This window comes from Thiosocius teredinicola, from assembly GCF_002009425.1.
Taxonomy (GTDB): domain Bacteria; phylum Pseudomonadota; class Gammaproteobacteria; order Chromatiales; family Chromatiaceae; genus Thiosocius; species Thiosocius teredinicola.
Genome location: NZ_CP019936.1, coordinates 605,001 through 662,671, shown reverse-complemented (window position 1 = coordinate 662,671; position 57,671 = coordinate 605,001). Strand labels below are relative to the sequence as shown.

Annotated in this window: 46 protein-coding genes, 3 tRNA genes and 2 rRNA genes (1 of these 51 only partly in view); 11 read left to right on the top strand and 40 right to left on the bottom strand. The window is 60.1% G+C overall.

The window, feature by feature from the left end; genetic code table 11:
* Window positions 1-382 carry the end of a helical backbone metal receptor gene (locus tag B1781_RS03135; protein ID WP_164513232.1) on the top strand. The gene continues 497 nt to the left of window position 1, outside the view, so 382 of the gene's 879 nt are visible here — the last part of the coding sequence; the start codon falls outside the window, past its left edge; it ends in the stop codon at window positions 380-382.
* Here the strand turns inward: B1781_RS03135 and B1781_RS03130 are convergent.
* From B1781_RS03130 to murJ, 6 genes are all read right to left on the bottom strand, one after another.
* Window positions 376-1,683: an ATP-binding protein gene (locus B1781_RS03130; RefSeq protein WP_078118275.1), complete on the bottom strand. Its 1,308-nt coding sequence runs from the start codon at window positions 1,681-1,683 to the stop codon at window positions 376-378. The two genes, B1781_RS03135 and B1781_RS03130, sit on opposite strands and share 7 nt — an antisense overlap.
* Window positions 1,684-1,689: 6 nt before the next feature.
* Window positions 1,690-2,376 (bottom strand): response regulator, encoded by a 687-nt coding sequence (locus B1781_RS03125; protein ID WP_078121896.1) that lies wholly within the window; start codon window positions 2,374-2,376, stop codon window positions 1,690-1,692.
* Between the two features lie 584 nt (window positions 2,377-2,960).
* Window positions 2,961-5,726, bottom strand: a complete 2,766-nt coding sequence (gene ileS / locus B1781_RS03120; protein ID WP_334223977.1) for an isoleucine--tRNA ligase — start codon at window positions 5,724-5,726, stop codon at window positions 2,961-2,963.
* 110 nt (window positions 5,727-5,836) lie between these two features.
* Window positions 5,837-6,793, bottom strand: coding sequence for a bifunctional riboflavin kinase/FAD synthetase (ribF, locus tag B1781_RS03115; RefSeq protein ID WP_078118273.1), 957 nt, complete (start codon window positions 6,791-6,793; stop codon window positions 5,837-5,839).
* A gap of 290 nt (window positions 6,794-7,083) precedes the next feature.
* Window positions 7,084-7,557, bottom strand: coding sequence for a signal peptidase II (gene lspA, locus B1781_RS03110; RefSeq protein WP_078118272.1), 474 nt, complete (start codon window positions 7,555-7,557; stop codon window positions 7,084-7,086).
* Complete coding sequence (murJ, locus tag B1781_RS03105; RefSeq protein WP_174575427.1) at window positions 7,557-9,110, bottom strand: murein biosynthesis integral membrane protein MurJ; 1,554 nt, start codon at window positions 9,108-9,110, stop codon at window positions 7,557-7,559. Before murJ ends, lspA begins: the two co-directional genes overlap by 1 nt.
* A gap of 136 nt (window positions 9,111-9,246) precedes the next feature.
* Between murJ and rpsT the strand changes: the two genes are divergently transcribed.
* Complete coding sequence (gene rpsT, locus B1781_RS03100; RefSeq protein ID WP_078118271.1) at window positions 9,247-9,507, top strand: 30S ribosomal protein S20; 261 nt, start codon at window positions 9,247-9,249, stop codon at window positions 9,505-9,507.
* 302 nt (window positions 9,508-9,809) lie between these two features.
* Here the strand turns inward: rpsT and proB are convergent, their stop codons facing one another.
* The 4 genes from proB to rplU all read right to left on the bottom strand — a co-directional run bounded on the left by proB (window position 9,810) and on the right by rplU (window position 12,692).
* Window positions 9,810-10,931, bottom strand: coding sequence for a glutamate 5-kinase (gene proB / locus B1781_RS03095; protein ID WP_334223864.1), 1,122 nt, complete (start codon window positions 10,929-10,931; stop codon window positions 9,810-9,812).
* The gene (gene cgtA, locus B1781_RS03090) at window positions 10,928-12,010 is read right to left on the bottom strand and encodes an Obg family GTPase CgtA (RefSeq protein WP_078118269.1); all 1,083 of its coding nucleotides are present in this window, start codon (window positions 12,008-12,010) and stop codon (window positions 10,928-10,930) included. The genes proB and cgtA overlap by 4 nt, the downstream gene beginning before the upstream one ends.
* 96 nt (window positions 12,011-12,106) lie before the next feature.
* Window positions 12,107-12,364: a 50S ribosomal protein L27 gene (gene rpmA / locus B1781_RS03085; protein WP_078118268.1), complete on the bottom strand. Its 258-nt coding sequence runs from the start codon at window positions 12,362-12,364 to the stop codon at window positions 12,107-12,109.
* 13 nt (window positions 12,365-12,377) lie between these two features.
* A complete protein-coding gene (gene rplU, locus B1781_RS03080; RefSeq protein WP_078118267.1) occupies window positions 12,378-12,692 on the bottom strand; it encodes a 50S ribosomal protein L21 in 315 nt (104 codons plus the stop codon).
* Between the two features lie 202 nt (window positions 12,693-12,894).
* On the opposite strand from rplU, the gene ispB reads away from it, so the two are divergent.
* The 3 genes from ispB to B1781_RS03065 all read left to right on the top strand — a co-directional run bounded on the left by ispB (window position 12,895) and on the right by B1781_RS03065 (window position 14,891).
* Window positions 12,895-13,863 carry an octaprenyl diphosphate synthase gene (gene ispB, locus B1781_RS03075; protein ID WP_078118266.1) on the top strand — a complete coding sequence of 323 codons (969 nt, stop codon included), beginning with the start codon at window positions 12,895-12,897 and terminating at the stop codon, window positions 13,861-13,863.
* Between the two features lie 15 nt (window positions 13,864-13,878).
* A tRNA-Pro gene (locus B1781_RS03070) sits at window positions 13,879-13,955 on the top strand.
* Window positions 13,956-14,108: 153 nt separating this feature from the next.
* Window positions 14,109-14,891: a DUF2189 domain-containing protein gene (locus B1781_RS03065; RefSeq protein WP_164513231.1), complete on the top strand. Its 783-nt coding sequence runs from the start codon at window positions 14,109-14,111 to the stop codon at window positions 14,889-14,891.
* 63 nt (window positions 14,892-14,954) lie between these two features.
* On the opposite strand, the gene B1781_RS03060 is transcribed toward B1781_RS03065, so the two are convergent.
* From B1781_RS03060 to B1781_RS02965, 20 genes are all read right to left on the bottom strand, one after another.
* On the bottom strand, window positions 14,955-16,265 hold the full coding sequence (locus B1781_RS03060) for an ammonium transporter (RefSeq protein ID WP_125931847.1): 1,311 nt from the start codon (window positions 16,263-16,265) through the stop codon (window positions 14,955-14,957).
* A gap of 290 nt (window positions 16,266-16,555) precedes the next feature.
* Window positions 16,556-16,738, bottom strand: coding sequence for a hypothetical protein (locus tag B1781_RS03055; protein WP_078118264.1), 183 nt, complete (start codon window positions 16,736-16,738; stop codon window positions 16,556-16,558).
* Between the two features lie 61 nt (window positions 16,739-16,799).
* Window positions 16,800-16,876: transfer RNA gene (locus B1781_RS03050), tRNA-Met, on the bottom strand.
* Window positions 16,877-16,930: 54 nt separating this feature from the next.
* Window positions 16,931-18,022 (bottom strand): redox-regulated ATPase YchF, encoded by a 1,092-nt coding sequence (ychF, locus tag B1781_RS03045; RefSeq protein WP_078118263.1) that lies wholly within the window; start codon window positions 18,020-18,022, stop codon window positions 16,931-16,933.
* 69 nt (window positions 18,023-18,091) lie between these two features.
* Window positions 18,092-19,534: a mannose-1-phosphate guanylyltransferase/mannose-6-phosphate isomerase gene (locus B1781_RS03040; RefSeq protein WP_078118262.1), complete on the bottom strand. Its 1,443-nt coding sequence runs from the start codon at window positions 19,532-19,534 to the stop codon at window positions 18,092-18,094.
* A gap of 124 nt (window positions 19,535-19,658) precedes the next feature.
* On the bottom strand, window positions 19,659-19,961 hold the full coding sequence (locus B1781_RS03035) for an STAS domain-containing protein (protein ID WP_078118261.1): 303 nt from the start codon (window positions 19,959-19,961) through the stop codon (window positions 19,659-19,661).
* A gap of 65 nt (window positions 19,962-20,026) precedes the next feature.
* Entirely contained in the window at window positions 20,027-20,719 is a 693-nt protein-coding gene (locus tag B1781_RS23530) for a methyl-accepting chemotaxis protein (protein ID WP_408646368.1), read from the bottom strand.
* A gap of 622 nt (window positions 20,720-21,341) precedes the next feature.
* Entirely contained in the window at window positions 21,342-22,433 is a 1,092-nt protein-coding gene (locus B1781_RS03025) for a protein-glutamate methylesterase/protein-glutamine glutaminase (protein WP_078118259.1), read from the bottom strand.
* Window positions 22,434-22,457: 24 nt separating this feature from the next.
* A complete protein-coding gene (gene cheD / locus B1781_RS03020; protein ID WP_078118258.1) occupies window positions 22,458-23,105 on the bottom strand; it encodes a chemoreceptor glutamine deamidase CheD in 648 nt (215 codons plus the stop codon).
* Window positions 23,102-23,938: a CheR family methyltransferase gene (locus B1781_RS03015; RefSeq protein WP_078118257.1), complete on the bottom strand. Its 837-nt coding sequence runs from the start codon at window positions 23,936-23,938 to the stop codon at window positions 23,102-23,104. The genes cheD and B1781_RS03015 overlap by 4 nt, the downstream gene beginning before the upstream one ends.
* 87 nt (window positions 23,939-24,025) lie before the next feature.
* Window positions 24,026-24,595: a hypothetical protein gene (locus B1781_RS03010; protein WP_078118256.1), complete on the bottom strand. Its 570-nt coding sequence runs from the start codon at window positions 24,593-24,595 to the stop codon at window positions 24,026-24,028.
* A 15-nt stretch (window positions 24,596-24,610) separates the two neighbouring features.
* Window positions 24,611-25,108: an STAS domain-containing protein gene (locus B1781_RS03005; protein WP_078118255.1), complete on the bottom strand. Its 498-nt coding sequence runs from the start codon at window positions 25,106-25,108 to the stop codon at window positions 24,611-24,613.
* A complete protein-coding gene (locus tag B1781_RS03000) occupies window positions 25,077-25,862 on the bottom strand; it encodes a ParA family protein (RefSeq protein WP_078118254.1) in 786 nt (261 codons plus the stop codon). Before B1781_RS03000 ends, B1781_RS03005 begins: the two co-directional genes overlap by 32 nt.
* 11 nt (window positions 25,863-25,873) lie before the next feature.
* Window positions 25,874-26,380 (bottom strand): chemotaxis protein CheW, encoded by a 507-nt coding sequence (locus B1781_RS02995; RefSeq protein WP_078121893.1) that lies wholly within the window; start codon window positions 26,378-26,380, stop codon window positions 25,874-25,876.
* A gap of 103 nt (window positions 26,381-26,483) precedes the next feature.
* Window positions 26,484-29,075 carry a methyl-accepting chemotaxis protein gene (locus B1781_RS02990; RefSeq protein WP_078118253.1) on the bottom strand — a complete coding sequence of 864 codons (2,592 nt, stop codon included), beginning with the start codon at window positions 29,073-29,075 and terminating at the stop codon, window positions 26,484-26,486.
* 198 nt (window positions 29,076-29,273) lie between these two features.
* Complete coding sequence (locus tag B1781_RS02985; protein ID WP_164513230.1) at window positions 29,274-31,736, bottom strand: methyl-accepting chemotaxis protein; 2,463 nt, start codon at window positions 31,734-31,736, stop codon at window positions 29,274-29,276.
* A 67-nt stretch (window positions 31,737-31,803) separates the two neighbouring features.
* A complete protein-coding gene (locus B1781_RS02980) occupies window positions 31,804-32,313 on the bottom strand; it encodes a chemotaxis protein CheW (protein ID WP_078118251.1) in 510 nt (169 codons plus the stop codon).
* An 18-nt stretch (window positions 32,314-32,331) separates the two neighbouring features.
* Entirely contained in the window at window positions 32,332-34,473 is a 2,142-nt protein-coding gene (locus tag B1781_RS02975) for a chemotaxis protein CheA (RefSeq protein ID WP_078118250.1), read from the bottom strand.
* Between the two features lie 34 nt (window positions 34,474-34,507).
* The gene (locus B1781_RS02970; protein WP_078121892.1) at window positions 34,508-34,873 is read right to left on the bottom strand and encodes a response regulator; all 366 of its coding nucleotides are present in this window, start codon (window positions 34,871-34,873) and stop codon (window positions 34,508-34,510) included.
* Between the two features lie 345 nt (window positions 34,874-35,218).
* Complete coding sequence (locus B1781_RS02965) at window positions 35,219-35,518, bottom strand: TusE/DsrC/DsvC family sulfur relay protein (RefSeq protein WP_174575397.1); 300 nt, start codon at window positions 35,516-35,518, stop codon at window positions 35,219-35,221.
* 309 nt (window positions 35,519-35,827) lie between these two features.
* Here B1781_RS02965 and B1781_RS02960 point away from each other — a divergent pair, with 309 nt between their 5' ends.
* The 3 genes from B1781_RS02960 to B1781_RS02950 are packed head-to-tail and all read left to right on the top strand — an operon-like array spanning window position 35,828 to window position 41,055.
* Window positions 35,828-36,307 carry a response regulator gene (locus B1781_RS02960; RefSeq protein ID WP_078118249.1) on the top strand — a complete coding sequence of 160 codons (480 nt, stop codon included), beginning with the start codon at window positions 35,828-35,830 and terminating at the stop codon, window positions 36,305-36,307.
* Window positions 36,308-36,310: 3 nt separating this feature from the next.
* Window positions 36,311-39,016, top strand: a complete 2,706-nt coding sequence (locus B1781_RS02955; RefSeq protein ID WP_078118248.1) for a diguanylate cyclase domain-containing protein — start codon at window positions 36,311-36,313, stop codon at window positions 39,014-39,016.
* Window positions 39,013-41,055: a sensor histidine kinase gene (locus B1781_RS02950; protein ID WP_078118247.1), complete on the top strand. Its 2,043-nt coding sequence runs from the start codon at window positions 39,013-39,015 to the stop codon at window positions 41,053-41,055. Before B1781_RS02955 ends, B1781_RS02950 begins: the two co-directional genes overlap by 4 nt.
* A gap of 14 nt (window positions 41,056-41,069) precedes the next feature.
* On the opposite strand, the gene B1781_RS02945 is transcribed toward B1781_RS02950, so the two are convergent.
* Window positions 41,070-41,801, bottom strand: a complete 732-nt coding sequence (locus B1781_RS02945; protein ID WP_078118246.1) for a helix-turn-helix domain-containing protein — start codon at window positions 41,799-41,801, stop codon at window positions 41,070-41,072.
* A 258-nt stretch (window positions 41,802-42,059) separates the two neighbouring features.
* Here B1781_RS02945 and B1781_RS02940 point away from each other — a divergent pair, with 258 nt between their 5' ends.
* The 3 genes from B1781_RS02940 (at window position 42,060) to B1781_RS02930 (ending at window position 48,309) form a co-directional block, all read left to right on the top strand.
* A complete protein-coding gene (locus B1781_RS02940; protein ID WP_078118245.1) occupies window positions 42,060-44,141 on the top strand; it encodes a VIT and vWA domain-containing protein in 2,082 nt (693 codons plus the stop codon).
* Window positions 44,138-44,740 carry a rhombosortase gene (gene rrtA, locus B1781_RS02935; protein WP_078118244.1) on the top strand — a complete coding sequence of 201 codons (603 nt, stop codon included), beginning with the start codon at window positions 44,138-44,140 and terminating at the stop codon, window positions 44,738-44,740. Before B1781_RS02940 ends, rrtA begins: the two co-directional genes overlap by 4 nt.
* Before the next feature lie 107 nt (window positions 44,741-44,847).
* Window positions 44,848-48,309, top strand: a complete 3,462-nt coding sequence (locus B1781_RS02930) for an acyl-[ACP]--phospholipid O-acyltransferase (RefSeq protein WP_078118243.1) — start codon at window positions 44,848-44,850, stop codon at window positions 48,307-48,309.
* 67 nt (window positions 48,310-48,376) lie between these two features.
* Here the strand turns inward: B1781_RS02930 and B1781_RS22705 are convergent, their stop codons facing one another.
* The 9 genes from B1781_RS22705 to B1781_RS02885 form a co-directional block, all read right to left on the bottom strand.
* The gene (locus B1781_RS22705) at window positions 48,377-48,721 is read right to left on the bottom strand and encodes a hypothetical protein (protein WP_125931845.1); all 345 of its coding nucleotides are present in this window, start codon (window positions 48,719-48,721) and stop codon (window positions 48,377-48,379) included.
* Window positions 48,722-49,128: 407 nt separating this feature from the next.
* A tRNA-Thr gene (locus tag B1781_RS02920) sits at window positions 49,129-49,204 on the bottom strand.
* Between the two features lie 79 nt (window positions 49,205-49,283).
* Complete coding sequence (locus tag B1781_RS02915) at window positions 49,284-50,297, bottom strand: hypothetical protein (protein ID WP_078118241.1); 1,014 nt, start codon at window positions 50,295-50,297, stop codon at window positions 49,284-49,286.
* Window positions 50,298-51,044, bottom strand: coding sequence for a type III pantothenate kinase (locus B1781_RS02910; protein ID WP_078118240.1), 747 nt, complete (start codon window positions 51,042-51,044; stop codon window positions 50,298-50,300). It lies immediately after the preceding gene.
* Window positions 51,041-52,069, bottom strand: a complete 1,029-nt coding sequence (birA, locus tag B1781_RS02905; protein WP_078118239.1) for a bifunctional biotin--[acetyl-CoA-carboxylase] ligase/biotin operon repressor BirA — start codon at window positions 52,067-52,069, stop codon at window positions 51,041-51,043. The genes B1781_RS02910 and birA overlap by 4 nt, the downstream gene beginning before the upstream one ends.
* Window positions 52,039-53,865 (bottom strand): M61 family metallopeptidase, encoded by a 1,827-nt coding sequence (locus B1781_RS02900; RefSeq protein WP_078118238.1) that lies wholly within the window; start codon window positions 53,863-53,865, stop codon window positions 52,039-52,041. The genes birA and B1781_RS02900 overlap by 31 nt, the downstream gene beginning before the upstream one ends.
* Window positions 53,862-54,416 (bottom strand): hypothetical protein, encoded by a 555-nt coding sequence (locus tag B1781_RS02895; RefSeq protein WP_078118237.1) that lies wholly within the window; start codon window positions 54,414-54,416, stop codon window positions 53,862-53,864. The genes B1781_RS02900 and B1781_RS02895 overlap by 4 nt, the downstream gene beginning before the upstream one ends.
* 166 nt (window positions 54,417-54,582) lie before the next feature.
* Window positions 54,583-54,698, bottom strand: a 5S ribosomal RNA gene (gene rrf / locus B1781_RS02890).
* A gap of 101 nt (window positions 54,699-54,799) precedes the next feature.
* Window positions 54,800-57,639: ribosomal RNA gene (locus B1781_RS02885) — 23S ribosomal RNA — on the bottom strand.
* Between the last annotated feature and the right edge of the window lie 32 nt (window positions 57,640-57,671).

Genomic DNA, 57,671 nt, shown 5'->3' with positions numbered 1-57,671 from the left:
CACACCGTGTTCTGCGTTGGCATTGCTGCCTGCCTATATCGAGGTATGGGATCGACCGACGATGACCGTGGGCGGTCGCCATTGGATCAATGCCGCGTTGCGCACCGGCGGATTTTCCAACGTGTTTCACGCGCAGGACCGCGGCGTGTTCGTGATCGCCGACGAAGCGGCGTTGAGGTACCGCGGCTATCCCCGGATCAGCCTGAAGCGTACGTTCGACGGTTCAAAAGACGACCGACTCGCCAACCTCTTATCGCGCCCCGGCCCACGGCTTGCCGACGCGGTCGCGGCATTGTGCGACAAACGAAAACGCTTGAACGCGCATGAAGAACCAAGTGTGAAGTCGCGGTCAAGCGACCACACAGCCACTGCAGGTCAGTAGCTGCGCGCCCCGCTGTCGAGCGCATCATCGGCTATCGGCAAGGTGATCTCGATGCTCAAACCGCCACCAGGCCGGTTCATTGCCTGCACCGTGCCTTCGTGCGCCTCGATCACGCGCCGCGCGATCGCCAGGCCGAGTCCATGCCCGGACACCGCAGCACCGTCTCCGCTGCGAAAAAACGGCTGGAAGATCGTGTCGAGGTCGTCAGGGGTAACGCCGGGACCGCGATCGGAGACCTGGATGCGCAGCCGGTGGCGGGTAATGGTCACGAGAACCGTCACCTGGGTGCCGTCGGCGGTGTGCTTGGTAGCGTTGCGCACAACGTTCTCGATGGCGCGCCGCAACAGTTCGTATTGCCCATAGACGTGCGCCTGCACCCCCAGGTGCATGACGATGCTGCGCGTCGACGAACTGAGTTCGAAAGCCGCATCATCAACGATCTCGGTCAACAGCTCACCGATGTCGATTTCGTCGACGTGCCCGCTGTTCACTCCCGCTTCGAGGCGGGACAAGGTCAGCAACTCGCCGACCAGGGCGTCCAGCCGGATCAGCTCGACCTCGATCCGGTCGAGCGACACGCCCAGCTTATGCGGTTGCTGACGCGCCAGATCGATCGCTGCCTGCTGTCGGGCCAATGGCGAACGCAGCTCGTGCGAGACATCGTGCAGCAGGCGTTGCTGGCTCTCGACCATACCGCGCAGCCGGCTGGCCATGCGATCGAAGTCACGTGCCAGGTCGGCCAGTTCGTCGCTACGCCGGCCCATATCGGCACCGGGCCTTACCGCCAGATCACCGCGTGCCGCGGCGTCGACCGCACCGCGCAGACGACGGATGGGACGGGAAAAATAGACAGCCAAAAGCGCACCAAATATCAGGCTGGCAAATAGCCCGGCGATCAATGGAACGAGGGGGAAAATGGCACCCTGGACTCTTTCGGTGCCGGCCGCCACCAAACTGTCCTGCAGCCCCCAGGGACCGGCATTTCCGGCGGTGGTCGTGCGCAGGGCGAGTGCGCTGGTTTCGGCCACCCGCGGCACGCTCGTCAGCACGCTCTCGTAATAGGCGACGGAAACGCATGGGCCGTTCCTCGAAGCCGGAGGTGCGTTGAGGTCACAACCTTCGTAGAGGGGACCCGTGCCGAGGGTCCCGCGCAGAATGAAATCAGACGGCCTTACACCCGTTCCCTGCGCAACATCCACTGCGGGCGGGCGTCGCAACCACAGCGCCAGGCCGACACCGACGGTTGTGGTCAACTGCGCGAGAAAAAAGACCAGGAAAAACTTCCAGAACAGTCGACCCACGTTGTCTCAGTCCGATATCAGCTGATACCCGCGACGAAACACCGTTTTAATACAATCACGCGCGGCCCCATGGCCATCGAGCTTACGACGTATATTGGCAAGATGCACATCGATACTGCGATCGTGGCGTGCCAGCGGGCGACCCAAACCGTGGGTCGATAGCTCCGCCTTGCTGACGACGCGGCCGGCATTGCGCGCCAGCACCTCGAGCAGGTTGAACTCGGTGCTGGTCAGATCGAGCGGTTCGCCGGCGACCTCGGCCTTTCGTTGCGCCGGCCACAGTCGCAGTACGCCGTTGCCGATCGACGCATCGGCGTCGTCGTCATCCTCACCGCCCTGCGCCCGCCGCAGAATGGCACGAATGCGCGCCACCAGCTCGCGTGCGCTACAGGGTTTGGGAACGTAGTCATCGGCGCCGAGCTCCAGGCCGACGATGCGGTCGGTCTCGTCACCCTTGGCGGTGAGCATCAATACCGGTAAACGGCTGTGAGCCCGGATCTGCTTGAGGACCTCGATGCCCGTCATACGCGGCATCATGACATCCAGCACCACGATCGCGTACTGCCCCGTCAATGCCTCGGCAACCGCGGTTTCGCCGTCGTGTACCGATTTGACGTCAAAGCCCTCGGCTTCCAGATACTCCTGCAATATGGCTACCAGTGCGACATCGTCGTCCACCAGAAGCACTGCCATCGAAGACATCTCCTTTCTCCTACTCCTTATATTCTCCGATGATACCGAACGCTCCCTACAAAATAGCAGCCATTTGTGGCGCTTTTACATTGATTAACAAAATCTTAACGCCGATTTTATAGAGCTTTCGATTCCCAAACTGTTGGTGGGCAACAAACGCATCGCCGGCGACTGTGATGAATTCAAACAACAATCAGAAGCCATCGCGTTGACGCCGCGCATTCGCCAAACCCACCAACCGCGGCGACCACAAACCCGGGCCTGGGCGACGCCGTAGGTGGGCCATTATCACTACGCGCTTGCAGGCAATCCTTGTCGTGGTTCAGGAAAAGTCATTCAAGCAGCGCGTGCCGACTGCTTCCACGGGATGACACCAAGCATTCGTCACCCGAGCTGAGTGCCGCAGCGGCCGAGCGCTATCGCAGCCTGGCCGCTACAACCCATGTACTGCTTGGGCCACGACGATTGGCCAACCCTGCACGGCAAACGCGCAGCTCTCGGGTCTTGGGCGGTGAGTGAGTCAATCCTGCCGCAACCGGGGAAACAACCCCCCGGCTGCGATCCTGAGCGCGTCGCCGGGCCGATCAGACGAAGCGACGCGTCTCCCCGTCGCCGGTCACGTTGCTTACACAACGCCCACAGAGCTCGGGATGCGCTTCGTGCGACCCGACGTCTTCACGATGATGCCAACAACGCACGCACTTGGCGTGCTCGCTGGCCCAGGCAGCAACGCGCAGGCCCGGTACATCGGTATCGATGGCCTCGCCCGGCGCGTCGGCCAGCGGCGCCACGCGCGCATCCGAGGTGATCAGCGCGAAACGCAGCTCGTCGCCGAGTAGTTCGAGCACTGCTCGCAACTTGTCATCGCAATACAGTTCAACCTCGGCGTCGAGCGACGAACCGATCACGCCTTCTTTGCGCATCATCTCGAGCTGCTTGGCGACCGCGGTCTTGATGCGTGTGATCTGTGTCCAAGCGGCATTATCCAGCGGACCTTGCGGTGGTGGCTCGAGACCGGTGTACCAGGTTTCCATGAACACCGAGTCGCTGCGCTCACCGGGCATGAAACCCCACACCTCGTCGGCGGTAAAGCTCAGCACCGGCGACATCCAGCGCACCATGGCCTCGACGATGTGGTACATCGCGGTCTGGCAGGAACGCCGCGGCAGGCTGTCGGCCTGCGTGGTGTACTGCCGGTCCTTGATCACATCAAGGTAGAAACCGCCCATATCCGCGACGCAGAAATTGAGCAATTTCTGGTAGATCAGGTGGAAGTTGTAGTCGGTGTAGGCCTGCGCGATCTCCTGCTGCAGCTGGTAGGCGCGGCCGACGGCCCAGCGATCGAGCATGATCATGTCGCCGGCCGCCACACAGTTGCTCGCCGGGTCGAATCCTTCGAGGTTGGCGAGCAGAAAGCGCGTGGTGTTGCGGATACGCCGGTAGGCGTCCGCCATGCGCTTGAGGATCTCGTCCGACACGGTGATCTCGGCACGATAGTCCGTCGCCGCCACCCACAGGCGGATGATGTCGGCACCCAGCGTCTTCATGACGGTCTGCGGCGAAAGGGCATTGCCGAGCGATTTCGACATCTTCTTGCCGTCGGCATCGACGGTGAATCCGTGGGTGAGCACGCCTTTGTAGGGCGCCTTGCCGTACATCGCGACCGAGGTCAGCAATGACGACTGGAACCAGCCGCGATGCTGGTCGGAACCCTCGAGATATAGATCGGCCGGGCGCACCAGCTCGGCGCGCGGCTCGAGCACACAGGTGTGGGTGACGCCCGAGTCGAACCAGACATCGAGTGTATCGGCGACCTTGTCGTAGTTTGCCGCGTCATCGCCCAACAGTTCTTCCGGCGCCAGATCGAACCATGCCTGGATGCCGCCCTGCTCGACACGCTGCGCGACCTGTTCCACCAGCGCGGCGGTGTCGGGATGCAGTTCACCGGTCTCCTTATGGACGAAGAAGGCAATCGGCACACCCCAGGTGCGCTGACGTGAAACGCACCAGTCGGGCCGGTTTTCGATCATGCCCTCGATGCGCGCCTGCCCCCAATCCGGGGTCCAGGTGACCTGCTGGATCTCGTCCATGGCCGTCGACCGCAGGCCCTTTTGCTCCATCGAGATGAACCATTGCGGGGTCGCACGGAAGATGATCGGCGTCTTGTGCCGCCAGCACACCGGGTAGCTATGGGAAAATTTCGATGCCTTGACCAAGGCGCCGTGTTCTTCGAGTACCGCAATGACGTGCTCGTTGGCCTTGAACACATGCTCACCCTCGAACAGCGGCGTGCCCGGCAGGAAGCAGCCGTTGCCGCCGACCGGGTTGTCGACCGGCAGGCCGTAGCGCTGGCCGACGATGTAGTCGTCCAGACCGTGACCGGGTGCGGTATGCACCGCACCGGTACCGGCTTCCAGCGTAACGTGCTCGCCCAACACGATCGGTACCTCGCGTTCATAGAACGGATGGTGCAGCATCAGGCGGTCGAATGCCGCCCCGACCGCCCGACCAAGCACGGTGTAGTCATCGATACCCCATGCGGGCATAACGTGGTCGAGCATGCCGTCGGCGACCATCAGGCGTTCGCCGGCCACCTGCACCAGCACATATTCGAGGCCCGGGTTTAGTGCCACCCCCTGGTTGGCCGGCAGCGTCCAGGGCGTGGTCGTCCAGATGACGACCGAGATATCGCCTTCGCCAGGACCAGCCTCAGTCAGATCGAATTTGCCCAACAGCGCCTGCTGGTCGACTGCCTTGAAGCGCACGTCGATAGCAAAAGACTCTTTGTCTTTATATTCGACCTCGGCCTCGGCCAGCGCCGAACCGCAATCGGTACACCAATGCACCGGCTTGGAGCCCTTGCTGATGTGACCCTGCTCGGCGATCTTGCCCAGTGAGCGGATGATGCCGGCCTCCTGCACGAAGTTCATCGTCAGGTAGGGATCGTCCCAATCGCCGATCACGCCGAGACGCTTGAAGTCGACTCGCTGTTTGTCGACCTGCTTCATCGCATACTCGCGGCAGGCCTGGCGGAACTCGGCGGCGCTGACTTTGTGGCCCGGTTTGCCGACCTTCTTCTCGACCTGCAACTCGATCGGCAGGCCATGGCAGTCCCAGCCGGGCACATAGGGCGCGTCGAAACCGGCCAGCGTGCGGCTTTTGACGATGATGTCCTTGAGTACCTTGTTGACTGCATGGCCGATATGGATCTCGCCATTGGCATAGGGCGGCCCATCATGCAGCACGAATTTCTCGCGCCCGGCGCAGGCCTCGCGAATCTTCGCGTACAGGCCTTCCGCTTCCCAGCGTTTCAACATTTCCGGCTCACGCTGAGCCAGGTTGGCTTTCATTGGAAACGCAGTCTGCGGAAGGTTCAGCGAATCCTTGTAGTTGTTACTCACGGACATAACCCGGTTACTGTAAAAAATTTGGTTTGGGCGTCGGTTTCGGCGTCTGAAGATCAGACCGATCGACGCTGGTCGATCTGCGGCGCGTTCATAATCTCACGCGCCCGGATGACGTCGCGCTGAATCTGCTCACGCAGCGCGTCGAAAGAGTCGAACTTGCGTTCGTCACGGATGCGCTCGACAAAATCGACCTCGACATGGTGACCGTACACCTCGCCGTCGAAATCGAACAGATGCACTTCGAGCAAAAAGCGGTCGTCACCTGCAAGCGTCGGCCGGTTGCCGATGTTCGCCACACCCGGCAGCGGGGTGTCGGCGATGCCCAACACCTCGACCGCGAACACGCCGCGGATCGGCACCGAGCGCCGCATCAGCGGCACATTCAGAGTTGGAAAGCCGATCGTGCGACCGCGCTTGTAGCCGTGACCGACATGACCGCAGATACGATAGCGCCGCCCCAGGCAACGCTCGGCCTCGGCGAGATCGCCGGCCTGTAACGCCTCGCGAATGCGCGTGCTGCTGACGCGCTCACCGCCGTCAGCGACGGTCGGCAGGCTTTCGACGCCAAAGCCATGCTCGGCGCCCATCGACTTGAGCAACCGGAAATCGCCGGCGCGGCGCTGGCCGAAACGGAAATCGTCGCCTACGTACAAATGGTGGATGCCGAGCTTTTCGACCAGCACGATCTGCACGAAATCACGCGCATCGACCGCGGCAAACGCCGCATCGAAACGCACCAGCAGCACCCGGTCGATATCGCAGGCATGGATCGCCGCCAGCTTCTCGCGCAGCTTGGTCAGGCGCGCCGGCGCTTGCTCGGGACGGAAGAACTCCATCGGCTGTGGCTCGAAGGTGATCACCAGGGACGGCAGACCGGCAGCGCGCGCGCGGCGCGTCAACGCAGCAAACACCTCCTGGTGGCCCAGGTGGACGCCGTCGAAATTACCGATTGTCGCCACGCACCCACGATGTTCGGCGCGCAGATTGTGCAATCCCCGGATCAGCAACACGCTATGAATTCTGCCAGCTCAACGTAAGCGGAGGATTATAAAGGCATGTGTGCCCAGAACCAGTAGAACTCTTACGCGGGCCACAAAGAGAAAAACCCGATGACGGTCCCTGTCATCGGGTTTTGCCACCTCGGCACTGTGTTCGGCCCTTCCTGGACCCAGCGACTTCCGTGTCGCCCGTACCTCCATGTACGTCAGTCGGTATCTTGCGGTGGTGGGCTTATTATTCCGACGGGCGGCGGTAGCGACAATCGCCGCTCTCCCATGCCCACGTCAGATAATTCCGAGGATCAGGATTCTTTCGTCCTATGGGCCAATATCAATCCGTCGATCAGCAGCAGCGCGACCCCTAAGGTAATGGCGCTGTCGGCCAGATTGAAGGAAGGAAAATACCAGTCCTCCCAGTGCCATTGCAGAAAGTCGACGACCTTTCCGAGCCAGATCCTGTCGATCAGGTTGCCGACCGCACCGCCGACCACCATGGCCAGGCCGACCGCAGTCCAGCGCTCATTGTCGCGCAGGCGGCTCAGCCAGACGGTCATGACGACGACCAGAACGACGGCGATAGCGGCAAAAAACCAGCGCTGCCAGCCACCGGCATCGCTCAAAAAGCTGAACGCCGCACCCGTGTTGTAGACCAGCGTGAGGTTGAACACCGGCCAGATCGTCAGCACCTCGTAGTCCTCGAAGGCAGCCATGATCCAGAACTTGCTCGCCTGGTCGAGCACTACGACCGCCAGGCTCAACCACAGTAACTTCGGCATCAGCGACGCCCCCCGATATTCCCGGCACGCAAGTCACGCACCCGCATTCCGAACAGCAATAGAACCCCCAGGTAAACCACGCCTCCCACAGCCACCAGGCCGGCCAGCCAACCGGCCCGCAACGATCGAGGCGCACCGATCCAGTCAGCCAGTGACGGCGAAACCCACCATAACACCAGCGCCATCGCGGTCGCCGCCACGCCGACCTTGACGAACAGCGCCGTCCAGCCCGCATACGGCTGATACGCCTCATCGCGGCGCAAGGACCTGAACAGCAGATACGCGTTGACGTAGGCAGAGAGGCTGGTGGCCAGCGCCAACCCGGCGTGTTGCAGTGGGAAGATCAGCGCGATGTTGAACACCATATTGGTAGCCATCGCGATCATGCCGATTCGCACCGGGGTTCGCGTGTCCTGCCGCGCGTAGAACCCGGGCGCCAAGACCTTGATCAGCATGAACGCCAGCAACCCGACCGCGTACGCCATCAGGCTACGCTCCGCCATGCTGACATCGTGCGCGCCGAACACGTCGGATTCGAACAACGTGGCGATCATCGGCCCCGCGAGCGCCACCAGGCCAACCGCCGCCGGGATTCCGAAGATCAACGTCATCCGCAGCCCCCAGTCGAGCGATTGGCTGAATTTCGCGGCCGATTGCTCGGCCTGGTGGCGCGACAACCTTGGCAGGATAACGGTCGCCAGCCCTACGCCGAGGATTCCCAGCGGAAACTCAACCAACCGGTCGGAGTAGTACAGCCATGAAATACTGCCGGTCTCAAGGAACGACGCAAGCACCGTGTCGAGCAGCAGGTTGATCTGGGTGACGGATACCGCGAACAGCGCCGGCACCATCAATTTCAAAACGCGGCGCACGCCCGGATCGTGAAACCCGGGCTTGGGGTGCGGCAGCATGTCGATTCTTTTAAGAAAAGGCAGTTGGAACACGAACTGCGTGATACCGGCGATGAATACGCCCCAGGCCAACGCCACGATGCCCTCGTCCATCAGCGGCGTGAGCCACAAGGCCGCGCCGATCAGGCAGATGTTGAGCAGCACCGGGGTGAATGCGGGCACCGCGAACTTGTCGTGGGCGTTCAGGATTCCACCGGCAAACGCCGTCAGCGAGATAAAAAACAGGTAGGGAAAGGTCAGCCGCAGCATGTCGGTGGCCAGCGCGAGCTTCTGCGTCTCATCGTCCATGACCCAGCCAAAGGCGAATACCGACACCACCAGCGGTGCGGCGATCACGCCGATCAGCGAGACGATCAGCACCACCAATCCGAGCGCCCCGGCGATGTGGTCAACAAACGCCTTTAACGTCTGATAATCGCGCTGGGTTCGGTATTCGGTCAGCACCGGCACGAACGCCGTGGCGAACGCCCCCTCGGCGAACAGGCGACGCAGAAAATTGGGGATCTTAAAGGCGACAAAAAAAGCGTCGGTCTGGCCGCTCGCACCAAACACCTGGGCAAATACCAAGTCGCGGACGAATCCCAGTATGCGCGATATAAACGTGTGGGCGCTGACGGTCGAAAGCGATCTGAACAGAGACAGCGTGAGTTCCTCCGGAAAGCGGCGATTATAGAGGTATGTGCGGACGCTTTTGGTGTCTGCTCGACACTTGACAAGGTTGGGGCGCCTCCGGATAATCCGCCCTCTTTCGTAACGCCGATGTATCAGGAGACCTGGATTGGCCAACTCAGCACAAGCCCGCAAACGCGCCCGTCAGGCGGAGAAGCGCCGTCAGCACAATGCCGGCCGTCGCAGCATGATGCGCACTGAGATCAAAAAGGTCGTAAAGGCCATCGAAACCGGTGACAAAGACGCAGCACAAAACGCCTACAAGGCCGCTGTACCGGTACTCGACAGCATGGCTACCAAGGGCCTGATCCACAAGAACAAGGCAGCCCGCCATAAGAGCCGCCTGAACGCGCAGATCCGCGCCCTGTAAGGCGCCGCGGAATGCGAAAAAAAACCGGCCAATGGCCGGTTTTTTTGTGCTTTGCGAAACTTTACGCAGTTGTAGGAATTGTCCTACACGCGCAAGAGCCGGCATCGATTTCTGACCTCGGGCGCCTGTGGCAAAGTAGATCCGTCGTCGACAAGGACTCAACGGATTGACGACGTGCCAGGACGGCGCCGCACGGATCACAGAGTTTGCCAACCAAGCCAGACGACATAAGCCCCGGGCGATGGATTGCCCGGGGCTTCCTTTTTTTAGACACCGCACACCAGCTACGAACGCTGTTCCGGTTACGACAGCACCAGATTGTCGCGGTGTATCAACTCTTCCTCATCGACATAGCCCAAGATCGACTCGATTTCGCTCGAGGCCCGTCCACGGATCTTGCGCGCCTCTTCGGCCGAATAGTTCGCCAGGCCGCGCGCCACCTCGACATTCGACTCGTCGACACAAACCACCATCTCGCCGCGCCGGAACTGGCCGTGCACGTCTTTGACGCCAACCGCCAACAGGCTGCGCCCGGATTCACGCAATACCCGCACCGCGCCGGCATCCAGCACCATGCGGCCACGCGCCTGCAGCTGGCCGGCAAGCCAGCGTTTGCGCGCGGCGTCCGGCTCCTGTGACGGGGTCAACAAAGTGCCGACATCGTCGCCCGCTTTGAGGCGCTGCAACACGTCCGGCAAACGCCCGTAGGCGATCACCGTCGCCGTCCCCGAGCGCGCCGCCAATCGCGCCGCCCGCACCTTGGTCTGCATGCCACCCTGGCCCAGCGCACCACCGCCGCCGGCCATGCGCTCGAGCGTGCGGTCGTCGGCCTGGGCATGTGAGACCAGCGTGGCATCGGTCTTGATACGCGGATCGGCGTCGTACAGGCCCTGTTGGTCAGTAAGTAGAACCAGCAGGTCGGCCTCGATCAGGTTGGCCACCAGGGCCGCCAGCGTATCGTTGTCGCCGAAGCGCAGTTCGTCGTTGGCGACCGCGTCGTTCTCGTTGACCACAGGTACCGCACGCAGGCCGACCAAGGCACGCAGCGTGCTGCGCGCGTTCAGATATCGCTTGCGGTCGGACAGGTCGTCGTGGGTGAGCAACACCTGCGCGGTATGCAGGCCACGGCGCTGAAAGCAACTTTCCCAAGCCTGCACCAGACCCATCTGACCGATCGCTGCGGCAGCCTGAAGCTCGTGCAGGCTGGCCGGCCGGCGCGCCCAGCCCATGCGTTTCATGCCTTCGGCCACCGCACCGGACGAGACGATCACCACTTCGTTGCCCGCCTCGATCAGGTCGGCGACCTGGTCGACCCAGTGACGCAAACGCTCGCGGTCGAGACCTTTGCCGTCACCGGTTATCAGGGCGCTGCCGATCTTGACGACCCAGCGCCGTGTAGTGGTCAACCGTTCACGCATGATCAAGACGTTAGTGGATCATAGGGTGCGTTGTCATCTTCGGCGGATGCCGGGCCTTCACCACCGGCATCGGCAGCACGCAGCTCCACGAGCTTGGCACCCAAGGCCTGCACCAACGGCTCCAGCCCCGCGCGCGTGACCGAAGAGATCGCGAACACCGGCCCCTCCCAATCCAGTTCGGCCAGCAAGGCCGCCTGACGCTCCGCAAAGGTCTCGTCGTCGAGCAGGTCACGCTTGGTCAACACCAGCCAGCGTTCGCGTTCGGCCAGTTCATGACCGAATTTCTCGACCTCGGCCTCGATGCAGCGCACCGCCTCGGCCGGGTCCGAACCATCGATCGGCGCCATGTCGACCAGGTGCAGCAGCAGACGGGTGCGCGACAGGTGTTTGAGGAACTGAATGCCAAGACCGGCGCCTTCCGCCGCACCCTCGATCACGCCGGGAATGTCGGCGATGACAAAGCTCGCATCCTGGCCGACCCGCACCACCCCCAGGTTCGGGTACAGCGTGGTAAACGGATAGTCCGCCACCTTGGGCCTGGCGCTGGATACGGCAGTAATCAGGCTGGACTTGCCCGCGTTGGGCAACCCGAGCAGACCGACGTCGGCCAGCAGCACAAGTTCGAGATGCAGGGTGCGGCGATCGCCCGGCGTCCCGTGGGTCGACTGCCGCGGGGCGCGATTGGTGCTGCTCTTGAAGTGGATGTTGCCGAGACCATGGTGTCCGCCGCGCGCAACCAGCAGCTCTTCGCCATGCGCCATGACCTCGCCAATGTATTCTTCGGTATCGGCGTCGTGCACGCGGGTGCCGACCGGCACCCGGACCAGCAGGTTCTCGCCCTTGCGCCCGGTCATCTGCCGGCCCATGCCGTTCTGGCCGCGTTCGGCGCGATGGTGACGCTGATGGCGAAAATCGACCAGCGTATTCAGACCGCTGTCGCCGACCAGCAAGACGCTGCCGCCGTCACCGCCGTCACCGCCATCCGGGCCACCTTTGGGGATGAACTTTTCGCGCCGAAAGCTCACGCAGCCGTTGCCGCCATCCCCGGCCTCGACCTTGATAATCGCTTCGTCGACGAATTTCATGCTTCAGCTCCCGCGCTTGCCCGGTTTGCAGTGTGTCGTAACGAAAAAAGCCCCGTCGATCGACGAGGCCTTTTGCTGCGGTCTGCTAGACGACGGTCAGGCCGGATCGACACTCACAAACTTGCGATTGTTCGGGCCCTTGGTCTCAAAACGTACCGTGCCGTCAGCCTTTGCGTACAGGGTATGGTCCTTGCCGCAGCCGACGTTTACGCCTGCATGAACGCGGGTACCACGCTGGCGCACGATGATGCCGCCTGCATTGATAACCTGGCCACCGAAGACTTTGACGCCGAGGCGTTTGCTTTCTGAATCGCGGCCGTTCTTGGAGCTACCGCCTGCTTTTTTATGTGCCATGCTGGATTCTCCCTCAACCGGCGCTGATGCCGGTAACTTCGAGCTCGGTGAAGGCCTGGCGATGACCCTGGCGCTTCATGTGATGCTTGCGGCGACGGAACTTCACGATCATCACCTTCTTGCCACGACCGTGCGATTTCACGGTTGCGGTGACCTTGCCACCGTCCAGAAAGGGCGCGCCGACTTTGACGTCGTCGCCGTCAGCAACCATCAAAACCTTGTCCAGCTCTACGCTGGCGCCTTCTTCGGCGTCGATCTTCTCGACTTTAAGGGTTGAACCCTGGGCAACGCGATATTGTTTGCCACCGGTCTGGATAACGGCGTACATGACCGTAAAACTCCCTTGATCTGATTCGGATCGCCGACCTGGTGGCCGACGGAAAGAGGCGGAATTCTATAGATTGGCGATTGTGCCGTCAACTCTAGAGCATCAACATGTTTAGGGCATCCACAAGCAAACGTGCGCCTTGACAGAGCAAAACCGGCTTCCCTAGGATGCGCGGCAGTTTTTGCCCATAAATCCTTAGCTTATGGAATTCCCCAGCATTCGCGAGCTGATCAAGGACGATCTGAAGGCAACCGACGCCTTGATCCTCGACCGCCTCAGTTCGGATGTGGTGCTGATCAACCAGATCGGACACTACATCGTCAACAGCGGCGGCAAGCGGCTGCGCCCGGTCATTGTGCTGCTCGCGGCCCGCGCACTGGGCTACCAGGGCAGCGACCACATCGATCTGGCAGCGATCGTCGAGTTCATCCATACCGCCACGCTGCTGCATGACGATGTCGTCGACGATTCAGACCAGCGGCGCAACCGCGATACGGCCAACGCCGTATGGGGCAATGCCGCGAGCGTTCTGGTCGGCGATTTTCTGTACTCGCGCGCCTTTGAAATGATGGTTGCCGTCGACTCGATGCGCGTGATGGATGTGTTGTCGCACGCAACCAACCGGATCGCCGAAGGCGAGGTATTGCAGCTACTCAACTGCAACGACCCCGACACCGACGAACAGCGCTACCGCGAGGTTATCCTGCGCAAGACCGCCACCCTGTTCGAGGCGGGTGCGCGCCTCGCCGCCATCATCAACAACAACGACGAGCAGACCGAGGCCGCCATGGCCGCGTACGGCCAGCACCTGGGCATGGCGTTTCAAATGATCGACGACGCGTTGGATTACGGCTCGTCGGACCAGGACATCGGCAAGAACATCGGTGACGATCTCGCTGAAGGCAAGCCGACACTGCCGCTGATACGCGCCATGCAGCAGAGCGATTCGAACACCCGCGACATGCTGCGCGCGGTCATCGAAAACGGCGGCACCGATCGTATCGAAGAGGTGCTTTCAGCGATTGAATCCACCGACGCAATCGCATACACTGCGCGGCTCGCGTCAGACGAGGCCGCCAAGGCCAAGCAGGCTCTCGAAGCCCTTCCCGCTTCCGTTTACCGCAACGCGCTTGCCGCTGTTGCCGATTTCTCGGTGAGCCGTTCGTTCTGATCGTCGACTTTCTATCGGAGTGTAGCTCAGCTTGGTAGAGCACCGTCTTCGGGAGGCGGGGGTCGAAGGTTCGAATCCTTTCACTCCGACCAATTTAAAGAAACAGCCTGCTGGGCTGTTTTTTTATGCCTGCGATGCTTGCCGGGCACCCGGCAAATCCCCCAATTTTCATGGCATTTCTTCTGCGAATTCTTGAGCCAGTCTTGGGTCAACAGCTTTTAGCAAGCAGTGCAGAGGGAGTACCGATGGCAACGACCCATACCCAAGAACCCCTTGTCTACGAACCGATGAAGCTGCCGCCGCGGCGCAAGATCGCGCGCCATGCCGGCCTGCAGTGGTTGACCGAAGGCCGGCGCTACCTGAATCAGACCAAGGGCATCGCTATCGCTTACGGCGCCGTGTTTGCAGCCATCGGCATGGCGATCACCTGGCTCGGCTTCAGCGAACCCCAGTTCGTCTTCACTTTCTGGTCGGGCTTTCTGCTGGTGGGGCCTTTGTTCGCCATGGGGCTTTATCGGATTGCCCAGCTCGTCGATCGCGGCGAGACCCTGCAACTGCGCACCTGCTGGCGGACCATGCGTAACCGACTCGGCTCTGTGGCGCTGTTCGGCCTGCTGCTGGCCGTCGTCATGATCGCCTGGATTCGCGTATCGACGCTGATCGCGGCGCTCTACGTCGGCAACATCGCCGGCACGTCGAGCTTCATCAATGCGATGGGCACCGCTGAAGGCATCGGATTTCTGCTGACCCTGTTCGGCGTCGGCGCCATCTTTGCCGTCATCATGTTCGCGCTGACGGCCTGGTCCCTGCCGATGGTGCTCGACGCCAAGGCGGACTTCGGCACCGCGATCGCCGCCAGCGTCAAAGCGGTCGTCGAGCAGCCGATACCGATGCTGATCTGGGGCGGTATCGTCGCCGGCCTGACCCTGATCGGCATGCTGACCGCCTTCGCCGCCTTTATCGTGATCTTCCCATGGCTTGGTTTTGCCACCTGGGCGGGCTACAAGGACCTGTTCGGCCGCGACTAGCGGCGATCTACGGCAACAAAAAAGGCGGCCCGACGGCCGCCTTTTTTGTGCCGGATATCAACCTCAGGTCAGGTCGTAACCACGCTCTTCGTGCAGCACGATATCCAGACCGGTGATCTCCTGTTCTTCGCTGACCCGCAACCCGAGCAGTGCGCCGACGACCTTCAGGATGATCCAGGTAACCACCGCGGTGAACACTATGGTCGCGATCACGCCGGTGAACTGCGCGAACAACTGGGCGCTCATGTTCGCATTGACCTCGTGAAAACCGTACCCGCTGAATACGCCGAGACCGGTTGACGAAAAGATACCCGCCATCAGCGTACCCAGAATGCCGCCGACGCCGTGCACCGGGAACACATCGAGCGAGTCATCGATCTTCAGGCCACGCTTGATGAACAGCGTGGCGTTGAAGCAAACGAAACCGGCCAGGATGCCGATGATCAAGGCCCCGCCCGGGCCAACGAAACCGGAGGCCGGGGTGATCGTGCCCAGACCGGCAACCATGCCGGTGACCGCACCCAGCGCGCTGGGCTTGCCGAACCTGATCCATTCCATCGCCGACCACACCATTGCACCGGCGGCGGCCGAGATGTGGGTGACCAGCATCGCCATCGCCGCATCGCCATTCGCCGCCAAGGCGCTGCCACCGTTGAAACCGAACCAGCCGACCCACAACATACCGGCGCCCATGACGGTCATCGTCATGTTGTGCGGCGGCATGGCCTGGGTTGGGAAACCGCGTCGCGGCCCCAGCACCATGGCGGCGACCAAGGCAGCGACACCGGCAGTGATATGCACGACGGTGCCGCCGGCGAAGTCATACAGCCCCATCTCGGCCAACCAGCCGCCGCCCCACACCCAGTGGGTCACCGGAACGTAGACCAGCATCAGCCACAGGGCGCTGAACAGCAGCATCGACGAGAACTTCATGCGCTCGGCAAAACCGCCGATGATGAGCGCGGGGGTGATGATCGCGAAGGTCATCTGGAACAGCATGAACAGCGACTCGGGTATATCGCCCGACAGCGTGTCGCGGCCGATGCCCGACAACATGACCTTGCTGAAGTCGCCGATCCACTGGTTGCCTTCGCCGAAGGCAAGGCTATAGCCCGCGACCAACCACATCACGGATGCCATGCCGGCGATGGCGAAACACTGCATCAACACCGACAGCACGTTCTTGCTGCGCACCAGGCCACCGTAGAACAGTGCCAAGCCGGGCAGCGTCATGAACAGGACCAAGGCAGTCGAGGTGAGTATCCAGGCGGTATTGCCACCGCTCGCGGCCGCCTCCTGAGCCATGACGCCGGTGGAGAGCAACGCCAATGGCAGCGCCAACAATGCCCCTCGAAATGCACTAAGTTTGATCATGCCTAACCTCTCGATCTGTTGTTTTTAGGCTCACGGGCCGACCCGACGCAGAACAGCGCCGACACCGTAGGCTATTGAATTTTATTGAGATTGCCAGAATCACACGACGATTCAGGCAGCGATCCGGCGCGCTTGCCGAAATCGACCAGGCGCCAATGATAGGCAAAAAAGAAGGCTGATGCCCGTTTCGGGGCATCAGCCAATCACCAAGGGGAGTCTCAACGAACTCAATGTTCGTTGCGGACATTGCTGTCCGTACGCAATCAGACCCGGACAGCGAGCAGAAAGTTTCAGTCGTTCACCGGATATTCGATCCCGCGCTCGGCCAACCACCGCCGGAAGCGTTCGATTTTGGTATCCAGGTCACAGGTGGGTGGCAGGCTGTCCAGATAGTGCCCATAGGCCTCGCGCAGGGCAATCTGTTCATCGCCGTCGAGATCGTTCCAATCGCGCGCTGTTTTGTCGTCGATCATCGTCGAAATGGCCCCGAAAACGAAAAAACCGGAATCCTTGCGGAATCCGGTTTTCTGCAGATGGTAGCAAGGGGCGGACTTGAACCGCCGACCCCCGCATTATGAGTGCGGTGCTCTAACCAGCTGAGCTACCTTGCCAAATAAGGCGCGGAACTATAGCGGCCCGTTGTGTAAATTGTCAACGAAAGCGGCTTAAACGTTGAAGCGGAAGTGGATAACGTCGCCGTCCTGCACGATGTAATCCTTGCCCTCCAGGCGCAACTTGCCCGCGTCCTTGGCGCCATGCTCACCGCCGCAGGCGACGAAATCGTCGTAGGCGATAACCTCGGCACGAATGAAGCCACGCTCGAAATCGGTATGGATCACGCCGGCCGCCTGCGGAGCGGTGGCCCCCACCTTGACGGTCCAGGCGCGCACCTCTTTGACCCCGGCGGTGAAATAGGTCTGCAGGTGCAACAGGTGGTAGCCGGCGCGCACCACACGATCCAGGCCGGGTTCTTCGAGCCCCATCTCGGCCAGAAACTCGGCCTTCTCGTCGTCCTCGAGTTCGGCAAGTTCCGCCTCGATCGCGGCGCATACCGGCACCACCTCGGCGCCTTCGGACTCGGCATGTTGGCGCACCGCGTCGAGATAGGGATTGTTTTCGAAGCCGTCGTCATTGACGTTGGCTATATAAAGAGTGCGTTTGATCGTCAGCAGGTGCAGATCGCGCAGTTCGAGTTTGTCGTCATCGCTCAGCTCCATCGCGCGTACCGGTTGACCCGCGTCCAGTTGGTCTCGCACCCGGGCGAGCAGGTCGCGCTTGGCCAGCACCTTCTTGTCGCCGGTCTTGACCAGCTTTTCCGCCTTCTGCAGCGCCTTCTCAACCGACTCGAGGTCGGCGAGCGCCAACTCGGTATTGATGACCTCGATATCCGACAAGGGATCGACCTTGCCGGCCACGTGCACGATGTCGTCGTTTTCGAAACAACGCACGACCTGTGCGATGGCGTCGGTCTCGCGGATATTGGCGAGAAACTTGTTGCCCAGGCCCTCGCCCTTCGAGGCGCCGGCCACCAGGCCGGCGATGTCGACGAACTGCATCGTCGTCGGGATCACATTCTGCGGTTTGACGATATCCGCCAGCACGTCGAGACGACGGTCGGGCAGCGGCACCACGCCGACGTTCGGATCGATCGTGCAGAACGGGTAGTTTTCCGCGGCAATCGTCGCCTTGGTCAGGGCATTGAACAGGGTGGACTTGCCGACGTTCGGCAGCCCCACGATACCGCATTTGAAACCCATCTCCGCTCTCCTGTTCCCGACCGTTCGAAAAGGCGGGCAAGGATAGCGGAAAAGCCGCCCGGCGAGAACTCAGTCGGTCTTCGGCGCGCGGTTGTAGACGTCTTCGAAACGCACGATATCGTCCTCGCCGAGATACGAGCCGGACTGTACCTCGATGATCTCCAGCGGGATCGATCCGGGGTTTTCCAGACGGTGACGGGTGCCGATCGGGATGTAAGTCGACTGGTTTTCGCTGAGCAGGAACACCTTGTCGTCGCAGGTGACCTGCGCCGTCCCGCTGACCACGATCCAGTGCTCTGCGCGGTGGTGATGCATCTGCAGTGACAGCGAGGCACCCGGCTTGACGCTCAACCGCTTGACCTGGAAACGCTCGCCAACATCAATCCCCTCATAAGCACCCCAGGGACGGTGAACCCGACGATGGAACTCGCTCTCACAGCGCCCTTCCTGGTCAAGGTGTTCGGTGATTTTCTTGACGTCCTGCGCATGGTCTTTATGCGCAACCAGGACCGCATCCGATGTCTCGACGACGATCAGGTCCTGCACGCCCACGGCAGCAACGATGCGATGCTGCGAATGCAGCAGGTTGTCGTGCGAATTCACCGCGATCACGTCGCCGTGACAGGCATTGCCGACACCGTCGCGTTCTGAAACATCCCACAGTGCCGCCCAGGCGCCGATGTCCGACCAGCCGGCATCGAGCGGCACCACCAGGCACTCGCCCGCCTCTTTGGACAGTGGTTCCATCACGGCATAGTCGATCGAGTCAGCCGGCGATGCGGCAAACTCATCCTGGTCGGCGCGGTAGAAGTCGAGATCTTTCTGACCGTCGTCATACGCCTTGCGCACGGCCGCCGAGATGTCGGGCCGGAACCGTTCGATCAACTCGAGCCAGCGCGTGGCGCGCATCAAGAAGATGCCGCTGTTCCAATAGTATTGGCCGCTCGCGACGTACGATTCTGCGGTCTCGCGATCGGGTTTCTCAACGAAGGCATCGAGCGTGTAGGTGTTGGCGTCGACCGATGTTCCCGAGCGTATGTAGCCGAACCCGGTCTGCGGCGAATCGGGCACGATGCCAAAGGTGACGACCTTGCCGGCCATGGCGTGCGGCAGGCCCGCGGCGACGGCCCGCGAGAACGCCTTGAGATCTTTTACTGCGTGGTCTGCCGGCATCACGATCAACACCGGGTCTTGATCGGCGGCGTCGAGCGCGGCGAGCGTCAGCGCAGGCGCGGTGTTGCGGCCGACCGGCTCGAGCAGGATATTGCCGGCGGCATGGCCGCTGCTGCGCAACTGTTCGGCAACCAGAAACCGGTGCGCCTCATTGCATACGATCAGCGGCGGAAGAATCTCGGCGTTGTCGCGCAGACCGTCGACCCGCGATGCGGTCGATTGCAGCAACGTGTCGTCATCAACCAGAGAGAGAAACTGTTTCGGATAGGCGCGACGCGAGAGGGGCCACAAACGGGTTCCGGAGCCGCCGGAAAGAATAACGGGCTGAAGCTTGGTCACAGGGGCACTCTCTCGACGAAAATCTGGTCGGATTACAGCAGCCGACGAAACCCCTGGTCAAATATACGATCGCGATGCGACTGGCAGATCACATCTTGCAGATGTCATCCACCGCCGCAAGCCGTCAAGAAACTTTAAAGAGTTTGTCGAAATTGGCGATGCGCAGAATTTCGCGGATGCTGTCGTTGCTGTTGCGCAACTCAACGCTGCCGCTCTTTGCCCCATAATCGCGCAGCTGAAGCAACATGCCCAATGCCGAACTGTCCATGTACTCAGCTTTGCCCAGGTCGACGACGAACTCCTTCGAACCACGCTCGTAGGCCTTGTAGGCCTGCATGAACTCCTGGTGCATCGCGAAATCGAAACGCCCACTGATATGCAGCGTCACGACCTTGCCATCACTCGATACCGTGTTGTTGATAGGCATGTTTTACCCTCGCCTTTCTTTCCTTATTGCAACCGCCGGCCCGCTCACGTAACCCGACGTGAAATTCAGAACAGCTCGACGTCGCCTTCCGCCATCGATTGCTGCTCGACCGGATTGTGCTCCTTTTCGAGCTCGCTGGACATGAAACTGTCCAGATCGTCTTTGACCGATTGTAGAGCCGCCGCGTATTGATTGACATCCTGCACATCCGACTGACGCAGCTCGGTCAGACCGGTATGCATACGCCCGATCAGCACGCTGATGCGATCGAGGTGACGGCCCGAGTACTCGGTCAACTGCCTGACGATGTCCTCAAACTGTAGCGAACGCACTGCATCGCCGACCAGGGCATCGATCTCGCCGCCAACCACCGACACCGAATCCAGCGTCGTCTCGACCGAACGATTCACCTCGGTCAGGTTTTCCAGCGCCTGGTTGACCCGGGTCTTCGCCTGGATCGCGAACGTCATGTCCTGCGACGCCAGTTTGGATATCGCCTCGCGCGCCCCATCGATCGCGTCGATCGATTCGCCGATCACGGTGCGGATCTCGTCGTTGAAACGATCAGACCGCTTTGACAGCTTGCGCACCTCGTCGGCCACCACGGCAAAACCGCGCCCGGCTTCACCGGCACGAGCGGCTTCGATTGCCGCGTTCAGCGCCAGCAGGTTGGTCTGGTCGGCGATGACCTTGACGTCGTTCAACAGACCATCGGCGCGCTGCATATGATCGACCATCTCATCGATACGTTCGACCATCGCCATGCTGTTGGCGCTGGTGTTGATCACATAGTCGACGAAGTAACGCAGAACCTCGTCGGTCTGCTCGGCGAACCCGGCATCCGATTCGTTCGTCCCGCTTTGTTCGTGCATCATCTGCATCATCTGCGCAACGAGGTTGCGCTGGTGACTCGAACGATCATTCAGACCATGAAATGCCGTCTGCAAGGTACCGGTGGCATCACCTACCAGTTCTTTGATCTGCCCCAACTCGCCGCGCATCGCATCCACCACGGTCGACAGGTTGGTTTCAACGTGCGCGACCAGTCCGGTGATCGCATCCTCGACATCGCCGGCGCTGCATTCATGCTCGGCACGCGCGTCGTCGCCCGAATTTCTGCCCGACAGGTAGGCCGTTGCCGCCCAGACGCCCGCAACCAACAAGGCACTCGCCCACGCAGGCAAGGCTACGCCGGCGAACAGACTTGCCACAACGATACCCAGGGTACCGGCAGCTGCGAATATCCAGGACTTGAAGTTTGACGCCATCGGTTGCTGATTCCTTCACGCGCGAAAACCGGGGTGACAGTCCACACCCAATGACATGGCTATCGGCAGATTGAAGCAGATTCTTGAACACCTAGTCTGCGTTGCGGTGTGGTTATTTCTTGATCAGTTCGATCAAGCGCGGTCCGATCTTGTTCAGTGGCAGTATCTCGTCGGCAAAACCGCGCTTGGCCACTTCACCCGGCATGCCCCAGACGACACTGGTTTTTTCATCCTGCACGAGAATCGGCGCCCCGCATTCCTTGAGTTCGCCCATGCCTGCGGCACCATCGTCACCCATGCCGGTCAACATCACACCGATCGCGTTGGGGCCGGCGTTCTGCGCCAATGAACGAATCATTACATCGACCGACGGGCGATGCCGGTTAACCGGCGGCCCGTCGTTCAGCCGACAGACATAGCGCGCGCCGTCGCGCTGTACCAGCAGGTGCCGGTCGCCGGGCGCAATGTAAACGTGACCCGGCAAGATCTGCTGGCCGTCAGCGGCCTCGCACACGGTCAACGGCGTTACCGAATTGGCGCGCTTGGCGAACGGCCCGCTAAATGCGGCCGGTATGTGTTGTGAAATAACGATACCGGCCTGGATATCCATCGGCAGCATGGCGAGCACATCCTTGACGGCCTCGGTACCCCCGGTCGATGAGCCGATGCCGATGATCTTGTCGGTGGTGCGGAAGTGGCCACCGCCCGTACCCGCCTTGAGAATCACATCGGCCGAATGCTTCGCACCGGGAGCCATTGCCGGCTTGGATGCCTTCACGGCACGCTTCTCCAGCGGCTTGACCTTGGCCTTGGCCGCCATCCTGACCTTGCCGATGATCTCGGCGGCATAATCCTTCAACGACTCGGCGACATCGACCTTGGGCTTGGCGACGAAATCGACCGCACCGTATTCCAGGGCGCGCAAGGTCACGTCGGCACCCTGTTCGGTCAGCGTGGACACCATCACCACCGGCATCGGGCGCAGGCGCATCAGGTTGCCGAGGAAGGTGACGCCGTCCATCTTGGGCATCTCGACATCCAGCGTCAGCACATCCGGGTTCAACTGCTTGATCTTTTCGCGCGCGATATACGGATCGGCCGCGACACCGACGACCTCGATATCCGAGGTCTCGGCGAAGATCTGGGTCAGCACCTGGCGGATCAGCGCCGAGTCGTCGACGATCAACAAGCGAATCTTTGGCATGCGAACAGCTCTCCTGACGAAGCCTTAGAACAACTCAACCTCGCCAGCAACAGGCTCTGCGGCGATCTCGGTACGGTAACGGTTTTCGCGCTGGATAACCGTATCGTTGTGCAGGTGCTTCAAGCGCTTCATGAAGGCCTTGCCGGTAGATGGTATGTACATCACCTTGCGTGGATACTTGTCACCGACATCCTCGCTAACCACCGGGATACCTTCTGTGCTGAGATACTCGCGCACGAACTCGATGTTGCGCGCCCCAATGTCGCTCAACGCCTCCATCATGCGTCCGCCGCCGAAGATCTTCGCCTCCAGGTGCTTTTTATGGCCACCGTTCTTGAGAATGTCGTTGATCATGTGTTCCATCGCATAGTTGCCGTAGCGCGTGGCGGTGCTGACGATGTCTGCAGCGCCATTCCAGCCTTTGCCGTCGGTCGATATCGGCAACATGAAATGGTTCATGCCGCCCACACCGAATACGCGATCACGGATGCAGGCCGACACACAGGATCCCAGCACCGTCACGATCAGTTCGTTGTTCGAGGTCACATAGTATTCGCCCGGCAGGATCTTGGCGGCCGCCTGGTCGCGCCCCTGATCCCAATACCGGTTGATCTGCTCGAACCCGGGCAGGGCTTGCGGCAGTACGTGCGAGGCAGATTTCAAACCACTCATCCGATCTTCCTGTAGACAGTATTGCCAACCAACTTAAAGCGCTCCGTCACCTGGTACAGGGATTCGGAATGGCCGATAAACAGGTAACCGCCGTCCACCAGGACGTCGGCATAGCGGTCCATCAGCTTTCGTTTCGTGTCTTTGTCGAAGTAGATAATCACGTTGCGGCAGAAAATCAGGTCTTGCTGCTCGACCTTCAGCGGCTGCATCAGGTTGACCTGGTCGAAGCGAATCTTGTTTTTCAGCTCATCCTTCACCCGGACCTTGCCGTTCTGATCGCCACGACCTTTAAGAAAAAAGCGCTTCAGACGTTGCTTCGACAACCCGTCGACACGCGCCTGTGCATACACGCCCGCCTGGGCCTGCGCGAGCACGTTCGAGTCGATATCGCTGGCGAAGATCTGCGCGTCCCAGCTACGCAGTTGGGCATCCTGCTCAGCCAGCGTCATCGCCAGCGAGTACGGCTCTTCGCCGGTCGAACACCCGGCCGACCAGATGCGCAACGTACGGCTGTTACGGTTGCGCTGAATCGCCTCCGGGATAGCGGTATTGGCAAGGAACTCGAAGTGATGGTTCTCGCGGAAGAACGATGTCAGGTTGGTTGTTACCGCGTTGACCAGCTCGATCATCTCGCCATCGTGCGCGGGATCCTGCAGGTAATCGCAATAGGCGGCGAAGTCTTTGAGCCCCAGCGCCCTGACGCGTCGCGCCAGGCGCGAATAGAACATGTTGAACTTGTCGTCGCTGACAACGATGCCGGTACGCTCGTTGGATAGGCGCCGCAAGAAATTGAAGTCGCGCTGAGTAAACTCGTATTCCCTAACCGCTGTCATCTTAGTCTCAGGTTTCCTTGTGCGTATCGGCGTTCAACCGCCAATCGGCATAGAGTTGAAAAGTAAACGTCCCGGGCAGGACGCCGTTTAGAACAACTCGATGTCGTCGATATCTCCTTTTTCCAGCCTTCCCCGAACCTGCTCGAGCGCCTCGTCGATCGATGCCCCCTTGAGCAAGGCCTCGAACATGTCCTGCTCTTCCTGCATCGTGTAGCGGCTGCGAATGCCCGACTGCAGTTCCGACCACTCGGTCGGATTGAACAGGCGCGATTTGTCGGACACCAGATCGGACAGCGCACCCAGGGCCTGACGGACGTGATCGAGGCGCTGCGACAAACGATCGTAGAACTGAAATGCAACGATGCTTTGCTGGATCTTGCCCTGCACCGACGTACAGCGATTGAGAATGTCCTCGCGTACCGGCTCGAAATCGGTTTCCGGAGAGGCCGACGTCGTTGCCTGCGAGATGCCATCAACGCTCTGCACCATGCCGAGAAAAGACGTCGTCAGCGATTCAACCGAATCGTCTCCCTCGTGCATCGCCATAGAGATCTGCGCCACTGCGAGATTCAACATGCGCACCGTTTCGTTGACCTGACTCCAGTCCAGGTCGGGCGAACTGGCTGGCGATACGTTCAGACGCTGTCCGTCTTGCATGATAGTTCCTGCGCCTCAGGCGACTTGTTGATCGGTGTCGAGCTTGAAATAGCCATCCAGGCCAACCTGCCTGGCCGCAGTCCGCAACGAATCAGAGGCACCGACCCAGCTCAGTTCGATACCTTTTTCATTGGCCGTCTTGAAGAAAGCCGCCAGCAGCTGCACGCCAGCCCCCTCGATGGACTCGACCTCGCTGCCGTCGATCTGCAGCGGGACGTCGCCCTCGAGATGTTGCAGCAGCGGCGCGCGCAGTTCGCCGACATCCATGATGGTGATACTGCCGGGCAACATCACTTTGTCGCCGGCTGCTTCCGGCGTGGCCGCTGGTTCGTCGGCAGACTGTTCGGCAACCACCTCAGGCTTAGGCTCGGCCGCCTTCTTGGCCGCCGTCTTTTTGCGCGCCGGTGCACGCTTGCGACGCGTCTTCGGCGCCGCTGCCTGCTCAGTAGGAGCGGCCTCTTCACCGACCTCGGCGAGTGGATCATGCGACATGACTGGTTTCTTTCTGCTCATCGGTAAAAATCCTCCCTTCGAGTACGTCGGCGGCAAGTTCGGCGAACTCCGCGGCCGACCGACATTTCTCGCGGTATTCGAATATGGTCTGACCCGCACCGGCACATTCGGCCAGGGCGGCTGCTTCACTGATCGACGTGGCCAGCAGGTAGGGCGAGAAATGTTCCATAACCTTGTCGAACACTTCACGCGCCAGCCGCCGTCTGGCGACGAACCGACTCATGAACACCCACTGACGCAATGGCGTACGGCGCAACGGCTGCAAACGCTGAATCGTCTGCATGAAGCGCGCAAGGCCCGTCAGCGACAGGTAATCGCCAGCGACCGGCATCACCACGTCATCGGCCGCAACAACGGCGTTGACGATCAGCAAGCCGGCCGATGGCGGACAGTCGAACAGCACCACGTCGATATCGTCTTCGATCTCGTCCAGCGCATTCGCCAGCAGCGATGCCCGCTCTGTCCCGCCGCCGAGTTTCTCAACATCGACCAGGCGGCTGCCGGGCGGCACCAACCACATACCGTCGCGCACCGACAGGGCCCGCGACATCAGGTCCTCGCCATCGAGCAACACGTCGTCGATACCCTGCCCACTGGGCCGAAACAGCCCGAGGCAGGATCCGACATGCCCCTGGGGATCGAGGTCGATAATCAGCACGCGCTGGCCGGCGCGCGCCAAGGCATGGCCCAGGTTCACGGTCGCCGTGGTCTTACCGACCCCGCCTTTCTGATTGACGACAGCGATCGAACGCATTGTCCGGTCCTTCAGGCACCGGCCTTTTCGTACAAGCTATTGAGCTCGCCCGGATCAAACAGCTTGTCCAGATTCAGCAGGATCACCATGCCGCGCGGCAGTGACACCATGCCGTCGAGATAGCGCTTGCTGACAGCGCCGCCGATCTCGGGTGGCGGCTTGAGATCCGAGCTGTCGATGTCCAGCACATCGGAGACCGCATCCACGACGGCGCCAACGAGATGGGTTCGACCATCCGGCACCTTGATCGACAGTACGATCACGACCGTTGTCGACGAGTATTCGGGCTGCTTGTTGCCGAAGCGCACACGAAGATCGATGATGGGCACAATCGTGCCGCGCAGGTCGAGCACGCCTTTCACGTAGTCGGGCGAATCCGGCAAGGTGCGTACTTTTTCCCAACCGCGAATTTCCTGTACCCGCAGAATGTCGGCTGCGTAGTCGTCCGCGCCAAGGCTGAAGCTGAGGTACTGCCCCTTGTGACGCTGTGTGCCAACGGTTGCTTGCTCTTGCATCATTTTTTGCTCACCCGGCCACCAGGCCATCGAGATTCGACTTGTTCGTCCTACTTGAAACGGGAGCATCGCCGGTCGCTGTACCGACGGCACTCATGTGTGCGGCCTACTTGAAGAACGACATCGTGCCTTCGATCTGCTTCGCCTTGTCGTTCAGCGAAACCGATGCGGCCGATGTCTGCTCTGCCAAAGCTGCGTTCTGTTGCGTCATTTCGTCCATCGTCGTGATGGCCTGGTTGACCTGATCGATACCCGAGGCCTGCTCGGCGCTCGCCGCAGCGATCTCAGCGACGATGTCGCCCACCTTCTTCACGCCGGTCACGATCTCCTGCAGCGTTTCGCCCGACTCGTTGACCAGCTCGGCGCCGGCATGCACCTTCGAAACGCTGTCGTTGATCAGGTCTTTGATCTCTTTGGCGGCGTCGGCAGAGCGTGACGCAAGATTGCGCACCTCGGTCGCCACCACCGCGAAGCCGCGACCTTGCTCACCGGCGCGCGCCGCCTCGACCGAGGCGTTGAGCGCCAGCAGGTTGGTCTGGAAAGCGATCTCATCGATCACGCCGATGATTTCGGCGATCTTGGTCGACGATGCGTTGATCTGTTGCATCGCGCTCACTGCGCGACCGACGACCTCACCGCCCTTTTCGGCCATGCCGCGGGCGCTGGTGGCCACCTGGTTCGCCTGCTGGGCGTTGTCCGCGTTGTTGCGCACGGTAGACGTCAACTCTTCCATGCTGGCCGCCGTCTCTTCGAGGCTGGAAGCCTGCTGCTCGGTACGTGCCGACAGGTTGGAGTTGCCCGACGATATCTCGTTGGAGGCGATGTTGACCGATTCGGTGGCCTCGCGAAGCTCGGCAACGATCGATCCCAGACGCGCAAAGGTGTCATTCAGGTCGTTCTTGATGCGACCGAACTCACCCTGGTATTCGCGATCGATGGTCTTGCTCAGATCGCCCTGCGACAGGCTGCTCAACGATACGGACACGTCACGGAACACGTTCGCGAGATCGTCGATCAGCGAGTTGATGCCTTCCGACAGATGCTTGAAGAAGCCGGTCTTACCTTCCACAGCGACACGCTTGGACAGGTCACCGGCGCGTGCCGAAGTCACGATGTCTTCAAGTTCCTCTTCCATCGCCAGCTCGTTGGTACGGTCGAGCCATTCGACCACGGTACCCACACGTTCGCCTTCGGCACTGTTTACCGGGTTTGCGGTGAACGCGAAGGTAAGGTCACCGAGTTTGATCTGGCTGTTTACCGGACCGGTCATTGCCGCGACCATACGCTGCTGATGACTCGGGTCCTTGTGGAAGCTGTCGATGTTGCTGCCGATCAGTTTGGCAGCGTTGAAACCGGGGATCGCCCGCGCAATCTCGCGCTGGTTACCCGAGAACAAAGCCTCCACGGTCTTGTTCATGTAGATGATGTTGTTGTCGGCGTCTGCCATCATGACGCAGCTCGATACGTTATCGAGTGCGGTACGAATACGCATGTTTTCCGCAGCCTGACGCTCTTCCACCTCGCGGCGTTCCGCTTCGGCGCGCTCGGCGGCCCGCAATGCGGTCAGATCTGCCCACTCGACGACGGTACCCAAACGCTGACCTTCATCGCTGACTACCGGGTTCGCGATGATCTTGAAGGTACGCGAACCCACCTGCATCTCGCTGGTGAAGGTATCGTTCAGCTTCGCCAACAGGCCACGCTGATGCGCTGGGTTCTTGTGGAAGATGTCGATGTTGTTGCCAAGGATATTGTTGGCATCAAATTGCGGCAGGACCTCTTTCAGGTCGGCCTCCGCGTCCTTGAACATCTTGGCAACGGCGTTGTTCATGTAGGTCACGTTGTACTCGGCGTCCGCCATCATCACGTTGGTCGACGTGCAGTTGAGCGCCGTCTGCACACGCGCCGTTTCCTCGGCGCGGCGCTGTGCGTCGGTGACCTCGAAGCCCAGCTTGATCTGCGTTGAACGGATCGCCTGCTGGATCTCGCCAACCGAGCCCCGTTCGCCGGCGTCTGCCCAGTCGAAGTAGTTGCCGACAACGAACTGTCCCAGCTTGCGTGCTGCGACCTGCAGCGGCGTGACCACGTGCTGCTTGATCAGGAATGCCGAACCGACGCTCGCGCCGATGATGGCGAACAAGGCGGCATACAGGACACCGCTGGGCACGCCTACGGCGAGCAACACCATGGTAAGAACAGCCAGCGCGGCCACACTGCCCGCGCCCGCCGCCAACAAACGCTCCATCGACCAGGGCGATCCCGCCTCAAGCGACGACGGCAGCGAGGCTTGGCCGGCGCGCACCTGGGCATACAACGCTTCGGCGGCGCGCTTTTCGTCAGCGGAGGGCTCGGTGCGTACCGACATGTACTCGACGCCGCCGTCTGCCAGGGGTACCGGCGTCACGTTGGCGCGCACCCAGTAGTAGTCGCCGTTCTTGGCGCGGTTCTTCACCAGCCCGGTCCAGGTCTGACCTGCCTTGACGGTTTCCCAGAGATCCTTGAACGCCGCCGGCGGCATGTCGGGATGACGCACCAGGTTGTGGTTGCGCCCGACCAGCTCCTGCTCGGTGAATCCGCTGATCGCGATAAACGCGGGGTTGGCGTAGGTGATGATGCCCTTATGGTCTGTCTTCGAAACCAGAATGGAATCTTTGGGAAAGGGAACCTCGTTGTTGGTAACAGGTTCGTTAAGTTTCATGCGCGCTCCCGATCGTTCCGTTTGTCAGGTTTTCTGGTTTCGGCCTGCATCGAAGACAGACTACGGGCCGCGAAATCTATTGCCTCTAGATCGGCATATCGACCGCGTCCTTGAGGCTGATCGGGCACTATTTCGCCGGCTAAACCACAGAAAAAAAGCGGCCGAAGCCGCTTTTTTTGCCGTTCTCAGCGGGAAACGTCAAAACTCTTCCCACTCATCATCATCGAAGCTCTGTGCTGCCACCTTGGGTGCAGGCTTACGCGCTGCGGGTGCGGCCCGTTCGACCGTGGGCTTGGGTGCAGCAGCTCTCGGCTTGGCCTCGGCAGTCGACACCGCCGGTTTTGACGCCGCCGGTTTTTCAGGCTTCGCAGTGGAGACAGCCGGCTTGGGCGCAGGCTTGGCCGGTGCTGCGGGCTTGGCGACGGCTTCCGCCTTTGGCGCCACGGACGGCTTGGCCGCGGGTGCGGCGGGCGCGGCTTTCGGCTTCGCGACGGGCTTCGACATCGACGTATCCATAGTGCCGGCACCGTGGAAGAACGCCATCAAGCCGCGCATTTCCTCGGTGTTTTCGGTCATCGCGGCGGAGGCTGCAGACGTCTGTTCAGCCAGCGCTGCGTTCTGCTGGGTGAGTTCGTCCATCGACGTGATCGCCTGGTTGACCTGCTCGATGCCGTTCGACTGCTCGGCGCTCGCTGCGGCGATCTCGGCGACGATATCGCCGACCTTTTTCACACCCACCACGATCTCGTCGAGCGTGGTTCCCGACTCGTTGACCAGAGCCGAACCGGCCTCGACCTTGGCGACACTGTCGCGGATCAGGTCTTTGATCTCTTTCGCCGCGGTTGCCGACCGTGACGCCAGGTTGCGCACTTCGGTTGCCACAACCGCGAAACCGCGCCCCTGCTCACCGGCACGCGCCGCTTCGACCGAGGCGTTGAGCGCCAGCAGGTTGGTCTGGAAGGCGATCTCGTCGATCACCCCGATGATCTCGGCGATCTTGTTCGACGAGCTGTTGATCTGGTCCATCGCTGCGATCGCATTCGACACGACTTCGCCACCACGCTCCGCCGCGCTGCGCGCGCTGGTTGCGACCTGGTTGGCCTGCTGCGCGTTGTCGGCATTGTTGCGTACGGTCGAGGTGAGTTCCTCCATGCTGGAGGCAGTCTCTTCGAGACTCGATGCCTGCTGTTCGGTACGCGAAGACAGGTTGGTGTTGCCCGAGGATATCTCACCCGACGCAGTGGAAATATCTGCTGCGATGCTGTCGAGTCGACCGATGATCTGGCCGAGTTTTTCGGTGGTTTCGTTGATGTCGTTGCGCACCTGGCCGAACTTGCCGCGGTACTCGGTCTCGATCGATGCCGACAGGTCGCCACTGGCCATCTTGCCCATCACGTTGGCGATCTCGTCGAACACGCCCGACAACTGATCCAGCAGGGCATTGAAACCGACACCGAGCTGACGGAAAAAGCCGTCTTTGCCTTCGAGCTTGATACGGTGCTCGAGGTCGCCGTCCTGTGCGGCCTTGACGAGGTTTTCGACCTCTCTTTCGACCTCGGCTTCAACGGTGCGGTCTTCCCATTCGACTGCCGTTCCCAGGCGCTCGCCGGTCGCATCGACAACCGGGTTGGCGGTGATCTTCAGGGTACGCCCGGCCAGCGCGATCTCGGCCGTATGGGTGCCGGTCAAACGGTCGAGCATCTGCATCTGATGCTGCGGGTTCTTGTGGAACTTGTCGATGCTGGTACCGACCAGGTCGTCGGCACTGAAGCCCGGCAACTCTGAACGGAACTCCTGCTCGGCGCCGCCGAACAAGGCCTGCGCAGCATGGTTCAGGTAGATGATGCGGCGGTCTTTGTCAGCCAACATAACGTTGGTGTTGACGTGATCCAATGCAATACGGATACGCTTGTTCTCTTCAGCGGCGCGGCGCTCGTCGACCAACGCCTCTTCCGTCGCGCGCGCCTTGCGCACGCTGTCGGTCCGATCAAACCATTGCACCACCTGACCGTGCACATTGCCGCGGCTGTCACGCAACGGTGCCACCATCAGCCGCAGGTGTCTTTCACCCACGTCGCCCTCTGCAACGCGTTCGCTCTGCCGGTTGGTCGAAAACACACCGTTGAGCGCCGGATCACGGAACAGCCCCGGAAGTTTCGCGCCGTCGATGGCGCGTGCCGAGAAACTGGGCGTTTCGGCACGCCAATCAGCCTCGATCCCCTGCAGAAAATGGGCCGCGGCGGGGTTAGCGAATACCACTTCGTTGGCCTCATTGACCACCGTCACCGGCACCGACATACCCTGCAAGGTGTCGTGCAGCCTGTCGCGCTCGGCGACGACGGACTCGTGATCGCTGCCACGCGACTGCAATTGCAGCGCAAGCTCGTTCAATGCGCCCAGCAATTGGCCGGTCTCGTCGCTGACACCGGCATTCGCGAATCCATGGAAGTTGCCGGCAGCGACACCCCGCGTTGCCGCGGCGGCTTCGACAAGCGAACGCTTGACACTCCGGCTCACGGCAAACCCCAACGCGATCGTCAGCACAATGCCGACGAACGACACGATGAACGTCGCGCTCGATGCGCCAAAGGCGCGATATCCGTTAACCGCGGTCACCAATAGCGCAACGACGGGCAACGCCATCAACAAACCAAATTTCATTGAAAGACGCATATTGGCAAGCACGGTTAAACCTCTCTGTATCTCTGCAAGTGGGGGGAGCGTGGGTTTACGCTGCCTCACCCTGGTCGGTATCGCAGTCGGCCTCTAGCAGGCTCGAAACGTCCAGCAACATGACCATGTTTTCGTCGTCCGTTACCAAACCGGTGATGTTCTCGGTTGGTACGTTGGCCCCGAATTCCGGTGTGCCGACGATGTGCTCTTCACGTGCGACCAGAACGTCGGAAACGGCATCCACGACGAGACCGATCGAACGCTGCTCGCCGCGTCTGTCAGTAGTACGCACGACAATAACCACCGTCTCCTTGGTGTACTCTTCCGCTTCAAGATTAAATCGCAGACGCAGATCCATGATCGGCACGATGGTGCCGCGCAGGTTGATCACGCCCTTGACGTAGTGCGGTGAGTTCGGGATGCGAGTGACCTGCTCCCAGCCACGAATCTCCTGAACTTCAAGGATGTTCACGCCGTACAGTTCATCGGCCAGCACGAAGGTCAGGTACTCGACGCCTGCGCCTTCGTCCTCTTCGACTTCGACAGTGTTATCGACATCGGTCATTGCTATACCTCTTCGCGATCAAGCGGTCAGGGCCAGATGCGGGCGGCCGCGGCCGCCTCCGTTCTTCGCCAGGCGCATCAGTCCCGGGATGTCGATGATCAGTGCCACCGAGCCGTCGCCGAGAATGGTCGCGCCGGAGATGCCATCGACCTTGCGATAGTTGGCCTCGAGCGACTTGATGACCACCTGTTGCTGGCCAAGCAGATCGTCGACGAACAGACCGCACTTGCGACCCTCGCCTTCGACCACCACCAGAATGCCATCGGTCAGTTTGTGCGCATCGTGTTCTTGGATACCGAACGCCTCGTGCATGCGCACGATCGGCAGGTACTCGTCACGCAGCTTAAAGGTTTCACCTTTGCCGGCGACGGTACTGAGCATCGACTCATCGATCTGAATGGACTCGATGATGGATACCAGCGGAACGATGTAGATCTCTTTGCCGATACGAATCGTCTGACCATCGAGGATCGCCAGCGTCAGCGGCAGACGCACGATGATCGCGCTGCCCTCACCCGGCGTTGATTCAATCTCAATCGCACCGCCGAGTTCGTTGATGTTTCGCCGCACCACGTCCATGCCGACTCCGCGGCCCGACACATCGCTGACCTGTTCTGCCGTAGAGAATCCAGGCTGGAAAATCAGGTCGTACACGTCTTTGTCGCTGAGGTTGTCTTCCGCTTTGACCAGACCGCGTTCGATCGCCTTGTTGAGAATCTTGTCGCGCGGCAGACCGCGCCCGTCGTCGCGAATCTCGATAACGATATTGCCGCCACGGTGCGATGCGCCGAGATAGACGGTGCCCGTCTCGGGCTTGCCGGCCGCCACGCGCTCTTCGGGGGTCTCGATACCGTGGTCGAGGCTGTTGCGCACGAGGTGCACCAAGGGGTCACCGATCTTCTCGATAACCGTCTTGTCGACCTCGGTGTTTTCACCGCTCATCTTCAGCTCGATCTTCTTACCGAGCTTGGTACTCAGGTCGTGCACCAGGCGCGGGAAACGGCTGAACGAGAAACTGATCGGCACCATGCGGATACCCATGACACTTTCCTGCAGTTCACGGGTATGGCGCTCGAGCTGTGTCAGCCCCTCGCGCAGGCGCTCTACACGGCTCATGTCGAAATCGTTGCCGAGCATGCCCAGCATCGACTGGGTGATAACCAACTCACCGACCATGTTGATCAGCGCATCGATCTTGTGAATATCGACGCGGATGGAGCTCGAAGCCGCCGAACCGCTTGCCTGGCGGCGGTCGTTGCCCTGGCGCCGATCGCTACCGGACGCGCGACGCTCCGCCTGGCGGCGTTCGACCGGCGGCGGGGCGGCCTGCACGGCGGGCGCAGCCGGCTGATCGGGTTGTGCCTGTTGTGCGGGCGCGGCAGCGGCCTGGGTCGCATCGAAGCCCTCAGGCAGGATTGGGATCACGGCGAAATCGCAGTCATCTTCCACCCATTCAAAAATCTCGTCGATCTGAGTCTTCTCGATGGCCCCGATCAGGCGCAGATCCCATGACAGGTAGCTGTCTTCGGGCTCGAGTTCTTCCAGCGACGGCAGGTCCGACACGTCGCAAGTCGACGTCAGCTCACCGAGCTCGCCGAGTTCACGGATGATGCGCAGCGGATCGTTGCCGGTGCGCATCAGATGTTGGTGCGGACGGAAGACGATCTTCCAGCCGATGGGTTCGACCTCGGCCTCGGCCTCGGCCTCGGGCTGGGCTGCTTCGACAGGTTCACTCGCCGCAACGTCTGCAGCCACGGCGCCACTGCCATCTTTGTCAGCCAGCACCCGCTCCAACTCAGCGCTTTGTTCCTTGACCCGCTCTTCGTCGGCACTTCCGCCGTCGCGTGCGGCAATCAGCATCTCGCGCAACACATCGACGGATTGCAACAGCACGTTGACCGCGTCGGCAGTCACCTCGCGGCGGCCGTCGCGCATCTCGTCGAGCAAGGTCTCCATCACATGCGTGAAGTTCGAGACGTCGCTGAATCCGAACGTACCACTACCACCCTTGATCGAGTGTGCGGCCCGAAAGATCGCATTGATCTCTTCCGAGTCCGCGGCTCCCGGGTCCATGCCCAAAAGCCCCGACTCCATTACATCCAGGCCTTCGAAGCTCTCTTCGAAGAACACCTGGTGGAACTGCGCCATATCAAAGCTCATTCCGCTCTCCTGTCGGTTTGACCGGTTCGAGCGATCAGCTCAAAACTTTCTTGACGGTGTTCAGCAATTGGTCCGGATTGAACGGCTTGACGATCCAACCGGTGGCGCCGGCAGCTTTGCCCTGCTGCTTTTTGTCGGCCCCGGATTCCGTGGTCAACATCAGCAACGGCGTGAACTTGTAACTGGGCAGGGTGCGCAGTTCCTTGATCAGCGAGATGCCATCCATGTTGGGCATGTTGACGTCGGTGATAACCAGATTGACCGAGCGACTTTTTGCGATGTTCAGAGCTTCTACGCCGTCAGCAGCTTCGACGACGTCATAGCCTGCACCTTTGAGGGTAAAAGCGACCATTTGGCGCATTGATGCTGAGTCATCTACAGCCAGGATACTTGCTGCCATATTCTCGAACTCCTCGTTGAATTCAGCTGATACGTTTCCATTCGACAGCGGACGAAGCTGGCGAAGTGCCAAGCGCATGCCTGCAGCGTGTAGCCTGATAGCGGTTCGCAGACGCAGCGCGGTTCTAGGCGGTATCGACGTTCGAGGCGGATTCTTTAGGCGCTGCAGCGAGGATATTTAGCGGGTATCTGGCGTGGTATTAGCGCCGATACGGGGGGCTGGCGGTAGCGCCCGAATGGCTGTCGAAGGCGGCAAAGAAAAACCGCAGCCCGTTGACGGATCTGCGGTTTTCGGGGATTCATGGCCACGCGCCCCTGGCGCGCGGCGAACATCCTTCAATCTGCGTCAGACGCAGCCGGTCGGCTTGGGCAGGCCGCCGTACTTGGTGATCGGTTTCATCGGACCGGTCTTCCACATCTTGAAGATCTCCTTCTGGTCCTGGCCGATGTACTTGGCAAACTTGCGGATCGGCGGCACGACGTTCTCGTCTTCGTAATACTCGCGTGCCTTCAGGATCTGGTCCCATTTCACGTCATCGATTTCGATACCGTCTTCCTCAGCCATCGCCCTGCCGATCTCCGGCGTCCAGTCATTCATGCTCAGCAGATAACCATCACCGTCACGTTCGGGAATCTCCACACTCATCGTTCTTACTCCTGATATTTCCGAATGCAATGTTTATTAGCCGCCAATGATAGAGTCGCGTAATCCGATTACCCCACGAAGATTGCAGGGTTTCGACGTCATCCGATACGTCGCTCGCTGCCGCTAGAGTCTCCCTCCAGGGGCATCTCCTGGTAGGCATTCCCATTCGGCGTAGCGCCGCCCGGCGCCGAATCCTTGCCTGTCTCTAAAGATGATAGTCTTTACGCCGTTAATTCCCGAGAGGGAAAAGCCCCCAATCTGACAACAATCAAAAGGGCATAACGCGTTGTTGCGCCGTCGCACGACAAAATGACTTACGACCTCTCCACGATCGACATAAACCGCGACGCCGCTGACGACGCGCCGCCGTGTTTCGTCTGCGCTATCGCCGACGATGACTATGGCGATGTGGTGCTGACACGCAAAGCGCTGGAAAAATCCGGCTTTCCCGTCCGCCTCTTGTGGGTAAAGAACGGCTACGAGCTGATCGAGCTGCTGCTCGCCCCACCGGCCGATGCGTCAATCGACTTCATACTGCTCGATCTGAACATGCCGAAGCTCGACGGCCGGGAGGCATTGCTGCAGATCAAGCGCGATGTCCGGCTGCGCTGCCTGCCGGTGAGCATACTATCAACCTCCACCAGCCAGGAGGACATCGACTTCGCATACGGCCATGGCGCCAACTGCTTCGTCAGCAAACATCCGGATTTCGCCGAGTTCACCGAGGCATTGCTGACCCTCTTCCATTTCTGGAAAGACGTCGCACGACGACCTTCGCACTGCACTTGATCGATGCAAGAGCTCATTCACCTACTGCTGGTTGAAGACGATGAACAGGACCGCTTTCTGGTCACCAAGTTTCTCAAGCGCGTAGGTAGTTTCGAGATCGCCTGCACCGGTACGCTCAGCGAGGCACGCGAATGGCTAGGTAACAACCCCTGCCAATTGATCGTTACCGACCTGAATCTGCCTGACAGCACCGGGATCGATGCCGTCAAACAGCTGGTCGAGATCTCAGCCGATGTGCCGGTCGTCGTACTGACCGGGGTGGACGACGTGGAACTCGGTCCGAAACTCGTGGCTGCGGGGGCGCAGGACTACCTTCCCAAGTCGCAGATCGAGACCGAACGCCTCAAGCAGATCCTGTCGCACGCCTTGGTCCGCCACCGCTTGTGGAACCAGGCACAGCAGGCGGCACTGTACGACCCGCTGACCAAGCTGCCGAACCGCACGCTGTTCGCCAATCATCTCGACCACACGCTCGAAGCCTCCCGGCGGCGCGGTGAGAAGTTTGCCATCGCCTTCTTCGACCTCGATGGATTCAAGCCGGTCAACGATATCCATGGGCACGCCGCGGGTGATCAGTTGCTCAAGCAACTGGCCGAACGCCTGACGGCCACCATTCGCAAGTCCGACATGATCGCCCGCCTGGGCGGCGATGAGATCGCGTGGATCATGCCGACCATCAGCGACGCTTACACCGCAAGCGGTCGGGTAACCAGGATGATGGCGCAGATAACCTCGCCTTACCGGGTCGAAACCGTCGTGGGTCCGGTAGAGGTCAAGATAGGGGCCAGTATCGGTATCAGCATTTACCCCGATCATGGTCAGGACGCCGCCAAACTGGTCTGCAATGCCGATATCGCCATGTACCAGGCGAAGACACTGGGCGGCAATCGAATCCAGGTTTTCACCGGCGAGACCTTGACCACGTCGACGTCGTCGAGCCGCCCGGGAATGCGCAAGGTGCGACCGGTGCCCCAGGCGGTCAATTGCACGCGCATCCTGCTGATTGAGGACGACGATCAGGATCTCTGGTTGATCCGCAAGACCATGCCGAAAGACTGGGGGTTCGAGATCACCGCGGTATCGACATTGGTCGATGCCATCGATGCCGCACGTCTTAATCACTACGACGCAGCACTACTCGACCTGAACCTGCCCGACAGTTCGGGGATCGATACCCTGCGACGTCTGCATAAAGCGGTGAACGACTTGCCGATCGTTGTCCTGACCCGCACCACCGGTGACCCTTGCGCCATCGATGCGCTGAAAGCTGGCGCACAGGATTTTCTGGGCAAGTCATTCTCCGACCTCCAGTTCTGGCCGCGCGCTGTTCGCTATGCGATCGAGCGGCATGCCTTGCAGCAACAGAACGAGGAGGCATTGCAGCGCGCGCAGCTGGCAAATACCGACCTGCTCACCGGCCTGCCCAACCGGCGAGAGTTTCAAGCCAGCCTCGGCATGCTGTTGTCGCCCGACGAGTCGCCCATTCAGCCGTTCAGCCTGGTCATCGTCGACCTGGTGAACTTCCAATCGATAAACGAAACCCTTGGCTACCTGGCAGGCGACGAAGTATTGCGGGTGTTCGGCAACCGGTTGAAAGAACAACTGGGCGATGAACACTTCATTGCCCGCCTGGGTGGCGACGAGTTCGCGTTGCTGGTGTACGGCAACCAGGACATCAGCGAGATCAACCAGCTGTTCAAGAACCGCAGCAGCTATCTGTGCAGATCGATCAAGGTCGGCGACCGCGTGGTCAACATCTCGGTAAAAGTCGGCATCGCTCAGTGCCCGGATCACGGCGAAGACGCTTCGGCATTGATGCGCGCCGCAGACCTGGCCCTGCGTCACGCCAAAGACGTAGTTTCGGCGCCGATTGTGGGTTATACGCCGAACCTCGGCAGCGCGGCCGACCATCGCACGCGTACCGAAGCCCTGCTGCGCAGTACGATGAACGAGGCCGGGATCCACCTGCTCTATCAGCCGATCGTCGATGCCGGCAGCAATGAATTGATCGGCATAGAGGCGCTGCTGAGATGGCGGGACCGATCGACGGAATTACTGCCGCCGTCGGAGTTCATGGCCGTCGCCGAATCGACCGGCCTGATCGCGCAGATCGACAACCTGGTGTTGCGCGAAGTCTGCCGTAGATGCCGCGACTGGTTGCCGCGCGCCCGAACGCGCTACCCGGACCTGCGCTTCAGCCTCAACGTATCGGTCGAGACGCTGAACAGTATGGACTACGCGAGCTCGGTCGGCTGGATGATCGATGAGTACGGGCTGACCGACACGATCCCCGAGATCGAGATCACCGAATCCGCGCTTTCCAACGACCTGTACCAAACCCTGCAACAGATCAACCGCCTGACCGATCTTGGCGTGCGCACCACACTCGACGACTTCGGCGCCGAATATTCATCGTTGAATTATCTGCGCCACCTGCCGGTTTCCAAGCTGAAGATCGACCGCTCCTTCGTCAGCAACCTGCCGGGCGAAGATCGTGATCGCATCATCGTCAACAGCTTGATCGAACTGGCCATGAAACTCGGTTTCCGCATCGTCGTTGAGGGCGTGGAAACCGAACACCAGCGCAAGATGTTCACTCAGAGCAAAGATGTCTGCCTACAGGGCTTTCTGATCGACCAGCCGATGGAACTCGCGCAGCTGGCCGAGAAATACGGCATCGTTTTACCCTCTTCGCGGAGGAGTATTTGAAGCTCCTGTCGCGCAACCAGGAGGCGCAGCACGCTTCGCCGGTTCGCTTCCTGGTGACCTTGGGCGGGGGTGTGGTTATCGCTATCGCGTTCCTGCTCTGGTGGGTCGAGCATGAGCGGGTCGCACTGGTGGTCCAGGCCGATGCAGAACAGATTCGCGCCGAAGCCTTGTCGCTGCGCTCACTGATCAGCCGCTCGATGACGCAGCAATCCGCGCTGTTGGCACTGATCGCCGCCGATCGCAGAGACGAGATCCAACACCTGGTCGACAATCCCTTCGATTGGCGCGCACGCGACGACTTCTTTCAGCACATTCAGCGCGTCTTTCCCGAGGTTTTCACATTCACCCTGGCGGATGAGTCCGGTTCGCCGAAACTCGAGGACTTCGATGGCCTGATCGGTGACGTGTGCCGGGCGAGAATCCATGAATTTTCGAAAAAAGATCCGCTGACCGAGAGCGCGATGGTGTCCGAGATTCACCCGACACCGCACGCCTACCATATCGACTTGATGACACACTGGACGCTGGCCAATGGGCGTCGCGGTATCTTCTTTATCAGCGTGCCACCGACGGCGATCGCAGAGTTGCTGGCAGCCAGTGAGACCAGTGGTCGACGTTATATACTGGCGCTGACCGATGATCCGAATTTGATCGAAATAACCTCCTCCGGCGCGCGCGACAAACTGCAGCGGCCTCTCCGGCTGACTGACGACGAACGCAAGGAATGGTCGCTTTCACTGCCGGTGCCCAACTCCCGCTGGACCCTCCTCGCCCGGCCGAACTACAGCTGGCTGGCCGAGGAAAAACGCAGGATGCGTCACCAGACGTTCGCTATCTTTGCCGCGTTCATGGTCGGCAGCCTCGGCATCATGCTGGTCGGCATGCGCGCCGAGCGCAAACGTCAGAGCAATTTCAACCAACGACTCGCCATGCGCGAATCGCTACTCAGCGCTATCGTCGATACGATGGTGGACGGCCTCATTACAATCGATGAACAAGGTCGGATCATCGGCATGAACATAGCGGCCGAGAGGCTGTTCGGTTACGCGGAAACCGAGTGCCTCGGGCGGAACGTGAACATGCTGATGCCGGAGCCCTATCATTCACAGCACGACAACTATCTGCGGAACTACTTCAGATCGGGCGAAAGCAAAATCATTGGAACGGCCCGTGAAGTGGCCGGGCGACGCGCAGACGGCAGTACTTTCCCCATGGCGCTGTCGGTTGGCGAGCTGCACGAACAGGACAGCAGAATGTTCGTCGGTATCGTGCACGATATCTCGGACTTCGTCGCCGCCAGGCAGAAGATCGAACGCCAGGCCGCAGACCTCGAACGATCAAACCAGGATCTCGAACGCTTTGCGTTCGTCGCATCGCACGACCTGCAGGAACCCCTGCGCAAGGTCTCTTCTTTCGGCCAACTGCTGGAACTCGAATACGCCGACAAGGTACAGGGTGACGGCAGCATGTACATCACCTATATGGTCGATGCCGCCAAGCGCATGGGCGAACTCATCGAAGGACTGCTGGAGTACTCGCGGGTGACGACGCGCGGCCGACCGTTCGAACAGGTCGGATTGAAGGGTCTGATCGACGAGATTCTCAGCGACCTGTCGTTCTCCATCCAGGAAAACGGAGCGGCGATCACGGTTGACGTCAACGATTCGGTGTTTGCCGATGCCACACAGATTCGTCAACTGCTGCAGAACCTGATCTCCAACGCGTTGAAGTTCAGACGCACCGATCGCGAATGCAAGATAGCGATCCGATCGAAATCAAGCACCGATGCAACCGGCCAGCCGTTTGTCGAGGTTCGTGTCGAAGACAACGGCATAGGCATCGACTCCGCCGACTACAACGAAGTCTTCGAACCGTTCCGACGCCTGCATACACGGGACCAGTTCCCCGGCACCGGATTGGGGCTCGCCATCTGCAAGAGAATCGCCGAACGCCATGCCGGCAGTCTGAGCGTCGAAAGCTCGCCGGGCGAAGGCAGTCGTTTCTCGTTGCGGCTGCCGGCTGTACGCGCTGACTCCTGAACGAAGTCGGACGTTCAACGCCGCAGATCGGCGAACAGGCCGAAACGCCAGTCGCTCATAGCGACAACCATCGTGACACCGTGCCGTTGGTCGAGGGGCAATCCCGCATCGTCATCGTTGAGCTCGGCGAATTCGCGCGCGAGGCGCTCCATCTTCTTCTGCAGCACAGCGTTGGACTTGCGCGACAGCATGCCGTTGACGACCAGCAGTTTCTCGTTCTGCCGGTCGAAGCGCGAGTCGAAGAAGTCATTCTGCAAGCGCCCGTGAAACAGGTGTTGGATCGGACCGTTCTCAAGCCAATGGAACGTCGGCGAAATCAGCAACTTGATACGATTGCCCGGCAGCAGATCGATGATCTTCAAGCGGTCGAGCCGAGTCAGGCAGCGAATGGCATCGACCTCGCGGATATTGAAGTGGTCGAGAACGTCGGCCAGAGTCCAGCGATTGAGCGCGCAAACCGTCACCAACAGCAGAATACGGTCGCCGGCAATCTCTTGTTCCTGTTCGCGCGTTAGCTGCGAGATGTGCTGCGAGCGCTGATTCATCAACTGCACCAGGTCGGAGATCTCCATATTGAGCAGCTGGCAGATCTGCTCGAGACGCAGCAGGGAGATGTTCTTGTCCGAGAACAGGCGCTTCACGCTCGCCTCCGACAGTTCCAGCACCTTGGCCACGTCGGCGTAGGTGCGCTTCTGCGCCTTCAAGGCGTGCTTGAGTGTATCGATGAGCTGCTGTGTTTGCGGCATGCACTGCCCCTGTTGGTGATCTTCCCGCCGAGCCACCGGCTCTGTCGGTCTTCGGCAAGGCACTCCGGCGAATCCTAGCCTTCGCACCCTCGTTCGATTGTGAAGGTATCACCTCGCGCACCCTCAAGGGGTGCCAAAAGCGACTTTTTCCAGATTGATTGCAGTGGGCGAGCGCATCTTCAACGCTGAATGCGGACCGGCTTCTGGGCTGCACGCAAGAGCACCGGCATTTACCAAGGATTGAGAAGGAACATCAAAATGCAATCAATCAACACATTCCGCACATGGGCGGCGACGGCGCTGATACTCGCTTGCGCCGTCGGTAGCGACACCTTCGCTGCCGGCCTCCTGTCTCCTACCGATGGCAGCATTCCGCCGCTGACGATCAAAGAACACCACGTCAACGTCGTGATCGAGGACGGCTACGCCATCACGACCGTTGATCAGACCTTTCACAACCCGCACGCCACCCCCCTGGAGGCGAACTACAGCTTTCCGGTCCCGGAAAAGGGAGCGGTAAGCGAGTTCACGATGTGGATCGACGGCAAACCGGTCGTCGGCGAGGTCCTGGAGAAACAACAGGCGCGCAAAATCTACGAGGAAGAGAAGGCGGCAGGCAATGACGCCGGCCTGACCGAGAAAGATGGGTACAAGACATTTGAGGTATTCGTGTCGCCCGTGCGTGCGCAGAACGACACCCGCATTCGACTGGTGTACCTGCAACCGGCGCATGTGGATACCGGAATCGGCCGTTATGTCTATCCACTCGAGGAAGGCGGTGTTGACGAGCAAAAACTCGCGTTCTGGACCGCGAACAAAACGGTCAGCGACAACTTCAGCTTCGAGGTCACCGTACGCTCGGCATCACCGGTCGAGGCTGTCCGCCTGCCGGGCCGCCCGAATGCAATCACGCAACAGCTCGGCAACGGCGATTGGCAGATCCGCCTGAACAATACGGCCGTGACCGCCGCACTGACCCGTGAGGATGCCGCAGTCCTGAACGAAACAAACCAGGCTGCCGCCAATTCGTCAGCTACGCAATCGGCGTTCGAGCTGGACAAAGACCTGGTGGTGTACTGGCGGCATCAAGCCGGACTGCCGGGCAGCGTCGATATGATCGCGCATAAGCCCGACGCCAACGGTCGCGGCACTTTCATGCTGGTGGTAACGCCGGGCGACGACCTCAAGCCGATCGCCGAAGGCCGCGACTGGGTCTTCGTACTGGATATCTCGGGCTCGATGCAAGGCAAGTACGCCACTCTGGCGGACGGCATCGAACGCGCTTTGCGCCAGATGCCACCCAACGATCGCTTTCGCATCGTGCTGTTCAACGATCGCGCACGTGAGCTGACGCCGGGATTCGTGGTGGTCAACGAACAGAACGTGCGGCAATTCAGCGACAAGGTCGCGCGGGTCTCGCCAGACAACGGCACCAACCTGTATGCCGGCCTGTCGCTCGGCCTCGATTCGCTGGACTCAGATCGTACCAGCGGCATCGTGTTGGTCACCGATGGCGTCGCCAATGTCGGCGAGGTCGAGAATCGCAAGTTCATCGACCTGGTGCAGAAGAAAGATGTCCGCCTGTTCACGATGGTCATGGGCAACAGCGCCAACCGTCCGCTGCTCGATCTGATGACCCGCGAGTCGAACGGGTTCGCGCTGAGCATATCGAACAGCGACGACATCGTCGGCCAACTGTTGACCGCCACCAGCAAGGTCAATCACGAGGCGCTGCACGACGTTGCGATCGACATCCAGGGACTGAAGGTCGCAGACCTCACGCCCAAGCGCATCGGTAGCCTGTACCGCGGCCAGCAACTGGTTGTGTTCGGGCATTATTGGGGCGATGGGATGGCCGATGTAGCGATCGACGGTAAGGTGTCGGGCGAAGCGAAACGCTACGCCACCCGGTTCGCCTTTCCGGCGACCGCCACCGAAAACCCTGAAATCGAACGCCTGTGGGCCTTTGCCGCCATCGAAGACATGCATCAGGAGATCCATGATTTCGGCGAAAAGCCCGACCTCAAGCAGGCGATCACGGATCTGGCGGTTGAGTATGGCCTGGTCACCGACTACACCTCGATGCTGGTCGTCGATGACGCGATCTTCGCCAAACACGGCATCAAGCGCGACAACCAGGCACGTGTGGCAACCGAGCAGGCCGCACGCGAGGCAAGGGCGCAGCGCGCGGCTCCGTCGCGCCGGGTGGATACCCAGCAGCCGATGTACTCGTCGTCAAGGGCCAGCCACCGCAGTGGCGGTGGCGCGCTCGGCCCCTGGAGCCTGCTGATGCTGTTGCCCCTGGTGTGGGTCATGGCGCGGTCGACGCGTAAGGCATGAGCCCGCACGGCAACCATGCCGACGTCGACCAGGGTGGCGCCAAGCTGCCCTGGCTGACTTCTGTCCTCGTCGGGCTGGCGGCGCTGAGCTTTGTGCTCGCCGGCCCGGCACCCGAATTCTGGGTGTTCGATCGCGCTGCGATCGATCAGGGTGAATGGTGGCGCCTGCTGAGTGCCCACTGGGTGCATAGCGATGCCGCTCACCTCGCCTGGAATCTCGGCGCTTTCGCCGTTCTCGGCGGATTGCTGGAACACAGCAGCCGCCGTGGTCTGCTCATCGGCCTGCTGCTGGGCACATTGGCCGTGGATCTGGGAGTCTGGTTCCTGCTCCCCGGGCTAGACTACTACTGCGGCCTGTCGGGTGTTCTCAACACGTTACTGGTACCCGTTCTGTACGCAGCGTGGCGCCGCACCCGGCACCCGGTCGTTTCAGTAACCGCCTTCGTTGCCGCCATTAAATTGATCGTCGAACTGGGAACGCAACAGGCAGTGCTGACACACACCGCCTGGCCGAGCGTACCGGAGGCACATCTGGCCGGCGCCATCGCCGGCGTGCTCGCGGTGGCAGCCGGCGTCTCGTTGAGACAGGTTGCAGAATAGGCGACCCACTCGCGCACCCAGTGCGACTTTTTCTGTTTTACTTCGAGCAGCCCCAGGACACGGCTAGGCTGCAGACAACTCGACAACAATCGGACGGAACCCCAACGATGACTTCCCTGTTTCGCATCACCGGATTTCTGGCCTTCATGGCGGCCGCATTCCTCAATGCCTTCGTCGACCTCGGCCACAAGATCATCATCCAGAACACGCTGTTCAAGGTCTACGACGGTGAGACCCAGATCATCCTGACGGCCATCGTCAACGCGTTGATCCTACTGCCCTTCGTTCTGCTGTTCACCCCATCCGGTTACCTGTCGGACAAATTCGCCAAGAACAAGGTCATGCGCCTGAGCGCCTGGGTGGCGGTGGGCCTGACCCTGATGATCACGTTGAGCTATTACCAGGGCTGGTTCTGGATGGCGTTCGCCATGACGTTCCTGCTGGCGGTGCAAAGCGCGATCCTGTCACCGGCTAAATACGGCTACATCCGTGAGCTGGTCGGAACAGAAAGCCTCGCGGCCGCCAACGGCGCCGTTCAGGCGGTGACCACGACCGCGATCCTCGGCGGCATCTTCGTATTTTCGATCCTGTTCGAGCGCAACCTCGCAGGGCATACCTACCAGAATGCGCAGGACCTGCTCCCCTATACCGCATCGGTGGGCTGGTGGCTGGTTCTCGGCAGTCTGATCGAAGTCTGGTTTACCTACCGCCTGCCGGAAAAACGCGCCACCCGGACCGAGCTGCGCTTCGAATGGCAGTCGTACAAGACGGCCCGCTCGCTGACCAGCAACCTGCGAATCGCGCTCGACCGCCCGGTGATCCGCCTGTCGGTGATCGGCTTGTCGCTGTTCTGGGCAATCTCGCAGGTGGTTCTGGCCGTGTTCCCGGCGTTCGCCAAAGATACGATGGCGATCGACAACACTGTGGTGATCCAGGGGCTCTTGGCGTGTAGCGGTATCGGCATCATCCTCGGTTCGCTGGTCGCCAGCCGCGTGTCGCGCGCCTACATCGAGACCGGCCTGATCCCGGTCGCGGCACTCGGTATCAGTGCGGCATTAGTGCTGATGCCCGGTATCCGTTCGGTTACTTTCCACGGCCTCAACTTCCTGCTGATCGGCTTCCTCGGTGGCCTGTTCCTAGTGCCGTTGAATGCGCTGATCCAGTTCCACGCCCGCGATCATCAGCTCGGCAAGGTGCTGGCAGCCAACAACCTGGTGCAGAACGTCGTTATGCTGACGTTCCTCGGCCTGACCGTGTTCGCCGCCCTGCAGCATTCGTCGGCCACCGGCATGATCGTCATGCTGGCCGTGATCGCGTTGGTCGGTAGCATCTACACGCTGTACAAGCTGCCGCAGTCGTTGGTGCGCGTGATCGTCTCGCGTGTTATGGCCACGCACTACCGTCTGAATGTGCAGGGCCTGCACAATATTCCGGCCGAAGGCGGCGTACTGATGCTGGGCAACCACATCAGTTGGCTCGACTGGGCCATCGTGCAGATGGCCTCGCCACGTCCGGTGCGCTTCGTCATGGAACGCAGCATCTATGAGCGTTGGTACCTTCGCTGGTTCCTCGACTTCTTCGGCGTGATCCCGATCTCGAGCGGCAGCAGCCGCGAGGCGCTGTCGGCGGTCGGCGAGGCGCTGAGCAATGGCGAGGTCGTTTGCCTGTTCCCGGAAGGCGCGATCAGTCGCAGCGGCCAGCTCGGCGAGTTCCGCAAGGGATTCGAACAGGCGGCCAAGGATGCCGAAGGCGTGATCCTGCCGTTCTATTTGCGGGGTTTGTGGGGCAGCCGCTTCTCGCGTGCTGCTGAAAAGCTCAAGATCAACCGACGCCGCGGTCTGTCACGCAACGTGATCGTCGCGTTCGGCGAACCGCTGCCGATCGACGCTACCGCACCGCAGGTCAAACAGGCCGTAAGCGAGATGTCCGTGTCGGCATGGCAGACCCATGTCACGATGATGCCGACCCTGCCGGAGGCGTGGCTGGCGACGGCAAAACGACTCGGTTCGGATATCGCTGTGACCGACACCATCGGCAAACCGATGAGCCACTACCGCTTTGCAACCGGTGTGCTGCGCTTGTCGCAGGTGATTCGCGCGCAGAGCCCCGAGCAGAACATCGGCATACTACTACCCGCGAGCAGCGCGGGGGCGATCGCCAACATGGCGGCGTTGGCAGCCGGCAAGACCGTGGTCAACGTGAACTACACGAGCACGACGGCCGCGATCGCTTCGGCGGTCAGCAAGGCCGGCATGCGCTCGCTGTACACGTCGAAGCGCTTCATGGACAAGCTTGCCAAGAAAGGCATCGATCTGAGCGAGGTGTTTGCAGGCGTTGAAGTGTATTACCTCGAAGAATTGATGCCGCAGATGAGCAAGGCGGCCAACGTCATGATGCTCGCCGCAGTGTATCTGCTGCCTGCATCGGTGCTCGAGGCCTTGTTCATCAAGAAGGTATCTTCGGAAAGCACTGCAGCGATCCTGTTCTCGAGCGGTAGCGAAGGTGAGCCCAAGGGTGTCGAGCTGACGCATACCAACATCATGGCGAACCTCACCCAGGTATCGGACGTGTTGGATACGCGGGAAGATGACCGGGTGCTGTCGAGCCTGCCGCTGTTCCACGCCTTCGGCTTGACCGTGACCACCTTCATGGCCCTGGTTGAAGGCATACCGATGGTCTGCCACCCGGACCCTACCGATGCGTTGAACGCGGCGAAGGCGATCGCCAAGCACAAGGTGACCATGCTGTGCGGTACCTCAACCTTCCTGCGCCTGTATGCGCGTAACAAGCGCGTTCACCCGCTGATGCTCGAATCGCTGCGCGTGGTGGTCGCCGGCGCTGAACGCTTGAGCCCCGATGTACGCGCGGCCTTCAGCAGCAAGTTCAACAAACCGATCTACGAAGGCTATGGCACAACCGAGACCACACCGGTGGCCAGCGTGAACCTGCCCGACCGCATCGATACCGCGTATTGGAAGGTGCAGGTGGGCGGCAAGGAAGGCACCGTCGGCATGCCGCTGCCGGGCACCAGCTTCCGTATCGTCAACCCGCAGACACTTGAAAGCCTGCCGGCCGGTGAAGACGGCCTGATCCTGATCGGCGGTGTGCAGGTAATGAAAGGCTACCTTAAGGATGCTGAACGTACCGCCGAAGCGATCGTCGAGATCGACGGACAGCGCTGGTACAAGACCGGCGACAAGGGCCACCTCGACAAGGACGGCTTCCTGACCATCGTCGACCGCTATTCGCGCTTCGCCAAGATCGGCGGCGAGATGATCAGCCTGTCCGTGGTTCAGGAACAAGTGCGCAAAGCGATCGACGATGAATCGGTCGAGATGGTCGCCGTCGCCATTCCAGATGAAAAGAAAGGTGAACAGATCATCCTGCTGACGACCTCGGACGTTACGACCGAGCAGTTGCGCGAGATGCTGCTGGCGGCCGAATGCAACGCACTGACGATCCCTTCAAAGGTCATCACCGTGGATGCGGTTCCGACACTGGGTAGTGGCAAGACCGATTTCAACGCTGCCAAGGCATACGTGCTGGAAGAGATGAGCAAGGCCGCCTGAGCATGCCCGCGAATGACGCTTTGGGTGGGCTGCCTACCGGAGCGTCAGCGGGTGCAGGTGTGTCGCGTCATTTGATTACCGGTTCGTTCAAAGCCTGCCGCCACTCTTCGAGCGGCTGCACAATCGCCGGTTCGCCGTTACCGCGATACCACGAGTCGACCGCGAACCGCTGGCCGCTCGTGCGGTCTCTGATTACTGCCGTCCAATGCACCGCGAACAACCAGCGCGTCCGCTTCACCCGTTGCTCCACGTCGTGGGCTTTGAGCAAACCCTGCCGGTCGAACAAGTGCAGATAGGTCGCTGAATTGGTCGACTCGGCGATGCAGTCCAATTGCCCGCGCTCACCGGAGTCCGCTTCGTTCATCGGCGCATCGTCCGCCGTACCGACCTTATCGCCGACAAAACGCTCCATCAGCCCAATTGCACGGGCGATGGCCTCGCGCTCGCTTTCTGCCGATCCAACCTCGGCGAACGCCCGGCGAATCTCAAGCCATTCATCGGCGGATAAGACCGCATTGGCAGTGGCATCACAGTGATAATCGAGACAAACATCAACGGCAGGTGTCGACGGATACCCTGAGGCTGGCAGCCACAGCAGCAATCCGCAAAGACAACTCAGCAGATACCTGCCTGCACGTACCGTGCGATGCGCCGTCGCGCCGTCAATTTGGTTGGAACCAGAGCCCGTCTGCACTGACGTCAGCCTCGGTTTGCGAAATTCGTGGGGAATTCTGCCAGAAAACGAGGGATGCCGTTTTCGTTGAGGGGTTGGTTCAGACGAAACGAATCGCGAAGAAACGGGATACGCCGCGAAAGAAATGGAGCTGGCGAGAGGAATCGAACCCCCGACCGGCTGATTACAAATCAGCTGCTCTACCTACTGAGCTACGCCAGCGACAATGAAACGGCTTGCTGCCTGAGACGGCGCGATTCTAGCAAAAAAGTCTATTGCGAACACGCGAAGCCCGCGTCAATCAATCTGCCGGACAAGCTCGCGACTGGGTCTCCACGCCCTCGGGCAGCGGGAGGGTGTCAGCCCACTCCCCGCCTTCCTCGTTTTTGAGGACCAGCCAACGTCGCTCCTGGGTCGATTTACGTTCACGCACCTCAGCACCGAACCCCTTTCCGACAACGTTCTTCGCATGCCGTCGCGCGTTCGATTCGCGTTTGAAGAGCCCGAGTGAAATACCGTTGTTCAGCGCGCCGGAACGAAACAGGAAGGTATCCTTGATGCCCTTGTCGGCCAACTGCTTGACCATGCTGTTGCCATCCGCCCGTGATGGAAGAGGTGGAATCAGCACATAGTAGCCGGTAACGACAGCGGTACTCTCGCTCGAGTCTTCTATCAGGGAAACGAACCGCGGCATCGATTTGAGCAATTTGTCGGCATCTTCCGCAACGAACGGGCCGATCCTGGCACATACCGGTTCAACCGCGTCCGGCGCCGGCTGCAGTGATTCGGGCTCAGGTGGCTCGGCGATGCTGCCGGCCCCTACCTCCTCAACCTGCGTTACCTCAGGCGCGTCGGCCTGATCGACGTCGGCCGTCTCTTCGGCTACAGGCTCAGGCAAAACCTGGGGCTCAGTCTGGGGAGCCTTGGCCACCTGCTCTGGAGGCGGACCGGCATCGGCCAATGGCGCCACCTGCAGGTCATCGCCGGGGGGCACGGCACGTCCATCCGGTTGCGGCACGGTGGGCTCGTTCTCCTCGGCTCTCGCTTCTGCTTGCGCCAGCGTCGCGCGTTGGCCAGCGTCATCATCGTCGGACTCAGCCGCAGACCCGGAGTAATCCTGGGTGCCGATCAACGGCGATTCATCCCGCTTCGAGGATTTGGCCTGTTCCTGCTCGGCCGATTCGGACATCAAGCGCAATCGCCCCACTTCGGGCAACGCCTGTGTTTTTGACGCGGAATCAGACTGCGAATGCTGTTGAACCCAGATAAAGAGAATGATGTTGGCAATCAGAAGAAATACGACAAACCAGCGCACTTAGGAATCTCCGTCCGCTGCAATCACAGCAAGCCCTCGCAACACTAAGTGGTCTAGTTTAGTGCATGGCTGGGGAAGCAGGTCGAGAAAACGCTCGGCATCACCTCCACCAACAAATACATGCGCAGTCTGGCCGGTAAACAGGCTGGTATCGCCTCGAACGAAATGCTCAACAGTTGCCGCAACGGCATACAGCCCGCCCAATGCAACCGCGGTGGGCGTATCGCGGCCGACAATTGCACCGTCTTCGACGCGTTCATCGCGCGGTATCGAGGTATTGGCCAGCAGGCAGTCGCGAAACATCTTGGTGCCCGGCATGATGAAACCGCCGAGATGCTGTCCTTCCGTGTCGACGAAGTCGATCGTCGTGGCAGTGCCTGCATCCACCACACACAGCGGCTGTAACGTGGCTGCGCGCGCTGCGACCATCGCCAGCAGACGGTCTATGCCCAGCTGCTCTGGGTGGTGATAACCGGATACGACATTGGGCATTGGATCGGTTGATTTGACCGTCTGCACCGACATCGGGAACATCTCTTCGAGCATCGCGATCGTCCGCATCGTGGTCAAACGGTCAACCACACTGGCCAGCCAGATCGCGCTGACGCCGCCGCTTTCGCGCATAACGGCCGAACGCAGCGCTGCGTCATCGCCGTAAGCGCCATAAACGACTGAACCGATGTCGTCGCCGTCGGCTCGTGCAAGCTTCCAGCGGGAATTGCCCAGATCAAATAGCAAAGCGCTCATGATTCGCTCAGCCGGCGCAGACTGACCTCTCCGGCATGGTGTTCGCTGCGCCCGTTCGCGTTGTCGAGCAGCATAGCGCCGGACGCTGCGATGCCCCGATAGATGCCTTCGGTAATATGCTCTCCCTTCACAACCTTTACGTCGTGCCCCAGGTAAGCGTCGAACGCACTCCAACGCGACACGAATGGCGCCAGTCGCTCATGGGTGAAAGCGCTGCAGGCCTCGATCAGCCGGTCAACCATCATGCCGGCAAGGCGGTTACGCGATACCGGCGTCTCACAGTGATTTTCGAGGACGTCCCACGGCTGATCGATACGTTCACCGGCTCCAGCCGGCAGGCTGACATTGATACCAATTCCAATGACGGCGACCGCAGGGCCGCCGGCCTCACCCGATGCCTCGACCAGAATGCCGGCGAGCTTGCGTCCATCGATCAACACGTCGTTTGGCCATTTGAGCGAATGGCCGCGCAAGCCAAGTTCATGCAGTACCTCGGCCACGACCACGCCCGCGACAAGGCTCAGCCCGGCAAGATCCGTCATCGGCAATTCGAAGCGCCATGCGAGCGACATATAAAGGTTCTTACCGAAGGCAGAGACCCATTGCCGTCCCCTGCGTCCTCGGCCGGCGGTCTGATGTTCGGCCAACCAAACGCGTGCGCGCCCGTTGGACTCAGGCAAGCGTTCAATCGCGTGGCTGTTGGTCGATGATGTGCAGGTGAGAAGGCCCAGACTCTCCAGCTTGGCTGACGTCGCCGGTCCGAGTTGCGCCCGGATTTGTTGTTCATCCAATAGCTCTAACGGCGAGCCCAGCCGATAGCCCTTACCTCGCACCGCATGCACGCTCAGCCCGAACGCATCCTCGATCCCCTGGATCTGCTTCCAGATCGCGGTTCGAGACACGCCGAGCGCTTCGGCGAGTTGTTGGCCCGAATGAAACTTGCCATCTGCAAGGCGTTGCAAGAGCGGATCGCGAAATGGCATCTCGATGCGTATCAGTTGCTTGACTGATTGGATGATAGCCACGCGGTGCGGCGCTGCTTGGTGGTGTGATCGATCATGTCGTCAGCAAGCAACCATAGCTCGCAGGTATCGTTGGGAGCGGAGTCGGGGCGCAGGCTCACCTGATTGAGTCGACCGCGGCGGAAGAAATGCACATCGGCTTCGCCGTCTCCTATGCGCTCCAACAATTCGGACAGATTCGACGAGTTGACCTGTTCACCGTCAACCGCAACGACAATATCACCCGGCGACAGTCCCGCGCGCTGCGCCGGACCACCGCTGATCACCTGGATCAGTTTGATGCCGATGGCCTGGCCTTCGAAACGCGCCCCCAGATGTGGCTTGCCAGCGTGGTCGACGCCGTCTTGATTGTAGCCACCGAGATCGTCGGCACCTTTGGCCGGACGTTCGCGGTAGCCGACACCGACCTGTGCAAACCAGTCACCCAGAGGCAACGGTGTCGTGCCATAGACGTAGCTGGCAAAGAAGTCCTGTACTGACTCGCCGAGCAGTTCGGCAACCAATGGCTCGATGCCACGCTCAGGTACACCGATGCCCGGTTTGCCGAATCGCTGCCACAACAGCCGCATCAAGTCGTCCAGGCATACACGATCGGCACTTCGCTGGCGCAGCAGCATATCCAGACCGAACGCGACCAACGCGCCTTTGGTGTAGTAGCTGACGATGGCATTGGGAGCGTTTTCGTCCTGTTTGTAGAACTTGGTCCACGCGTCGAAGCTCGATTCGGCAACGGATTGACGGACACGTCCCGGAGAGCGCAGCACCCGTGTCACCGTGCCGGCAAACAGGTCCAGATAGTCTTGGTCGGACAACACGCCGCAGCGGGCCAGCGCCAATTCGTCGTAGTACGACGTAATGCCTTCGAACGCCCACAGCAATTCGGTATGCGCCTCTGACCTAAGGTCGGTCGCCGCCAGCACCGCGGGGCGGATGCGTTTCACGTTCCACAAGTGAAAATATTCGTGGCTGCATAGCCCGAGAAATTGCCGATAGCCTTTCTCGGGCTTACCCGCGCCGGGCACCGGAAGGTCGGACCGTTTGCAGATCAGGCTGGTGCTGTCGAGGTGCTCCAGACCACCGTAGCCGTCGGCCGTTGCAAGGGTCATGAAAAGGTAGCGATCGACCGGCAGTTCACCAAACATCGCCGCATGCTCGGCGCAGATCGGAGCAACATCTTCTGCGATTCGATCGAGGTCGTAGCGGCCCGGTTCGCTGAACACCATCTGATGCGGCGTGCTGCCAACTTGGAACTCGGCTTGATCAAAATCGGCGATCTCAACCGGGTAGTCGATCAGTGTCGCGTAGCCTGTACCTGCGTAAACACCGAAGCCGCCCCCGTCGACATCGTCCGCGGGCATCGTCGTGGCAACCCGCCAGGCAGATGTCGCTTGGTGAGAGGGATCGGAGATATGGACCTGCCACGCGAAATCTGTGCGCCCAGCCGGGCAAATAAATAGGCAGGTGCCATTGAAATAGGCACGTCGTTGGTCGAGAAAGGCACTGCGCACGGACAAATCGAACGCATAAACGCGGTAATCGATGATGAGCGGACCGCTGCATCTAGCTGCCTGCCAGGTTTGCTTGTCCAGTTTGATCAGGTCGACCGGACCCTCTCGGTCTGACGCGGATATCTCAGTTACGTTGCGGGCGAAGTCACGGATCATATAGCTGCCGGGTATCCAGGCCGGCAACGTCAGCTGCTGTTTATCCGGCAGCGGCTGTTTGATTTCCATACGTAACACGAACTCGTGCGCCGCCAAATCCATGGCAACGATGTCGTACCGTATGTCGCTATTCAACCAGGACTCCCCTCGATGCTCTTGCGGGCCAGCAGCCCGGTGCGTGAAATCCAGACATCATACCGCTGTCCGTCGCGCATCGGGAGGTAGACACTCGAACCGTAAGCAGCATCTACGCCGGGAATCCATTCGCCCGCTTCACGCGCAAACGACCATACGTCGATGCCGCTATCTTCCCGCAGATCAAACAGTTGGGGCTTTTTAGCGCGTGCTTCGTCGATCGCAATGTAGCGGCCTGAGATACGGTCGAGACGATACAGCGGGCTCTCCCCCAGGAAGGTCAACCAGTCGGTCCACTTAATCATACGGACATCCAGTTGCCATTCGTCACCGCGCAACTGGAACTTGAGTGGCTGGCCCTGTTGCGGCGTCAAGGTGACGGCATAAAGGCGTTCACCGAGCTGTTCAAAATCCAGCGAGGCAACCTTGGTTTCTTCCGTGAAGCGGTGGTAGGTATAGAGATTTAAGCCGCCCAGCCCGGCGACCACGCCAATGAAGGCTAAAACAGAGACCGCCGAGAACTTGACCAAGCGTAGCGCAGCGAACTTCATTTCGACATCAACCAGTTAGAGCGTTGCTCGATTCAAACATATACCGAGCGGGCACGATGGGCGCCGTCCTCAGTTCGTCGCTGTAATCCAGCGTGAAGTGGCATCGGTACATGCGCAACAAAAGAAAAACCCCGGCCATTTTCATGACCGGGGTTTTTGGGTTAAAGCCTGGCAGTGACCTACTCTCACATGGGGAAACCCCACACTACCATCGGCGATACATCGTTTCACTTCTGAGTTCGGGATGGGATCAGGTGGTTCCAATGCTCTATTGCCGCCAGGCAAACTGTTGTGCTCATCGCTTACGCGGTGAGCAAGCATTCGGTTTGATCGATCAGACGCTTTGGGTCAGTTTCGCTTCGCCCAAAGATTTTGGGCGTTATATGGTCAAGCCTCACGGGCAATTAGTACTGGTTAGCTTCATACATTACTGCACTTCCACACCCAGCCTATCAACGTCGTAGTCTTCAACGGCCCTTTAGGGACTTCAAGAGTCCAGTGAGAACTTATCTTGGGAGGGGCTTCCCGCTTAGATGCTTTCAGCGGTTATCCTGTCCGATCATAGCTACCCGGCAATACCACTGGCGTGATAACCGGAACACCAGAGGATCGTCCACTCCGGTCCTCTCGTACTAGGAGCAGCTTCCCTCAATTCTCAAACGCCCACGGCAGATAGGGACCGAACTGTCTCACGACGTTCTAAACCCAGCTCGCGTACCACTTTAAATGGCGAACAGCCATACCCTTGGGACCGACTTCAGCCCCAGGATGTGATGAGCCGACATCGAGGTGCCAAACACCGCCGTCGATATGAACTCTTGGGCGGTATCAGCCTGTTATCCCCGGAGTACCTTTTATCCGTTGAGCGATGGCCCTTCCACACAGAACCACCGGATCACTAAGACCTACTTTCGTACCTGCTCGACATGTCTGTCTCGCAGTCAAGCACCCTTATGCCTTTGCACTAACCGTACGATGTCCGACCGTACTTAGGGTACCTTCGTGCTCCTCCGTTACTCTTTGGGAGGAGACCGCCCCAGTCAAACTACCCACCATACACTGTCCCCGGCGCTGTAACGCCTGGGTTAGAACTTCAAACATACCAGGGTGGTATTTCAAGGTTGGCTCCACCGAATCTAGCGATCCGGCTTCAAAGCCTCCCACCTATCCTACACAAATAGGTTCAAAGTCCAGTGTAAAGCTGTAGTAAAGGTTCACGGGGTCTTTCCGTCTAGCCGCGGGAACGCAGCATCTTAACTGCGATTTCAATTTCACTGAGTCTCGGGTGGAGACAGTGTGGCCATCATTACGCCATTCGTGCAGGTCGGAACTTACCCGACAAGGAATTTCGCTACCTTAGGACCGTTATAGTTACGGCCGCCGTTTACCGGGGCTTCGATCAAGAGCTTCGCATAAGCTAACCCCATCAATTAACCTTCCGGCACCGGGCAGGCGTCACACCCTATACTTCCTCTTTCGAGTTTGCAGAGTGCTATGTTTTTAATAAACAGTTGCAGCCACCTGGTCACTGCGGCCCCCAGCAGCGTAAACCGCCAGGGGCGTACCTTCTCCCGAAGTTACGGTACTATTTTGCCTAGTTCCTTCACCCGAGTTCTCTCAAGCGCCTTGGGATACTCACCCTGCCCACCTGTGTTGGTTTAGAGTACGGCTCTCTGCATGCTGAAGCTTAGGAGCTTTTCCTGGAAGCATGGCATCGACCACTCAGGTTCCGTAGAACCTTCGCCATCACGTTTCAGCATTGATTTCCCGGATTTGCCTAAGAAATCTGCCTACGCGCTTAGATACACAAGACCGTCTGTGTTCTGGCCTAGCCTTCTCCGTCCCTCCATCGCACATGCAAAAAGTTCAGGAATATTAGCCTGATTTCCATCGACTACGCATTTCTGCCTCGCCTTAGGGACCGACTAACCCTGCGCCGATTAGCGTTGCGCAGGAAACCTTGGGCTTTCGGCGGAGGGGCCTCTCACCCCTCTTATCGTTACTCATGTCAGCATTCGCACTTCTGATACCTCCAGCATGCCTTACAGCACACCTTCAACGGCTTACAGAACGCTCCTCTACCATGCCTTGCGGCATCCGCAGCTTCGGTACACAACTTAAGCCCCGTTAAATCTTCCGCGCAGGCCGACTCGACCAGTGAGCTATTACGCTTTCTTTAAAGGGTGGCTGCTTCTAAGCCAACCTCCTGGCTGTCTGTGCCTTCCCACATCGTTTCCCACTGAGTTGTGATTTAGGGACCTTAGCTGGCGGTCTGGGTTGTTTCCCTTTCCACGACGGACGTTAGCACCCGCCGTGTGTCTCCCGTGATTGCACTCTCAGGTATTCGGAGTTTGCATCGGTTTGGTAAGTCGGGATGACCCCCTAGCCGAAACAGTGCTCTACCCCCTGAGGTGATACACGAGGCGCTACCTAAATAGCTTTCGAGGAGAACCAGCTATCTCCGGGCTTGATTAGCCTTTCACTCCGAGCCACAGCTCATCCGAATCTTTTTCAACAGATCCCGGTTCGGTCCTCCAGTGGGTGTTACCCCACCTTCAACCTGGCCATGGCTAGATCGCCCGGTTTCGGGTCTACTCCCAGCAACTAAACGCCCTATTAAGACTCGGTTTCCCTACGCCTCCCCTATTCGGTTAAGCTTGCTACTGAGAAGTAAGTCGCTGACCCATTATACAAAAGGTACGCCGTCACCCTTACGGGCTCCGACTGCTTGTACGCATACGGTTTCAGGTTCTATTTCACTCCCCTCAACGGGGTTCTTTTCGCCTTTCCCTCACGGTACTGGTTCACTATCGGTCGGTAGAGAGTATTTAGCCTTGGAGGGTGGTCCCCCCATCTTCAGACAGAGTTTCACGTGCTCCGCCCTACTTGATATCTCATGCAGATCTTTTCGTGTACGGGGCTATCACCCTGTATCGCCGAACTTTCCAGATCGTTCCACTAATCACTGCTAGATAGGCTGTTCCCCGTTCGCTCGCCGCTACTGAGGGAATATCGGTTGATTTCTATTCCTTCGGGTACTTAGATGTTTCAGTTCCCCGAGTTCGCCCCACAAAAGTGGTACTCAAAAAGAGTGGGTTTCCCCATTCGGAAATCCCCGGATCAAAGTCTGTTTGCTGACTCCCCGAGGCTTATCGCAAGCTACAACGTCCTTCATCGCCTTCTACCGCCAAGGCATCCACCGTATGCGCTTATTCACTTGACCATATAACCCCAAAAACTCTGGAATTACATAAA

Excerpts from the sequence above, each read along its gene's own strand:
- B1781_RS03025 (WP_078118259.1), bottom strand. The coding sequence starts at position 22,433 with ATGCCAAAGATTCGCTTGTTGATCGTCGACGACTCGGCGCTGATCCGC.
- B1781_RS02945 (WP_078118246.1), bottom strand. The coding sequence starts at position 41,801 with ATGCCGCAAACACAGCAGCTCATCGATACACTCAAGCACGCCTTGAAG.
- B1781_RS02990 (WP_078118253.1), bottom strand. The coding sequence starts at position 29,075 with ATGAAACTTAACGAACCTGTTACCAACAACGAGGTTCCCTTTCCCAAA.
- B1781_RS03060 (WP_125931847.1), bottom strand. The coding sequence starts at position 16,265 with ATGATCAAACTTAGTGCATTTCGAGGGGCATTGTTGGCGCTGCCATTG.
- B1781_RS02965 (WP_174575397.1), bottom strand. The coding sequence starts at position 35,518 with ATGAGTGTGGAGATTCCCGAACGTGACGGTGATGGTTATCTGCTGAGC.
- B1781_RS03055 (WP_078118264.1), bottom strand. The coding sequence starts at position 16,738 with ATGATCGACGACAAAACAGCGCGCGATTGGAACGATCTCGACGGCGAT.
- B1781_RS22705 (WP_125931845.1), bottom strand. The coding sequence starts at position 48,721 with ATGGAGCGTTTTGTCGGCGATAAGGTCGGTACGGCGGACGATGCGCCG.
- B1781_RS03015 (WP_078118257.1), bottom strand. The coding sequence starts at position 23,938 with ATGACAGCGGTTAGGGAATACGAGTTTACTCAGCGCGACTTCAATTTC.
- rpmA (WP_078118268.1), bottom strand. The coding sequence starts at position 12,364 with ATGGCACATAAAAAAGCAGGCGGTAGCTCCAAGAACGGCCGCGATTCA.
- B1781_RS03010 (WP_078118256.1), bottom strand. The coding sequence starts at position 24,595 with ATGCAAGACGGACAGCGTCTGAACGTATCGCCAGCCAGTTCGCCCGAC.
- ileS (WP_334223977.1), bottom strand. The coding sequence starts at position 5,726 with ATGAAAGCCAACCTGGCTCAGCGTGAGCCGGAAATGTTGAAACGCTGG.
- B1781_RS02985 (WP_164513230.1), bottom strand. The coding sequence starts at position 31,736 with ATGAAATTTGGTTTGTTGATGGCGTTGCCCGTCGTTGCGCTATTGGTG.
- B1781_RS02940 (WP_078118245.1), top strand. The coding sequence starts at position 42,060 with ATGCAATCAATCAACACATTCCGCACATGGGCGGCGACGGCGCTGATA.
- B1781_RS03125 (WP_078121896.1), bottom strand. The coding sequence starts at position 2,376 with ATGGCAGTGCTTCTGGTGGACGACGATGTCGCACTGGTAGCCATATTG.
- rrtA (WP_078118244.1), top strand. The coding sequence starts at position 44,138 with ATGAGCCCGCACGGCAACCATGCCGACGTCGACCAGGGTGGCGCCAAG.
- B1781_RS02970 (WP_078121892.1), bottom strand. The coding sequence starts at position 34,873 with ATGGCAGCAAGTATCCTGGCTGTAGATGACTCAGCATCAATGCGCCAA.
- B1781_RS03005 (WP_078118255.1), bottom strand. The coding sequence starts at position 25,108 with ATGAGCAGAAAGAAACCAGTCATGTCGCATGATCCACTCGCCGAGGTC.
- B1781_RS02895 (WP_078118237.1), bottom strand. The coding sequence starts at position 54,416 with ATGAAGTTCGCTGCGCTACGCTTGGTCAAGTTCTCGGCGGTCTCTGTT.
- lspA (WP_078118272.1), bottom strand. The coding sequence starts at position 7,557 with ATGCCGAAGTTACTGTGGTTGAGCCTGGCGGTCGTAGTGCTCGACCAG.
- B1781_RS02995 (WP_078121893.1), bottom strand. The coding sequence starts at position 26,380 with ATGATGCAAGAGCAAGCAACCGTTGGCACACAGCGTCACAAGGGGCAG.
- rplU (WP_078118267.1), bottom strand. The coding sequence starts at position 12,692 with ATGTACGCCGTTATCCAGACCGGTGGCAAACAATATCGCGTTGCCCAG.
- B1781_RS02980 (WP_078118251.1), bottom strand. The coding sequence starts at position 32,313 with ATGACCGATGTCGATAACACTGTCGAAGTCGAAGAGGACGAAGGCGCA.
- cgtA (WP_078118269.1), bottom strand. The coding sequence starts at position 12,010 with ATGAAATTCGTCGACGAAGCGATTATCAAGGTCGAGGCCGGGGATGGC.
- B1781_RS02975 (WP_078118250.1), bottom strand. The coding sequence starts at position 34,473 with ATGAGCTTTGATATGGCGCAGTTCCACCAGGTGTTCTTCGAAGAGAGC.
- B1781_RS23530 (WP_408646368.1), bottom strand. The coding sequence starts at position 20,719 with ATGGTCGAACGTATCGATGAGATGGTCGATCATATGCAGCGCGCCGAT.
- ychF (WP_078118263.1), bottom strand. The coding sequence starts at position 18,022 with ATGGGTTTCAAATGCGGTATCGTGGGGCTGCCGAACGTCGGCAAGTCC.
- B1781_RS03035 (WP_078118261.1), bottom strand. The coding sequence starts at position 19,961 with ATGCCTATCAACAACACGGTATCGAGTGATGGCAAGGTCGTGACGCTG.
- B1781_RS02960 (WP_078118249.1), top strand. The coding sequence starts at position 35,828 with ATGACTTACGACCTCTCCACGATCGACATAAACCGCGACGCCGCTGAC.
- B1781_RS03065 (WP_164513231.1), top strand. The coding sequence starts at position 14,109 with ATGGCAACGACCCATACCCAAGAACCCCTTGTCTACGAACCGATGAAG.
- ispB (WP_078118266.1), top strand. The coding sequence starts at position 12,895 with ATGGAATTCCCCAGCATTCGCGAGCTGATCAAGGACGATCTGAAGGCA.
- B1781_RS02930 (WP_078118243.1), top strand. The coding sequence starts at position 44,848 with ATGACTTCCCTGTTTCGCATCACCGGATTTCTGGCCTTCATGGCGGCC.
- cheD (WP_078118258.1), bottom strand. The coding sequence starts at position 23,105 with ATGAGTGGTTTGAAATCTGCCTCGCACGTACTGCCGCAAGCCCTGCCC.
- B1781_RS03000 (WP_078118254.1), bottom strand. The coding sequence starts at position 25,862 with ATGCGTTCGATCGCTGTCGTCAATCAGAAAGGCGGGGTCGGTAAGACC.
- B1781_RS02955 (WP_078118248.1), top strand. The coding sequence starts at position 36,311 with ATGCAAGAGCTCATTCACCTACTGCTGGTTGAAGACGATGAACAGGAC.
- B1781_RS02910 (WP_078118240.1), bottom strand. The coding sequence starts at position 51,044 with ATGAGCGCTTTGCTATTTGATCTGGGCAATTCCCGCTGGAAGCTTGCA.